The sequence below is a fragment of the Streptomyces sp. NPDC014882 genome, from assembly GCF_043081325.1.
GTDB lineage: Bacteria > Actinomycetota > Actinomycetes > Streptomycetales > Streptomycetaceae > Streptomyces.
On sequence record NZ_JBIBWL010000003.1, the window covers coordinates 1 to 55952 of the forward strand.

Here is a 55952-nt window from a genome sequence, read left to right on the forward strand (position 1 = left end):
ACTGCCGGGGACGGGGTATCAACATATCTGGCGTTGATTTTTGGCACGCTGTTGAGTTCTCAAGGAACGGACGCTTCCTTCGTACTCACCCGAGATACTCTCTCAGGCTTTCCTCCGGGCGCTTCCCTTCGGTCCTGCGTTTCCGACTCTATCAGACCGCTTCCCGGCCCGATCTCCTCGGCGCTTTCCAGAATCCCGCGTTTTTCTTCGCGGTTTCCTTTCCGGCGGTTCCGACTCTATCAGATCCTTTCGGTTCCGATTCCCCGTCAGAAGGGGGTTTGCCTTCCCGGCTGTTGGGCCGTTCCGACGAGTGAGACTTTAGCGGATTCCCCGGCCCCGAAGCCAATCGGGGCGGCGTCCTTTCGAACGTGGATTCCTCATTTCGCGAATACGCACGGCAATGACACGACGGCAGACGAATCGACTGCTCGCCGAGGAGTGCTGGGTACTTGCGGAATGGTTGTCCGGAGTCGACGCTCACGTCGGACAACTCGGAGAACACTACGTATCCCTCCGGGGCGTGTCAACCCAGGCCCCAGGAGCACCTCGGAGGCGTACGCTGGCCCGCATGACTACGCATACGTGCAGCACCCAGCTGTGGTGGGCCGCCTGACGGCGGCCGGACTGACGTGTGCACTCAACGGCCGCCGCCTCGGCGGCCGTTTCTGTTTCTCCCTCCCGAGGGTCGGCCGGCCGGGCGCGGTGGCCTCGACCAGGAGGTGGAGAGATGAAGCGGGTCTTCAGCGGGGTCAAGCCGACCGGGCATCTGACGCTGGGGAACTATCTGGGGGCCATGCGGCAGTGGGCCGACGTCGATCAGCACCGGGCGGACGCGCTGTTCTGCGTGGTCGACCTGCACGCCCTCACCGTGGACCACGACCCCGCGCGGGTGCGTCGGCTGAGTCGGCAGGCCGCGACGCTGCTGCTCGCGGCCGGGCTGGATCCGGAGCTGTGCACCCTCTTCGTGCAGAGCCACGTGGACGAGCACGCGCGGCTGTCGTACGTACTGGAGTGCGTGGCCACCGACGGCGAGATGCGGCGGATGATCCAGTACAGGGAGAAGGCCGCGCGGGAGCGTGAGCGGGGCGGGAGCGTGCGGCTGTCGCTGCTCACCTATCCGGTGCTGATGGCGGCGGACATCCTGGCGTACGGGACGGACGAGGTGCCGGTCGGGGACGACCAGGCCCAGCACGTGGAGCTGACCCGGGACCTGGCGCTGCGGTTCAACCAGCGCTACGGACAGGCGTTCGTGGTGCCCAGGGCCACGCATCCGCCGGTGGGGGCGCGGGTCATGAACCTCCAGGAACCGACGTCGAAGATGGGCAAGAGCGACGACTCGGGTCCCGGCATCGTCTACCTGCTGGACGAGCCGGACGTCGTACGGAAGAAGGTCATGCGGGCCGTGACCGACAGCGGGCGGGAGGTCGTGTACGACCGGGAGGAGCGGCCCGGCGTCGCGAACCTGCTGGAGATCCTCGCGGCGTGCACGGGCGGGAACCCGCGGGCCCTGGCGGACGTGTACGAGTCGTACGGCGCTTTGAAGAGGGACACCGCCGACGCGGTGGTGGAGGTGCTGCGGCCCGTGCGGGCCAGACACCAGGAGTTGTGCGCCGACCCGGTGTTCGTGGAGGGGGTGCTGAGGGACGGTGCGGAGAGGGCGCGGGCGATGGCCCGGCCGGTCGTGGACGCCGCCTACCGGGCGATCGGGCTGCTGCCCGCGATGGCGGAGCCGGCGCTGAACGCGGCGCGGTAGGCGCGGGGGCTGGTGGCGAGGCGCGATGCGAAGTGCTGGCGCATCGTGACCTCGCTGCCGAAGCCCGCGCGGCGGGCGACCTCGGGCATGGGGAGGTCGGTGCGTTCGAGGAGCTTCTGCGCGGCGGCGAGGCGCTGGTCGAGGAGCCAGCGGAGGGGGGTGGTGCCGGTGGCCGCCGTGAAGTGGCGGGCGAAGGTGCGCGGGGACATGCCGGCGCGAGCCGCCAGGCCGGCGACCGTGAGCGGTTCGTGGAGGTGGCGGAGCGCGTGTTCGCGGACGGCGGCGAGGGCGTCGGCGTCGCGGTCGGTGTGGGGTGTGGCGTGTTCGATGAACTGGGCCTGGGTGCCGGTGCGGAAGGGGGCGGTGACCATCGAGCGGGCGATGGTGGCGGCCGCTTCCGCGCCGTGGGACCGGCGGACCAGGTGCAGACAGAGGTCGATGCCGGCCGCGGTGCCGGCGGCGGTCCAGATGTTGTCGTCCTCGATGAAGAGGGCGTCGGGGACGACGGTGACCTCGGGGTGACGGGCGCGCAGCAGGTCGACCAGGTTCCAGTGGGTGATCGCGCGGCGGCCGTCGAGGAGGCCGGCCTGGGCGAGGGTGAAGGCGCCCCCGCAGAGGGCGGCGATGGTGGTGCCGCGGGCGTGGGCGCGGCGGAGGGCCTGGAGGACGGGTGGTGGTGCGGGGGTGACGTGGTCGTCGAGGCCGGGGACCAGGATCAGGTCGGCGCGCGGCAGCCAGGAGAGGGTGCGGTCGGGCAGGAGGCTGAGTCCGCCGCGCATGGGGACGGGCGTGGCGGTGTCGGGGGCGACGCGGCGCAGGTCGAAGGCGGGCGCGTCGCGGTCGGTGCGGTCGGTGCCCCAGACCTCGGTGATGACGGAGACGTCGAAGGCCCGGATGCCGGGGAAGGCGACGAGGGCCACCCGGTACGCGTCCTGTCGTCCCCCGCCCGCGCCGCCCTGGTCCATGCGTGGCAGTAAACCATCGATCGCCGACTTTTCACCTGCTGGGACGGGAGGCGTCGTGGCGGCAGGATCGGGGGCATGGACATCGCTGAGAACGCAGCACTGGTGGTCGTGGACGTGCAGGAGGGCTTCGAGGAGACCGGGTTCTGGGGGCCCCGGAACAACCCCGGCGCCGACGGCCGCATCGCCACGCTCATCGACGTGTGGCAGGCCACGGGGCGGCCGGTCGTGTTCGTGCGGCACGACTCGGTCAAGCCGGACTCACCGTTGCGGCCGGGGTACGGGGGGAACGGCTTCAAGACGTACGTGGAGGAGAGGAGGGGCAAGGGCTCCGGTGCCGAGCTGCTCGTCACGAAGACGGTGAACTCGGCTTTCTACGGGACGCCGGACCTGGACGCGTGGCTGAAGGGGCGGGGGATCGCGCAGGTGGTGCTGGCCGGGATCCAGACCAACATGTGCGTGGAGACGACCGCCCGGATGGGCGGGAACCTGGGGTACGACGTCGTGGTCGCGTACGACGCCACCCACACGTTCGACCTGGAGGGGCCGTTCGGCTGGCGGCTGAGCGCGGACGAGGTGGCGCGGGCGTCGGCGGTGTCGCTGCACGGGGGCGGCTTCGCGCGGGTCGTCACCACCGGGGAGGTGGTGGACGCGGCGAAGTGACCGCCCCCAGTGGGGCGGTGAGGTGGTGGGGCGGTGCGCCCGTGCCGTCAGTCCTTGGTGCCGGCGGCCAGCTCGCGGCTGCGGTCGCGGGCGGCCTCCAGGGCGGCGATGAGGGCGGCGCGTACGCCGTGGTTCTCGAGTTCGCGGATGGCGCTGATGGTGGTGCCGGCCGGGGAGGTGACGTTCTCGCGGAGCTTGACCGGGTGTTCGCCGCTGTCGCGGAGCATCGTCGCGGCGCCGATCGCGGACTGGACGATGAGGTCGTGGGCCTTGTCGCGGGGCAGGCCGAGCAGGATGCCCGCGTCCGTCATCGCTTCGACGAGGTAGAAGAAGTACGCCGGGCCGGAGCCGGAGAGGGCCGTGCAGGCGTCCTGCTGCGACTCGGGGACGCGGAGCGTCTTGCCCACGGATCCGAAGATCTCCTCGGCGTGGGCGAGGTGGTCGGCGCTGGCGTGGCTGCCGGCGGAGATGACGGACATGGCCTCGTCGACGAGGGCGGGCGTGTTCGTCATGACGCGGACGACGGGGACACCGGCGGTGAGGCGCTCCTCGACGAAGGCGGTCGTGATGCCGGCGGCTCCGCTGATGACGAGGCGGTCGGCGGGGACGTGCGGGGCCAGCTCGTCGAGGAGGGCGCCCATGTCCTGCGGCTTGACCGTGAGGATGAGGGTGTCGGCGGTCTTGGCGGCTTCGGCGTTGGTGACCGGGGTGACGCCGTAGCGGGCGCGGAGTTCCTCGGCGCGGTCCGCGCGGCGGGCGGTGACGAGGAGGTCGGCGGGGGGCCAGCCGCCTCGGAGCATGCCGCTGAGAAGGGCTTCGCCGATCTTGCCGGTGCCTAGGACTGCGACTTTCTGGGACATGGCGGGGTCCTCCGGGAGTGTGCGTCGTCCGGGGTCATCCTCGCACCGGGGCCGGTGCGGGGGTGGGAGCTGTCCGGTGGGTGGGCGGCGCGGACCCGTCCCCGCCGCCGTTCCGCGCCGGCCCCCGCTCCGTCCTTCGGGTCCGTCCTTCGGGTCCGTCCTCGGGATCCGGCCCTCGGATCCGGCCGTCGGATCCGGCCGTCGGGGCTCGCTGCCTTGTCTGCGTTGTCTGCGTTCCTCGTGCTCGGCCGTGAGCTCCTCCCGGCGGATGCGGGTCCGTCACGTCGTCCGGCGGCGCAGTGTCGCTGCTCCCAGGCCGAGGACCAGCAGGGCGCAGCCCGCCACGACGAGCACGTCCCGGACGAAGGTCGCCGTCATGTCGGCGTGGGCGAGGACCTCGTTCATGCCGTCGACCGCGTAGGACATGGGCAGGACGTTCGAGATGCCCTCCAGGACGGGGTGCATGGTGTCGCGGGGGGCGAAGAGGCCGCAGAGGAGGAGCTGGGGGAAGATCACCGCCGGCATGAACTGGACCGCCTGGAACTCGGAGGCGGCGAAGGCCGAGACGAAGAGGCCGAGGGCGGTGCCGAGGAGGGCGTCGAGCAGGGCCACCAGGAGGAGGAGCCAGGTGCTGCCCCGCACGTCCAGGTCGAGGAACCAGAGCGCCAGGCCGGTGGCGAGGGCGGACTGGACGATCGCGAGGGCGCCGAAGGCCAGGGCGTATCCGGCGATCAGGTCGCCCTTGCCGAGGGGGAGGGCGAGGAGGCGTTCGAGGGTGCCCGAGGTGCGTTCGCGCAGGGTGGCGATGGACGTGACCAGGAACATCGTGATCAGGGGGAAGATCCCGAGGAGGGACGCGCCGATGTTGTCGAAGGTGCGGGGGCTGCCGTCGAAGACGTAGCGGAGCAGGACCAGCATCAGGCACGGGACCAGGATCATCAGGGCGATCGAGCGGGGGTCGTGGCGCAGCTGTCGCAGGACACGGGCGGCGGTGGCGGTGGTGCGGGAGAGGTTGAGGGGGGCCGTGGGGGCGACGGGGGTGGGTGCGGCGGGCGCGGTGTCCGTGGTCATCGGGTCCTCTCCTTCTTGCGGGTCGCTTCGGCCGCCTCGTCGACCAGGTGCAGGAAGGCCGCCTCGACCGTGTCCGAGCCGGTGCGGGCGCGCAGCTCGTCGGGGGTGCCGTCGGCGAGGATCTCGCCCTCGCGCATGAGGAGGAGGCGGTGGCAGCGCTCGGCCTCGTCCATGACGTGGGAGGAGACGAGGAGGGTGGTGCCGCGGGAGGCGGCGATGTCGTGGAAGAGGTTCCACAGGTCGCGGCGCAGGACCGGGTCGAGGCCGACCGTCGGTTCGTCCAGGACGAGGAGTTCCGGGGCGCCGAGGAGGGCCACGGCCAGGGAGACGCGGCTGCGCTCGCCTCCGGAGAGGTTGGCGGCCAGGGCGTCGGTGCGGCCGGTCAGGTCGACGTCGGCGATCGCGCGGGTGACGTTGTCGTGGCGGCGGGCGGCCGCCGCGCGGCCGGGGTCGAGGACGGCCGCGAAGTAGTCGAGGTTCTGGCGGACCGACAGGTCGTCGTAGACGGAAGGCGCCTGGGTGACGTAGCCGATGCGGGTGCGCAGGGCGGGGTGGCCGGCCGGCCGGCCGAGTACGTCCAGGGTGCCGGTGACCTTGGCCTGGGTGCCGACGATCGCCCGCATCAGCGTCGACTTGCCGCATCCCGAAGGGCCGAGGAGGCCGGTGATCCGGCCGCGCGGGACCGCGAAGTCGAGGGTGCGCAGGACCGTGCGGGGGCCTCGGACGACGCTGAGGTCGCGGGCGCGCACGGCGGCGGGGGCGGTCGGGACCGGGTCGTCGGGTCCCGGGTCGTCGGGGGGTTCGGAGGCCCGGTCCTCATAATTCATCATGCGATGAATAATCTCTCCGCGGTACGGGAGCCGTCAAGCGGCCGGGAGCGTGTTGCGCGGCACGGGCGCGCGGTGGCGCTCGGGAGGCGGGGCGGTTGCGCTCGTGCGCTTCCCCGTTCGTGTGGCCGTCGGTGCTTTCCGGTGCGCAGCCGGCGGATCTCATGAAAATGGGATTCATTCGGCCGCGCCTTCCCCCGGCACGGCCCCCACGCATCTCCCGTTCCCGACCGGAGGTGCCGTCGTCATGCGTCATGGTGTCCGCGAGGCCGACCTGTGGGCTTCCTCGACCGTTCTGCTCGTCGCGCTGCCCGTGTGCACGGGCGTCGCCCTGCTCTGCCCGCTCCCCGCCGGGTCGGCGCTGCTCACCGGCCTGGGCGGCGCGCTGGCCGCCTCACTGGCGCGGCTGGGGAGGTGGTTCCGGGCCGCGCCGGTGGCGGTCGTACGGGGGACGCTCGCCGGGATCGGACTCGTCCTGGTCGCCGGGCAGGTGTACGCCCTCGGGGACGCGGCGGTGCCGGTGGGCGGGTTCGGGACGGCCGCCGGACCGGCGGTCCCGCCCGGGCGGACGGATCCGGTGGCGTTGTCGGTGGGGGCTGCCACCCTGGTCCTGTCGTTGCTGTGGCGGCGATGGCGGTGGGGTGCGCGGCTGGTTCCGGCGCCGCTGGCCGCCGTGGTGTCGGCGGCGGCCGCGACCTGGGCGTTCGACCTGGAGGTGCGGCGCGTCGAAGCACGGGGGCCGGGAGGTGCCGTGGGGCTGCCGGACGTCGCGGAGTCCGTGCGGCTCGCGGAGGTGGGCGCGACGGGGGCCGTCGTGGCGCTCGTGCTGGTCGCGTCGGCACGGTGGTCGTTCCCGCGGGTGCCGCGGCGCGGGGGACCGCCGGCGGTCGCGGTCGTCGTGGCCGGGGTGCTCGCGGCGCTCGGGGTGGCGGGAGTGGTGCCGGCCGCGGCGGTGGCCGCCCTGCTCCTGTACGTCGGCTGCGGCCTCGTTCCCGTCCGGGAGGTGCGGGCGTGGTGGCGTGGGCATCGCGGCGAGGTGGCGGTGCTGGGCGTGACGGCGGTCGTGGTGGTCGTGGGGAATCTGTTCGTGGGGGTGCTGGCCGGGCTGGCGCTGGCCGTGGCGAAGACGGCCTGGGAGGTCAGCCAGGTGCGCGTGGAGATCGAGGACCGGGGTGACGCCGGGATCGTCGTACGGCTGCTGGGGCATGCGACGTTCCTGCGGCTGCCGCATCTGCTGGACGCCCTGCACGCGCTGGACGTCCAGCACCGGGACCGGGAGGTACGGCTGGAGCCGGCCGGGCTGCGGCATGTGGATCACGCGTGCGCTGCGGCCCTGGAGGGGTGGGCCGCCGCCCGCGAGAGGCGGATGCCGCGGGGTCAGGGGCGGATCGCGAGCAGCAGGCCGACGTCGTAGGTCTCCTCGACCACGCCGTCGGGGAAGACGGCCGAAAGACGCCGGCGCTCCCCGTCGAGGAAGGCGTCGGTGCTCTCCCGGCCGTGCACCAGGAACAGCGAGTGGCTGCCGATGTTCGCCAGGTGCGTGTCGACGGGGACGCGACGGCTCCAGCGGATGCGGCGGTGCGCGAAGTCGAGGCGGCCGTCGGCGGCGGCGAGGGCGGCGTGGGTGCCGTCGCCGTTGCCGCCCACGGCCCGTTCGAGACCGAAGTGCCGCTCGACGCGGGCCGTCTGCGCGTCGATCCACGGCACGTCGAGCGCGGCGGCGTTCCACCAGAGGGCGAGGGCGCCGCCGGGGCGCAGGACGCGCAGGGCCTCCGGGATCGAGCGGTCCGGGTCGGTCCAGTGCCAGGACTGGGCGTAGGTGAGGAGGTCGAGGGAGGCGGTGGCGAGGGGCAGGTGGTTGCCGTCGCCGCGCACGATCGGCACGTCGGGGAGGTCCCGGCGGAACTGCTCCGCCATACCGGCACCCGGTTCGACGGCCACGACCCGGGCGCCGCGGGCGTGCAGGAGGGCGGTCCCGATCCCGGTGCCGGCGCCGACGTCGGCGACCCGCGCACCGGCCAGCGGACGGCCCGCCGTCTCCTCGATCGCTTCGAGGAGTGCCGCCGGGTAGGAGGGGCGGTTGGCGGCGTACTGGGCCGCGGCGGGGTCGAAGGAGAGGGCCCTGGGGGTGCTGGAGGCGGGGGTCATGCGGACCATGGTGGCGGGAGGGGGCAGGGGGGACCAGAGGGCCGGGGTGTGCCGGGGTGCCGGTGCCGCCGCGGGGGCGGTCGGCCGGTGCCGCCGTGGAGTTGCGGTGACACCGGCCGCCGTGCGGTCCGCGCGGTTCGCGGGGTCCGTGGGGTCGCCAGACGGTTCGCGGGGTCGCCCTCGTGGTCCGTGAGGTCGCCGCAGATCCGCGAGATCGCCCGGGTGCGGGCGTCCTCAGGAGCGGCGGCGCTTCTTCGACGGGTTGCGGGTGCGGCGGGCGGTGCGGCGTTCGTGCTCGGCGCGGGCCGTCTCGTACTCCTCGCGGTGCAGCTTCTCGCCCGGGGCCTCCGTGAGCGAGCGGAGGAAGTAGGCGAGGAGGGAGCCGACGAAGCCGATGGCCGGCAACCCGCGCGGGGAGGCCTGGCGGCCGGGGTCGGGGCGCTCGGTGAAGCCCTCCCAGGTGTTCCGGAAGGCCAGGGCGCTGGAGATCGCGAATATGACGGTGACCAGCACGGTCACGAAGCCGCCGGTGCCGGCGAGCGCGAGGCCCTCGTAGGCGAGGCGCAGGACGAGACAGGAGGCGACCGCGGCGGCCAGCGAGCCGACGGCCACGCCGATGCGGCGGAGCGGGTAGCCGCGGTCGTGGTCCACCCAGGTGGTGCCGAAGAAGCGGAGGGGCTCCGGGCGGGGCCCGGAGGGGACGCCCGCGGCCGGGGCACCGGCCGGGTGGGCGGGCCGGCCGGAGGGGCCCGCCCCGGTCTCCGGGGAACCCGCCTCGGTGTCCGGCGTGCCGTTCTCGTCACTCACGGGACGATTATGGCTCCGGGTCGGGCGGGCTCCCCGGCAGGGTGCGCGGTGGAGCGCCGAGCGACGCGTGCGGGACGCGTGCGGTGGAGCGCCGAGCGACGCGTGCGCGACGCGTGCGGTGGAGCGCCGCGCGACGCGTGCGGTCGGGTCAGGCGCAGCGGGGGGCTATGTAGCCGTCGCTGCCCGTCCTCACGTACGCGTCCGAGACGAACTGGCCGTCGGCGATGTTGTCCCAGATGTTCGTCGTGCCGTACGGGCCGGTGACCGAGGTGCCGGGCGTCTGGCAGAAGATCGGCACCTTCGTGCCCTCGGGCAGCACCTTGACGATCGGGTAGCTGGTGGCCGGTCCGCTGCGTACGTTGAGGCGGACGCCGGGCGCCACCGGGTAGTACGTCAGCGCCGCCGTCACGGCCCGCGCCTCGACGCCGCCCCCGGCCGCCCCGGTCTCCCTGACCCCCGTCACTTCTTCCACGCGGTCTGCGGACATGAAAAAACCTCCCCCGTCGGACCCCATGACTGCCATGGGGTCCCGTTGATTCCCCGCAATCACGACATGAAACACATGTACACGATTGGCACAGGGAGGCTAGCAAGCCGCCTCGGTCGCGTGAGCGTCATCGACTAGGCTCCGTGCGTCGCGCGCGCGGACGAACAGCACGGGGGTGGTCCATGGCGCCGCAGCACAACACCGGAGCGGACGCGGAAGCGGAACTTCCGGAGTACGCCGGTCACTACCACCTGGAGTCCTGCCTGGGCTCGGGCGGCATGGGCGTGGTCCACCTGGCCCGCAGCACCTCGGGCATGAAGGTCGCGGTGAAGGTCGTGCACGCCGAGTTCGCGCGGGACCCCGAGTTCCGGGGCCGGTTCCGGCAGGAGGTGGCGGCCGCGAGGCGGGTGAGCGGCGCCTTCACCGCGCCCGTCGTCGACGCCGACCCGGAGGCCGAACGGCCCTGGATGGCCACGTTGTTCATTCCCGGCCCGACCCTGTCGCAGCACGTGAAGCGGAACGGGCCCATGGGCGCGGGCGAGTTGCGGCGGCTGATGGCCGGGCTCGCGGAGGCACTGCGGGACATCCATCGGGTCGGGGTGGTGCACCGGGATCTGAAGCCCAGCAACGTCCTGCTCGCCGAGGACGGTCCGAAGGTCATCGACTTCGGCATCTCACGGCCGAAGGACAGCGAACTGCGCACCGAGACCGGCAAGTTGATCGGGACACCGCCGTTCATGGCGCCGGAGCAGTTCCGGCGGCCGCGGGAGGTCGGGCCCGCCGCGGACGTGTTCGCGCTGGGATCGGTGCTGGTGCACGCGGCGACCGGGCGGGGGCCGTTCGACTCGGACAGCCCCTACGTCGTCGCCTACCAGGTCGTGCACGACGAGCCGGATCTGACCGGTGTGCCGGAGAGCCTGGCCCCGATGGTGCTGCGCTGCCTCGCGAAGGAGCCCGAGGACCGCCCCACGCCCGACGAACTGATGCGGGAACTGCGGTCGGTGGCGGCCTCGTACGACACGCAGGCGTTCATACCGGCGCAGCGTTCGCCCGGCGACGGCGTGCCGGGGTCCGCGTGGCCGGAGCCGGCCGGGTCACCGGGATCCTCGGGGGCGGGGAGCCCGCCGGGGTCCTCCGCGGACCCGGCCGGCGCGGCCCGGCCCTCGCCGGCCCGGCCGGGCGTGCGGCGGTGGACCGTGTGGCGGCGGGGCGGGCGGCGGCGGGCCGCGCTCGCCCTCGGCTCGCTGGTGCTCGTCGCGGGCGGCGGGTTCGCCTCCGCCCAGCTGTTCGGCGAGGACACGGCCGGGGCCGCGTCCCGGGGCGCGGAAGGCTCGCGGTCCGCCGCGGGCGTCCGCGCGCCGTGGGCGACGCGTCCCGCGGGGGACGACGGGATGCCGCGGTGCGCGTACGGCGCCCGGCGGCTGCTCTGTGCCCAGGCGGGGCAGGTGTCCGCCCTCGACGCCTCCGACGGACGCGTGCTGTGGCGGCACGCCCTGTCCGCCGGGGACGGACCCCGTGAGGCGCCGGTCGTCGCGGGCGGACTGGCGCATGTGCTCACGCACGCGGGCGAGCGCGTCGAGGCCCTCGACCCGGCGTCGGGGCGGGTGCGCTGGGAGCGGGACGTGTCGGCGTACCGGGGGGTCCGGTACGCGGGCGGGACCCTGCTGCTGACGGCGGCCGACGGCACGGTGACCGGGGTGGACGCGGCGTCCGGGCGTACCGGATGGAGCCGGCGGATCCCGGGGGCGGGCGATCCGTACTTCGTGTCGTTCCCCGGGGACGCGCTGGTCTACGCGACCAGTACCTCCGGTGAGGGCCGGACCCGGGTCACCGCGGTGGACCCCGGCACCGGAGAGGTGCGCTGGGACGAGCGGTTCGACGAGGCGGTGACGCCGGTGGGCGCCGCGGACGGCAGTATCGTTTTTCTGGCCGGGGACGGCGACGGCGGTTACGGCACGGTGGACGCGGTGATCCGTTTCTCCCCCGCGACCGGGGCGTCGCGGCGGGTGGCGCTGTCCGTCGCGCTCCAGCAGCCGACCGCGGCCGTCGACGGCGACCGCGTCTACCTCATGACGTACGACGGAGCCCTCGTGGCCGTCGACACCCGGCGGGAGAAGCGGCTGTGGTCCCTCCAGACGGCCGTGAGCAGGGGGTCGGTGCCGGTCGCCGACGGCGCGCACGTGTTCTTCAGCGCTCCCGACGGCCGTCTCCTCGCCGTCGACGCGGAGGCGGGGAGACTCGTCGGCCAGACGGAGCTGCGGCTCGGCGCGCGGTCGGACGAGGTGGTCAGTACGCTGCCGGCGCCCGAGGCGGCCGACGGACGGGTGTACGCCGGGGCTCCCGACGGGACGGTGTTCGCGGTGGACGGACGTGATCCGGCGGGCTGGTGAGGCTCGCGGGGTTCGTGAGGCCCATGGGGTTCGTGAGGCCCGGGGGGCGGGTGTGCGGGCTTCACGGGCCTCGTGGCTCCCGCCCCCGCGCGGAAGGGCCGCCCCCGGTCGACGGAGGCGGCCCTTCGGTGTTCGGTGTTGGGCGCTGGACGTCGGGCGGACGTCAGCCCAGCTTCGACACGTCTCGCACCGCGCCCTTGTCGGCGCTCGTCGCCATCGCGGCGTAGGCGCGCAGGGCGGCGGAGACCTTGCGCTCGCGGTTCGCGGGGGCGTACGCCCCGTTCAACGCCTGCTCGCGGCGGCCGAGTTCCGTCTCGTCGACGAGCAGCTCGATCGTGCGGTTCGGGATGTCGATGCGGATGCGGTCGCCGTCCTCGACGAGGGCGATGGTGCCGCCGGAGGCCGCCTCCGGGGAGGCGTGGCCGATGGACAGCCCCGAGGTGCCGCCGGAGAAGCGGCCGTCCGTGATCAGGGCGCAGGTCTTGCCGAGGCCGCGGCCCTTGAGGAAGGACGTCGGGTAGAGCATCTCCTGCATGCCGGGGCCGCCCTTGGGGCCCTCGTAGCGGATGACGACGACGTCGCCGTGGGTGATCCGCTTGTTGAGGATCTTCTCGACGGCCTCCTCCTGCGACTCGCAGACGACCGCGGGACCCTCGAAGGTCCAGATCGACTCGTCGACGCCGGCCGTCTTCACCACGCAGCCGTCGACGGCGAGGTTGCCCTTGAGGACCGCCAGGCCGCCGTCCTTGGAGTAGGCGTGCTCGGCGGAGCGGATGCAGCCGTTCTCGGCGTCGTCGTCGAGGGTCTCCCAGCGCTCGGACTGGGAGAAGGCCTCGGCGGAGCGGACGCAGCCGGGGGCCGCGTGCCACAGTTCCACCGCCTCGGCGCTCGGCGAGCCGCCGCGGACGTCCCAGGTCTTCATCCAGTCCGCCAGGGACGGGCTGTGGACGGAGTGCACGTCCTCGTTCAGCAGGCCGGCGCGGTGCAGCTCGCCGAGGAGGGCGGGGATGCCGCCGGCGCGGTGCACGTCCTCCATGTAGTACGTGCGGTCCTTGGCGACGTTCGGCGCCACCTTGGCCAGGCAGGGGACCCGGCGGGAGACCTCGTCGATCTCGTTCAGGCCGAACGGGACGCCCGCCTCCTGGGCCGCCGCCAGCAGGTGCAGGATCGTGTTGGTCGAGCCGCCCATCGCGATGTCCAGCGCCATCGCGTTCTCGAACGCGGCGACGGTGGCGATGTTGCGCGGCAGGACCGTCTCGTCGTCCTGCTCGTAGTGGCGGCGGGTGATGTCCATGACCGTGCGCGCGGCGTCCACGTAGAGCCGCTTGCGCGCGGTGTGGGTGGCCAGGACCGAGCCGTTGCCGGGCAGGGAGAGGCCGATGGCCTCGGTCAGGCAGTTCATCGAGTTGGCGGTGAACATGCCGGAACAGCTGCCGCAGGTCGGACAGGCGTTCTCCTCGATACGGAGGATGTCCTCGTCGGAGATCTTGTCGTTCACGGCGTCGGAGATCGCGTCGACCAGGTCGAGCGTGCGGACCGTGCCGTCGACGAGGGTGGCCCGGCCGGACTCCATCGGGCCGCCGGAGACGAAGACCGTCGGGATGTTCAGGCGCAGGGCCGCCATGAGCATGCCCGGCGTGATCTTGTCGCAGTTGGAGATGCAGACCAGGGCGTCGGCGCAGTGCGCCTCGACCATGTACTCCACGCTGTCCGCGATCAGGTCGCGGGAGGGCAGGCTGTACAGCATGCCGCCGTGGCCCATCGCGATGCCGTCGTCGACGGCGATCGTGTTGAACTCGCGCGGGATGCCGCCGGCCTCCGTGATCGCCTCGCTGACGATCCGGCCGACCGGCTGGAGGTGCGTGTGGCCGGGCACGAACTCGGTGAAGCTGTTGGCCACCGCGATGATCGGCTTCCGGCCGATGTCCGCACCGGGTACACCGGAGGCCCGCATCAGGGCGCGGGCGCCCGCCATGTTGCGGCCGTGGGTGACTGTGCGGGACCTCAGCTCGGGCATCGTCGCTCGCTCCTTCAGACAGGTAGGGCTGTCCTCGAGCGTACGCCGGTCATCCAGGGTGCGGGACGAGGTGTCCGGAATGCGGGATGCGCATCTCGCGTCGCACCTGGTGCCGGGGGCGCCGGTCCGCGTGCCGGTCCGGGCCCCTCGCCGAGCCGGGCCCTGCGCCGCGTCGTGCTCAGGGCCGAGCCGCGCTCAGGGCCCGGTGAGGTGGCCCTGCACCACGGGCGCCAGGCGCGCGACGACCTGCTCGATGTCCGCCGACGCCAGCGGTTCCACCTTGATCACGTACCGCAGCATGGCCGTACCGACCAGTTGCGCGGCCGCCAGCTGGGCGCGCAGTTCGGCGTCCGGCACGTCGAGCTGGGCGGCGATGCGGCCCAGCAGCTGCGCGGCGACGAGACGGCGGAAGACGGCCGCGGCGGTCTCGTTGTCAACGGCCGAGCGGACGACCGCCAGCAGCGGCACGCGCGTCGCGGGGTTCTCCCAGACGCCGAACATGAAGCGGGTCAGCCGTTCCCCGACCTGGTCCAGCGGCGCCTCGGCCACCGCGTCCGGCCCGTCGAGCACGGGCGCGACGGACACCTCGACGGCCGCCGCGAAGACCTGCTCCTTGGTGCCGAAGTAGTGGTGCACCAGCGCCGCGTCGACCCCGGCCGCCTTGGCGATGCCCCGTACCGTCGACTTCTGGTAGCCCCGCTCCGAGAACTCCTCGCGGGCCGCGGCGAGGATGCGGTCGCGGGTGTCGGTGGACTCCGCGCGCGGGGGGCGGCCGCGGCGGCGCGCGGTGGTGCCGGTCACCGGCGGGGCACCTTCGCCGCCGAGGCCAGGTGCAGGCGCGTGAAGGCGAGGGCCTCCGCGAGGTCGGCCTCGCGTTCGGCGCTGGACATCGCGCGCCGGGTGTTGACCTCGATGACGACGTGCCCGTCGAAGCCGCTCAGCGCGAGCCGTTCCAGCAGCTCGGCGCAGGGCTGCGCGCCCCGGCCGGGCACGAGGTGCTCGTCCTTGGCGGAACCGTTGCCGTCGGCCAGGTGCACGTGCCCCAGCCGGTCGCCCATGCGGTCGAGCATGTCCATCGCGTCCGCGCGGGCGGTCGAGGCGTGGCTGAGATCGATGGTGAAGTGCCGGTAGTCGTCGTTCGTCACGTCCCAGTCGGGCGCGTACGCGAGCATCTCGCGGTCGCGGTAGCGCCAGGGGTACATGTTCTCGACGGCGAACCGTACGTCCGTCTCGTCCGCCATCCGCCAGATGCCCTGGACGAAGTCGCGCGCGTACTGGCGCTGCCAGCGGAAGGGCGGGTGGACGACGACGGTGCCCGCGCCCAGCTTCTCGGCCGCGGCGCGCGCCCGCTGGAGCTTGACCCACGGGTCGGTCGACCACACGCGCTGCGTGATGAGCAGGCACGGGGCGTGCACGGCGAGGATCGGGACGCGGTGGTAGTCGCTGAGTCTGCGGAGCGCGTCGATGTCCTGGCTGACCGGGTCGTTCCACACCATGACCTCGACCCCGTCGTAGCCGAGGCGTGCCGCGATCTCGAAGGCCGTCGCCGTCGACTCCGGGTAGACCGAGGCAGTCGACAGGGCGACCTTCGCATCCGGAACGCGCGCGACTGGCTCTGCCATGGGGGACAGGTTACGGGGTGCGGTGACCGGACTGACGGGTGTCCGTGCGCCGTTGTGGCGCATGCCACGGGGGGTGGCCGGGATCCGTCGGTCCGTCTGCCGCGGCAGCCGTGCGCCCGCCGGGCCGATCGCCTCGTGCCCTCACGCGCGCGTGCCCACCGGGTCGGGTGGCCTCACCCTCCAGGCGCGCGAGGTCCGGGGCACGGGGGCCGGAGCACCGGACACGGGGCACGAGGTCCGGGGCGCGAGGTCCGGGGCACAGGGTCCGAATCGCCTCGTGCCCTCACGCGCGCGTGCCATCCCGGTGCCCGCCCCGCCCGCCTCGCCTGCCTCGTCCCGCCCCGCCTCGTCCCGGCGGTGCGCTACTGCGAAGCCATGTGGTCGAGCTTGCGGAGGATCACGCCCTCCCGGAGCGCCCACGGGCAGATCTCCAGGGACTCCACCCCGAACAGGTCCATCGCCCCCTCGGCGACCAGCGCGCCCGCCAGCAGCTGGCTCGCGCGGCCCTCGGAAACGCCCGGCAGCTCGGCGCGCTGGGCGGTGGTCATGCCGGCCAGGCGCGGCACCCAGGCCTCCAGGGACTCCCGCTTCAGCTCGCGCTGGACGTAGGGGCCGTCGGCGAAGGGGGCGGCGCCGGCGAGGCGGGCGAGCTGCTTGAAGGTCTTGGAGGTGGCGACGACGTGGTCGGGGGAGCCGATGCGGCTGAACTCCCCGACGGTCCGGGCGATCTCGGCCCGCACGTGCCGCCGCAGCGCCCGTATCCGCTCGGGGTCCGGCGGGTCGCCGGGCAGCCAGCCCGCGGTGAGCCGGCCCGCGCCGAGGGGGAGGGAGACGGCCGCGTCGGGCTCCTCGTCGATGCCGTAGGCGATCTCCAGGGAGCCGCCGCCGATGTCCAGGACCAGCAGCTTGCCGGCCGACCAGCCGAACCAGCGGCGGGCCGCGAGGAAGGTGAGCCGGGCCTCCTCCTCGCCGGTGAGGACCTGCAGCCGGACACCGGTCTCGGCCTGTACGCGCGCGAGGACGTCGTCGGCGTTGCCGGCCTCGCGCACGGCGGAGGTCGCGAACGGCAGCACGTCCTCGACGCCCTTGTCCTCGGCGGCCTGGAGCGCCTCCCGGACGACGGTGATGAGCGTGTCGACGCCTTCACGGCCGATCGCGCCGGACTCGTCGAGGAGTTCGGCGAGGCGCAGTTCGGCCTTGTGCGAGTGGGCGGGCAGCGGGCACGCGCCCGGATGCGCGTCCACCACCAGCAGGTGCACCGTGTTCGATCCCACGTCGAGGACACCGAGTCTCATGGAGGGCACGCTACTGCCAGCCGTCCTCACCTCGACCCCCGGTGCGCATCCTGAGACAGTCTCGTTGCCGCGCGCGGGCGACTTACCCTGGTCGGGTGCCAAAGACGAAAAAGGCGAAGGACGAAAAAGCCGACAAGGCCGACAAGGCCGTCGAATCCGCCACCGGCTCCCCGGGTTCTTCGCGGGTGAGGTCACCGAAGAAGTCGCGCAAGGCCCGCGATGCCGACGAGAAGGGTCTCGACTTCGCGCGCGCGTGGGTCGAGTTCCCCGATCCGGCGGACGACGACCAGGTCTTCCGCTGCGATCTGACATGGCTGACCTCGCGCTGGAACTGCATCTTCGGCAGCGGCTGCCAGGGCATCCAGGCGGGCCGCGCGGACGACGGCTGCTGCACGCTGGGCGCGCACTTCTCGGACGAGGACGACGAGAAGCGCGTGGCGGAGCACGTGGCGCGGCTCACCCCCGACGTCTGGCAGCACCACGACGAGGGCGTGCGCGACGGCTGGATCTCGGAGGACGACGAGGGTTCCCGGCAGACCCGCCCGTTCAACGGCTCGTGCATCTTCCAGAACCGCCCGGGCTTCGCGGGCGGCGCCGGCTGCTCGCTGCACATCCTCGCCCTCAAGGAGGGCCGCGAGCCGCTGGAGACCAAGCCGGACGTCTGCTGGCAGCTGCCGGTGCGGCGGACGTACGACTGGATCGACCGGCCCGACGACACCCGCGTGCTCCAGGTGTCGATCGGCGAGTACGACCGGCGCGGCTGGGGTCCGGGCGGGCACGACCTGCACTGGTGGTGCACGTCGGCCACCTCGGCGCACGGCGCGGGCGACCCGGTGTACGTCTCGTACCGGCCGGAACTGATCGAGCTGATGGGCAAGGCCGGATACGACCGGCTGGTCGAGCTGTGCGAGGAGCGGCTCGCCTCGCGGCTGCCCTTGCTGGCCCCGCACCCGGCGGACCCGGTGCCGGCGGATCCGGTGCCGGCGCCGCATGCGCCGGTGGAAAGGCCGACCGCCGTGGATTCCGTCGATCCGGCGGGTCCGGCGGGTCCGGCGGGTCCGATCGTCTGAGGCCATCGGCCCGGCTCTCCGCAGCCGGGCCGGCCCGCTTCGCCGCCCGTACGGCCGCACCCGCGCCGCACCCGCTCCACGGCTCCTCCCGGTCCACGGCCCCTCCCGCTCCACGGCCCCTCCCGGTCCACGGCCCTTCCCGGTCTACGGCCCTTCCCGGTCTACGGCGTCGACGGGCCCGGGTCGCCGCTGCCGTCGGACGGCGGGGTCGAGCCGCCCGGGTCGGACGGGGACGGGCCGGTGGGCGTGGGCTCGGGGTCGGCGGAGGTCGGCGGGTCGTCCGGTGCGGGATCGGTGGCCGGCGGGGTCGTCGGGGGCGTCGGCTCCGGGTCGGGCGAGGCGGGTGGCCCGCTCGGCGTGGGGCCGGGGTCCGCGGGGGCGGGTGCGACGCCGTGGCCCTCGATGGAGACGACGGCACCGGCCGGCGAGACCGCCACGCGCGCGTGCCAGGGCCCGGTGGGCTCGCGCAGGTGGTCGACGTACACCTTGACCGTGATCGACTCGCCGGGCCGGAGGGTGCCCGTGGTGCGGCTCAGGTGGAGCCAGGAGGCGCCGGTGGTCGCCGACCAGTGGACCGGCCCGTCCGCGTCCTGCGCCGCGGTCAGGGTGATCAGGGTGGTGGCGCCGTCGTTCCCGGCCGTGACGGACAGGCGTCCCGCGCCCCTGTCGCCGAGTCCGGGGACGCTGACGACCTCCACGGAGACGTCGGGCTTGCCGCGCTCGGGGAGGCGGGAGCCGGGCCGGGTACTGGCGTTGCCGGCGTTCTGGTAGTCGTCCGACCCGTCTCCGGCGAGGCCGTCGGGGCCCTTGGCCTCACTGGCGGTGGGCGAGCGGCCGTCGGAGTCGGCGGTCGGTGTGCCCCGGTAGGCCGCCCACAGGGCGAGCACGGGCGCGGCGACGACCGTGGCGACGACCGTCGTGGTGACGGCACGCGCGCGCATGCGGTCCCGCCGGGCGGCGCGGTCCTTGGGGTCCATCGGGAAGCCGCGCCGGTCGAAGCGCGGCGCGGCGGCACCCCGCGCGCGTGGCGGGTGCGCCAGGAAGGTGTGCAGGGCCGCGCGGGGCGCCCGCAGGACCGGCAGTTCGGCGGGGGTGACGCCGGCGCCGGGCCAGCGGCCGGGAACCGCGCACTCCGCCGCGCGGCGGCAGCGCGGGCAGTCGTCGACGTGCCGGACGAGCTCGCGGCGCAGCGCGGCACTGAGCACGAGTTGGTGGTCGCCGGTGAGACGGGCCACACCGGGGCAGCCGCCGGTCTCGACGACGGCCAGGGCCGCCCGGGTGCGTTCGACCTCGCAGGCGGCGGAGGCCAGCAGTTCGCGGGCCGCGGCGACCTCCATGCCGAGTACGGCCGCCACCTCGTGGGGGGCGAGGTGGTGCCGTACGGCGAGCTCGAGCGCCTCGCGTTGTTCCGGGCTGGTGCCTGCGGCCTCCGGCCAGGCGAGCAGGGCGAGTTCGCGCCGCCGTCGCTCCTGGAGGTCGTCGGGCACGGGCTCGGCGGCGGGCCCGGCGCCGCTCTGCCGGTGGGCGCCGTGCCGGCCCGGCGCATGCGCGCCCCGGCCTTTCCGCCCGGCCTCGGCGAGTTCGCGCAGGCAGGTCCAGCGGGCCAGTGCGTAGAGCCAGGCCCTGCGGTCGCCCGCGGCGCCCGGGACGCGCTGTCCGCGCCGCTCGGCGAACGTCAGGACGTCGCCGAGGGCGGCCGTGGCGGTGTCGTGGTCGCACAGGACGGACAGACAGTAGGTGAACAGACCGTCGAGGTGGGGCTCGTAGCGCGCGGGTGGGCGCTGCGCCGCCGCGCGCGCCGCAGCGCGGTCGCGCGCCTCCCTGTGCGCCCGGTGTGCGCCGGTCGTGCGGGTCGAGGTTTCCGGACTGCTGCTCATCACCCGTGCGACCGTAGGCCTCACGGAACGACCTCTTGTGTCCCCTTGAGTCCTTTTAATCCGTACGGGTGAAACGATCCCTCATAAGGGGACAGGAACAGGGGCTCGAGTGGCTCGTTCGCGACGGACCGGCCGGTTCACAGGGGTGAGGCGGCCCGGCCGGGGGGAATGGCCGGGCCGCCTCACCCGGTGTCCGCCGCCCCGGGGGGGTGGAGCGGTGGACACCGTCTCGGGTCGCGTCTGCCCCGGCCGGCCCGCTTCATGCACGGGCTTCTCGCGTTGTCGGTGCCGGCGGTTACGGTTTCCCCATGGCTGCCCGCACGAAGACCACCAAGGACCGTCCGTCGTACCGCTGCACGGAGTGCGGGTGGCAGACGGCGAAGTGGCTCGGCCGCTGCCCCGAATGCCAGGCCTGGGGCACGGTCGAGGAGTACGGCGCGCCCGCGGTCCGCACGACGGCGCCCGGCCGGGTCACCACCTCCGCCCTGCCGATCGGACAGGTCGACGGCCGTCAGGCCACCGCCCGCCCCACCGGCGTCCCGGAGCTGGACCGCGTGCTGGGCGGCGGGCTGGTCCCCGGCGCCGTCGTCCTGCTGGCCGGTGAGCCGGGCGTCGGCAAGTCCACGCTCCTGCTCGACGTGGCCGCCAAGTCCGCGAGCGACGAACACCGCACGCTGTACGTCACGGGCGAGGAGTCGGCGAGCCAGGTCCGGCTGCGGGCCGACCGCATCGGCGCCATAGACGACCATCTGTATCTCGCCGCGGAGACCGACCTGGCCGCCGTCCTCGGCCACCTGGACGCCGTGAAACCGTCCCTGCTGATCGTCGACTCGGTGCAGACGGTGGCCTCCCCGGAGATCGACGGCGCCCCCGGCGGCATGGCCCAGGTCCGCGAGGTCGCCGGCGCGCTGATCCGCGCCTCGAAGGAGCGTGGCATGTCCACGCTGCTGGTGGGCCACGTCACCAAGGACGGCGCGATCGCCGGCCCGCGCCTCCTCGAGCACCTCGTGGACGTCGTCCTGTCCTTCGAGGGCGACCGGCACGCGCGCCTGCGCCTGGTGCGAGGCGTCAAGAACCGCTACGGCGCCACCGACGAGGTCGGCTGCTTCGAACTGCACGACGAGGGCATCACGGGCCTCGCCGACCCCAGCGGACTTTTCCTGACACGACGTGACGAACCGGTCCCCGGCACCTGCCTGACGGTCACCCTGGAGGGCCGCCGCCCCCTGGTCGCGGAGGTGCAGGCGCTCACCGTCGATTCGCAGATCCCCTCGCCCCGCCGCACTACCTCCGGTCTGGAGACCTCCCGCGTCTCGATGATGCTCGCGGTCCTGGAGCAGCGCGGCAGGATCAGCGCGCTCGGCAAGCGGGACATCTACTCCGCGACGGTCGGCGGCGTGAAGCTCTCCGAGCCCGCGGCGGACCTGGCGATCGCCCTCGCGCTGGCCTCCGCGGCGAGCGACACCCCCCTGCCCAAGAACCTGGTCGCGATCGGCGAAGTGGGCCTGGCGGGCGAGGTCAGACGGGTCACGGGCGTGCAGCGCAGGCTCGCCGAGGCGCATCGCCTGGGCTTCACGCACGCGCTCGTACCGGGCGATCCCGGCAAGGTCCCCGCGGGGATGAAGGTCCTGGAAGTCGCGAACATGGGGGACGCCCTGCGGGTGCTGCCGCGCTCCCCTCGGCGAGAGGCCCCGCGGGAGGCGGAGGACCGCCGGTAGACTTTGCCCAGGTCTCGCCCGTCCGTACGAACAGAGTGCGCGAAACGGGAGCACCCCAGAACCTGTGACCGGAGGAGTGCAGTGGCAGCCAACGACCGGGCGGCAGCTCCCGGAAAGTCCGGTGGGAGCTCCGGTGCCGAGGGCCTGATGCGTGCCGCGCTGAGCGCGGTGGCTCCCGGCACGGCCCTGCGCGACGGCCTGGAGAGAGTGCTCCGCGGCAACACCGGCGGACTCATCGTGCTCGGCTCCGACAAGACGGTCGAGACGATGTGCACGGGCGGGTTCCTCCTGGATGTCGAGTTCACGGCCACGCGTCTGCGCGAGCTGTGCAAGCTCGACGGCGGCATCGTCGTCTCCTCCGACCTGTCCAAGATCCTGCGGGCCGGCGTGCAGCTCGTGCCGGATCCCACCATCCCCACGGAGGAGACCGGCACCCGGCACCGCACGGCGGACCGCGTCAGCAAGCAGGTCGGCTTCCCCATCGTCTCGGTCTCCCAGTCCATGCGCCTGATCGCGCTCTACGTCGACGGCCAGCGCCGCGTCCTGGAGGACTCCGCGGCGATCCTGTCCCGCGCGAACCAGGCGCTCGCGACCCTGGAGCGCTACAAGCTCCGCCTCGACGAGGTCGCGGGCACGCTGTCGGCGCTGGAGATCGAGGACCTGGTGACGGTCCGGGACGTCTCGGCGGTGGCGCAGCGCCTGGAGATGGTGCGCCGCATCGCCACCGAAATCGCCGAGTACGTGGTCGAACTGGGCACCGACGGCCGTCTCCTCTCCCTCCAGCTGGACGAGTTGATCGCGGGCGTGGAGCCGGAGCGTGAACTGGTGGTCCGGGACTACGTTCCGGAGCCCACCGCCAAGCGTTCCCGCACGGTCGACGAGGCGCTGCACGAGCTGGACGCGCTCAGCCACGCGGAGCTCCTCGAGATGTCCACGGTGGCGCGCGCGCTGGGCTACACCGGTTCCCCCGAGGCCCTCGACTCGGCGGTCTCCCCGCGCGGGTTCCGCATGCTCGCCAAGGTGCCCCGCCTCCCCGGCGCGATCATCGACCGCCTGGTGGAGCACTTCGGCGGACTCCAGAAGCTCCTCGCGGCGAGCGTCGACGACCTCCAGACGGTCGACGGCGTGGGAGAGGCCCGGGCCCGCAGCGTGCGCGAAGGCCTGTCACGCCTGGCGGAGTCGTCGATCCTGGAGAGGTACGTCTGAGACCCCCGGCATCCGAGGCCCGCGGTCTCCGAGACCCGCGGCACCCCTGAGGCCCGCGACGGCTCCGGGACCGGCGGTGGCTCCGGGACCGGCGGTGGTTCCGGGACCGGCGGTGACTCCGGGACTCGCGGCACCCGTGCCGCGCACGCGGGCGCGACCGCGCTCCGGGCGAGGAGCGGCGGCCGGGCGGCCCCGCCTCAGTCCTGCTCCAGCACGAAGGAGGTCTGCGCCTTCGCGAACCCGGGGGCCTTCGCCTCCACCAGGTACGTACCGGCCCCGGCCACCCCGGCCGGAGGCGTCGCGCACTCCGGCGCACTCGGCTTCCGGTCCCAGGTCACGGTGTACGTGAAGCTGTCCCCGGCCGGCACCCGGTACAGAAGGCTGACGGCCCCCTTCGGGCAGTCGGCGGACGACCAGTAGTCGTCGGCGCCGCCGGCCCGGGTGATCGTCAACACCGCCTTCTTCGGCCCGAGATCGACCTTGCAGTCGCTTCCGGAGGAGTTCTTCGCCGTCAGTCGGAACGTGGGCCTCTGGTCCGGCGAGTAGGTGTTGCGGACGCTGCGCAGGCTCAACGTGACCACACTGGCGGTGCAGTTGGGCAGCGTCGTACCGGCCGGCAGGACCGTGCCCGACCCGCTGCCGTTGGCGCCGTCGTCCGAACCACCGGATCCCGCCGAGCCGGCGCCCCCCGTGTCCGCGCCGCCGGACCCGGTGCCGTCGCCCGAGCCCGAACCGGCATCCGAACCGGAGCCCGATCCCGAACCGGAGCCGGATCCGCCGGAGTCCTCGTCGCCCGACTCGTCGCGCCCGCCGGGGTTTTGACTGATCGCGGGTCCGGAACCGGAGGGGCCCGGCGTGATGGAGGACGCGGGATTCTTGCCGTTGGAACCGTCCGCCCCGTTCTTGCCGCCACCCCCGCCCGAGCCGACCACCCAGGTGACCAGCAACGCCAACAGGGCGACCACGGACAGCAGTACGCCCCTCCGTCGCCAGTAGATGGAGGAGGGAAGCGGCCCGACCGGATTGCGCAGAGATCCCACGGCGCAAACTGTACGAGAGATCCTTGCCATGTCCGGCGTCACCCGCCGCCCGGGCCACAACTTTTCCGGATCATCATCCCGGACAGGGGTGCTCCGCCGCCGACTTGAGTACCGTGCCCCCGTTCCGGTGACGGCACGTGACCGTGATGCCGTACGGGACACACGGAGCGTGACGGCGCGCGCCCTCGCCCTCGCGCCCCTCACAGCCGCGGCCGCGCCCGGGGCGCACGCGCGCGGACACCTCCCGCGCCCCCGCCCCACCGGTAGCGGCACGCGCGCGTGCCCCCGCGCGCATGGCAGGATCGGAAGGCCATGACTGCGCCCACGAAGCCCCCGCACCACAGCCCCGACGACACCGTCTCCGGGCCGCCCCCCGCAGGGCGGCCGCGCCCGGACGCTCCCGGCCCGACGACGGCCGCACCGGCCTCCGGCGCGCGCCTGCACTCCCCCGTCATCGACTGGTTCGACGAGCACGCCCGCGACCTGCCCTGGCGGCGCCCCGAGGCCGGCGCCTGGGGAGTCATGGTCAGCGAGTTCATGCTCCAGCAGACGCCGGTCAGCCGCGTCCTGCCGGTCTACGAGCAGTGGCTCGCCCGCTGGCCGCGCCCCGCCGACCTGGCCGCCGAGTCCCCCGGCGAGGCCGTCCGCGCCTGGGGGCGGCTCGGCTACCCACGCCGCGCCCTGCGGTTGCACGGCGCCGCGGTGGCCATAACGGAACGGCACGACGGTGACGTACCGGCGGACCACGCGCAGCTGCTGGCGCTGCCCGGCATCGGCGAGTACACGGCCGCCGCCGTCGCCTCCTTCGCGTACGGACAGCGGCACGCCGTCCTGGACACCAACGTCCGCCGGGTGTTCGCGCGCGCGGTCACGGGGGTGCAGTACCCGCCGAACGCCACCACGGCCGCCGAACGCAGACTGGCGCGCGCCCTGCTGCCCGAGGACGAGAGGACCGCCGCGCGCTGGGCGGCCGCGTCCATGGAACTGGGCGCCCTCGTGTGCACGGCGCGGAACGAGAGCTGCCCGCGCTGCCCGATCGCCGACCGGTGCGCCTGGCGGCTCGCGGGCAAACCGGAGCACGACGGCCCGGCGCGTCGCGGCCAGACGTACGCCGGTACGGACCGACAGGTGCGGGGCAAGCTGCTCGCCGTGCTGAGGGAGGCTCACACGCCCGTGCCGCAGGCGGAACTCGACCGGGTGTGGCACGAGCCGGTGCAACGCGCGCGGGCGCTGGACGGCCTCGTCGCGGACGGCCTGGTGGAACCGATGCCGGGCGGCCTGTACCGGCTCCCGCTCACCTGACGCACCGTCAGTTCACGGTCGCCCGGAGGCCGTCCGACGGGTGGTCGACGGGCGGTCAGCGGGTGATCGGCGGATGAATCCCCTCAAACCGGCCGCATTCGGCTTTCCTCCCTACCCCTGAACCGCCTTCGTTACACAACCGACGGACAGCCGACTGCTAGCCGCAGGCTGCCTCGGACAGTGCCGTGACAACGGCTCCGTAACTTCCTTCGTGTGCCCGGCAGCGGGACGAGGGCCACAGACCACGAGCGGGAAACCGGCGGACCACAGCCAGCCGGTACGGGGATACGGAGGCGGTTGATCATGGCGCAGGGAGAGGTGCTCGAGTTCGAGGAGTACGTCCGCACCCGGCAGGACGCGCTGCTGCGCAGTGCCCGCCGGCTGGTCCCGGACCCGGTGGACGCCCAGGACCTGCTCCAGACCGCGCTGGCCCGCACGTACGGCCGCTGGGACGGCATCGCGGACAAGCGGCTGGCGGACGCCTACCTGCGCCGGGTCATGATCAACACCCGGACCGAGTGGTGGCGCGCCCGCAAGCTGGAGGAAGTGCCCACCGAGCAGCTGCCGGACGCCCGCGTGGAGGACTCCACCCAGCAGCACGCGGACCGTGCCCTGCTGATGGACGCCATGAAGGTGCTCGCTCCCAAGCAGCGCAGTGTCGTCGTCCTGCGACACTGGGAGCAGATGTCCACGGAGGAGACGGCCGTAGCCCTCGGCATGTCGGCCGGTACGGTCAAGAGCACGCTGCACCGGGCGCTCGCCCGGCTCCGCGAGGAGCTGGAATCCCGCGATCTGGACGCACGCGCGCTGGAGCGTGAGGAGCGGGAGCGTTGCACGGCGGCCTGACCGAGGCCGGGCCCTCACCGGCCCGGGGCACCGTCCAGGCGGTGATCACGGCGCTGGCCGTGCTCGCCGCCGTCGGCCTTTTCCTGTCCTCGTGCGCCACCGGCGGCACCGGTGCCCGTGACGAGGGCCCGGCGCACGCCGGAGCGGTCGTCGGCGCCACCGCCTCCCCGTCGAGCTCCCCCGCCGACGCCCCCGACCGCACCGACGCCGTCCGGCTCGTCAAGGACGACCCCGAGGTGTCGGAGGAGGTCAAGCGCGAGCTGAAACCGTGCGTCGGCGACGAGTACCCGGTCGACGTCTCCTTCGGCGACCTCACCGGCGGCGCCGAGAGCGACGTCGTCGTCAACGTGCTGACGTGCGGTGACGCGGTGGGCGTCGGGGCGTACGTGTACCGCCGCACGGGCGGCCGGTACGAGAACGTGTTCAAGACCGAGGAACCCCCGGTCTACGCCGAGATGGACCGCGGCGACCTGGTGGTGACCAAGCAGGTGTACGAGAAGGGCGACCCCGTCTCCAGCCCCTCCGGCGAGAACGTCATCACGTACCGCTGGACGGCCTCGGGCCGCTTCGTCAAGGAGTACAGCTGGCACAACGACTACAGCAGCGTGGTCGGCGGGGCCGACGTGACGCCGGTGCCGGAGAGCGGCTGACGGGCTCCGCACACCGTCGCCGGACGCCCCTTCGTCGTGCCTCCGCGGAAAAAAATCCTCCGCCACGTGAACCGTTCGGGCCTCCCGGACCGATGAACCAGTGAACGCACCAGGCGCTCCGGGCGTCCCCTCCTAGGGACGGCCGGCCCGACAGCGAAGCGACAGACACGGCGAACCGACAGAAACGACAGCCCGACAGCCCGACAGCCCGACAGCCACAGCGGACCCGCGACCGCCCGCACCGCGCACCACCCACACCGTCCAGACCGCACACCGTCCAGACCGCACACCGCACACCGCACACCGCACACCGCACACCCACGACACCACCGAGGACTGAGAGCACCGGGATGGCAGACCAGACCCACGTCCTGTTCGTCGAGGACGACGACGTCATCCGCGAGGCCACCCAGCTGGCCCTGGAGCGGGACGGCTTCATGGTCACCGCGATGCCCGACGGCCTGTCCGGTCTGGAGGCGTTCCGGGCGGACCGCCCCGACATCGCCCTGCTGGACGTGATGGTGCCCGGGCTGGACGGCGTGAGCCTGTGCCGGCGCATCCGGGACGAGTCCACCGTGCCGGTGATCATGCTCTCCGCGCGCGCCGACTCCATCGACGTCGTGCTCGGCCTCGAGGCAGGCGCCGACGACTACGTGACCAAGCCGTTCGACGGTGCCGTCCTGGTCGCCCGCATCCGTGCGGTGCTGCGCCGGTTCGGGCACGCGGGCGGGCCCGACCGGGGCGAGGCGGATCCCTCCGCCGCCGGGGGCGTGCTGGCCTTCGGCGACCTGGAGATCGACACCGAGGGCATGGAGGTGCGCCGGGCCGGGCGGCCGGTCGCGCTCACCCCGACCGAGATGCGCCTCCTGCTGGAGTTCTCCTCCGCCCCGGGCACGGTCCTGTCGCGGGACAGACTGCTGGAGCGGGTGTGGGACTACGGCTGGGGCGGAGACACCCGCGTCGTCGACGTCCACGTGCAGCGGCTGCGGACGAAGATCGGCCAGGACCGGATCGAGACGGTCCGCGGCTTCGGCTACAAGCTGAAGGCCTGAGCGGACAGGGGTATGCGGGGGATGTTGCGGCACCTGGTTCCCGTCCGCGCCGAGCGCACGGGTCTCCACACCGGCCTGCGGTGGAAGCTGAGCGCGGCCATCGCACTGGTCGGGGCGCTGGTGGCGATCGTGCTCAGCCTCGTCGTCCACAACGCCGCCCGGGTCTCCATGCTGGACAACGCGCGCGACCTCGCCGACGAGCGCGTCCAGATCGCCCAGCGCAACTACGAGCTGTCGGGGCGCCCCAACTTCCCCAACATCAAGATCGACGACCGGGACCTGCCGTCGGAGCTGAGGTTCAAGGTCGGGGAGGGGCGCCGGGCGACGTTCGTCTCCGACCACGACGGCGGGCCGCCCGACATCTGGGCGGCGGTGCCCCTGAAGGACGGCCGCGTGCTCTCCCTGCACACCGGCTTCACCGACCGCAGCACGGACATCCTGTACGACCTCGACCAGGCTCTGGTGATCGGTTCCATCGCGGTCGTCCTCGGCGGCAGCGCGCTCGGGGTGCTGATCGGCGGCCAGCTCTCGCGTCGGCTGCGCAAGGCGGCGGCCGCGGCGAACCGGGTCGCCAAGGGTGAGACGGAGGTGCGGGTGCGGGACGCCATCGGCGGGGTCGTGCGCGACGAGACCGACGACCTGGCGTCCGCCGTGGACGCCATGGCGGACGCCCTCCAGCAGCGGCTGGAGGCCGAGCGCCGGGTCACCGCCGACATCGCGCACGAGCTGCGCACACCGGTGACCGGGCTGCTGACCGCCGCCGAGCTGCTGCCTCCGGGCCGGCCCACCGAGCTGGTCATGGACCGGGCGAAGGCCATGCGCACGCTCGTCGAGGACGTCCTGGAGGTGGCCCGCCTCGACGGCGCCTCCGAGCGCGCCGAGTTGCAGGACATCCTGCTGGGCGAGTTCGTCACCCGGCGGGTGGCGGCCAAGGACCCGGAGGCCGAGGTGCGGGTGGTGCACGAGTCCATGGTCACCACCGACCCCCGGCGCCTGGAACGCGTGCTGTTCAACCTGCTCGCCAACGCCGGCCGGCACGGCAGACCGCCGATCCAGGTCACCGTCGAGGGCCGGGTCATCCGGGTCCGCGACCACGGCCCCGGGTTCCCCCAGGATCTGCTCGCGGAGGGCCCGAGCCGCTTCCGCACCGGGAGCAGCGACCGGGCAGGACGCGGCCACGGTCTGGGCCTCACCATCGCGGCAGGACAGGCCCGTGTCCTGGGCGCCCGGCTGACCTTCCGCAACGTACGGCCGGCGGGGGCGCCGGCGCACATACCCTCCGAGGGCGCGGTGGCCGTCCTGTGGCTGCCGGAGCACGCCCCGACGAACACGGGAAGCTATCCGATGCTGCCGTGAGGACGGGCACCGGCCGGCCGGGGCGGGTGCCCTCGTGGGGCGGCGTGCCGATCCGGTGCATCGCTCACCGTGCGCGGGGCGGCGTGCCGATCGCGGACGCGTCCCTCACCGTGCGTGGGGCGGCGGGCCGATCCGGTGCGCCACTCGCCGTGCAGGGGGCGGCCGTACCGATCCGGTGCATCGTTCGCCCCATGCCGGAGGCCCCCGGGGTGGTCGCCGGCCGGGGGCCTCTCGGAGGGCTTGCGCGGTGCGGACCGCCGCCGCCCACTGCGGGCGGCGGCGGTCCGTCCGGGCGGTTCAGACGGGCTCGACGACCGGCGCCTTGAGGGCGGTGGACTCCTCCGCGGCGCCCTCCTCCTTCGGTCCGGCTCCGCGGAGGGGGACCTCCTTGACGAAGACGGCCGCCACCAGCGCGACCACGGCCACGACGGCTCCGAGGACGAACGCCGCGTGGGTGCCGTCGGAGACCGCGTACTGGTAGGCCTCCCGCGCCGGGGCCGGGAGTTTGGCGAGGCTGGCGGCGTCCAGCTGCGCGGACTGCTCGGTGATCCTGGAGCCCAGTGCGCCGGCCCGCTCGGACATGGCGTCCTGGACCCGGCTGTTGAACAGCGCGCCCATGATCGCGACGCCGAAGGAGGAGCCGAGCGTGCGGAAGAGGGTGGCCGAGGAGGACGCGACGCCCATGTCCTTCATCTCGACGCTGTTCTGTGCGACCAGCATGGTGATCTGCATCAGGCAGCCCATGCCGAGGCCGACGACCGCCATGAACACACCGGAGGTGAACCGGGAGGTGCCGGTGTCCATCGTGGAGAGCAGGTACAGGCCGACGATCATCAGGGCGCCGCCGACGACCGGGAAGACCTTGTAGCGGCCGCTGCTGGTGGTGATCCGGCCGGCGATCATCGAGGTCACGAGCATCGCGCCGAGCATCGGCAGGAGCAGCAGGCCGGAGTTGGTCGCCGAAGCACCCTGCACCGCCTGCTGGTAGAGCGGCAGGAACAGGGTGGCGCCGAACATCACGAAGCCGGTGATGAAGCCGATCACCGACATCAGCGTGAAGTTGCGGCTGCGGAAGATGTGCAGCGGCAGGATCGGCTCCGCGGCCCTGGTCTGCCAGAACACGAACCCGACGAGCGCCGCGACACCGATGCCGATCAGCTCCATGATCCGCGCGGAGGACCAGGCGTACTCGGTGCCGCCCCAGGTGGTGACGAGCACGATGGAGGTGATGCCGACGGTGAGCAGTCCGGCGCCCAGATAGTCGATGCGGGCCTGGGACCGCTTCTTCGGCAGGTGCAGGACGGCGGTGATCAGGCCGAGGGACACCACACCGAGCGGCAGGTTGATGTAGAAGGCCCAGCGCCAGCCCCAGTGGTCGGTGATGGTGCCACCGACCAGCGGTCCGCCGATCATCGCTATCGCCATCACGGCGGCCATCATGCCCTGGTACTTGCCGCGCTCCCGCGGCGGGACGAGGTCGCCGATGATGGCCATGACGCCGACCATCAGACCGCCGGCGCCCAGCCCCTGCACGGCGCGGAAGCCGATCAGCTGGCCCATGTCCTGGGCCATGCCGCTCAGCGCCGACCCGGCCAGGAAGAGGACGATGGAGCTGAGGAAGGCGCCCTTGCGCCCGTACAGGTCGCCGAGCTTGCCCCAGATCGGGGTGGAGGCGGCGGTGGCGAGGGTGTAGGAGGTCACCACCCACGACAGGTGTTCGAGGCCGCCGAGGTCGCCGACGATCGTGGGCATCGCGGTGCCGACGATCATGTTGTCGAGCATCGCGAGCATCATGGTGATCATCAGTGCGAGCATCACGACCCGCACGCTCCGCTGTTTCTCGTCCTGTGCGCCGGCGTCCGGCTCAACGGTTCGGGTGTCCGCCATCGTCATCCCACTCCCCCAGGGCAGCCACTTACTTGCCGCCCGGCTAGTTCAGTACACTGGGAAAGTAGATCCACAACTAGCCGGTCGTCAAGTAAGTTTCAACTGACCGGAAGGCAAGTTCCTCTTACCTTCCGGCTGCCGGTTTCGCGGCGACGCGAGGAGTACGAGGATGGACGTCACCATGGACGGCACCAAGCAGCGACGCCGCGGCAACACGCGCCAGCGCATCCAGGACGTGGCGCTGGAGCTCTTCGCCGAGCAGGGTTACGAGAAGACCTCGCTCCGCGAGATCGCGGAGCACCTCCAAGTGACCAAGGCGGCCCTGTACTACCACTTCAAGACCAAGGAAGAGATCATCGTCGGCATCTTCACGGATCTGACGAAGCCGATCGAGGACCTGGTCGAGTGGGGCCGCAGCCGGCCGCACACCCTGGAGACCAAGCGGGAACTCCTGCGGCGCTACAGCCAGGCGCTCAGCGAGGCGGCCCCGCTCTTCCGCTTCATGCAGGAGAACCAGGCGACGGTCCGCGAACTCCGGATCGGCGAGTCCTTCAAGGACCGGATGCGCGGGCTGCGCGACATCGTCATCGACCCGGACGCGCCGCTCGCCGACCAGGTCCGCTGCGTCAGCGCCATCTTCACGCTGCACGCCGGGATGTTCTTCCTCCAGGACCTCGAAGGCGACCCCGAGGAGAAGCGCGAAGCCGTCCTCGAGGTCGCCGTCGATCTGATCACCCAGGCCCATCAGGGCTCGCAGCCGTCCTGAAGGCGGCCGTCGGTCACCGTCGTCAGAGGGACACGCCCTTGCCGCGCAGGAACTTCACCGGGTCGACCGCCGAACCGTAGTTGGCGGTGGTCCGGATCTCGAAGTGCAGGTGCGGGCCGCTGGAGTTGCCGGTGTTGCCGGACAGGGCTATGCGCTGGCCGGTCTTGACGACCTGGCCGACCTTCACGTTGACGTGCGACAGGTGGGCGTACTGGGAGTACACACCGTTGGCGTGCTTGATGACGATGGCGTTGCCGTAGGCGGGGCCGTCACCGGCGCCGTTGCCGCCGGCCTTGACGACCTTGCCGCCGTGCGCGGCGAAGACCTTGGTGCCGGTCGCCACGGCGAAGTCCTGGCCGCTGTGCTTGGAGGCCCACATGCCACCGGCCTGGGCGAAGCTGGCGGACAGCTTGTACTTCTTCACCGGGTCGACCCAGGTGGCCGAGGCCTTCTTGGCCACCACCGCGGTCGCGGCCGTGGGCGCCGCCGTCTGGGCCTGGGGCGTGACCGCGGACGCCACTCCGCTCCCCAGCACGACCGTGGCGCCGAGAGCGGCGGCGCCGACGGCCACGCGGGTGCGGAGCTGGGGCGTACGGGACGAACGGAACGTGACGCGCTGGAACATCGAAACCTCATGGTGCCGGGGACGGAGAGAACCACCCGACGTACGGACGTCGCCGGATGGCCGTTCCTTGGTAACCCGCGGCCCGGCAATGCCTCAAATGTGTGATCTACGACGGAAACTAGTACTTCACGTCAAAGCGGAACTCACACCCACAGTTCGCCCCACATCAGACATAGGGCCTATTTCCACGCGACAGGCCTGCCGGACAGACCCACTCCGAGCGATATGTCGCTTTTGCCTGAATGCTGATCGGAACTATTCCGCGTAGTACGTGACGTAGCTCCTGTGCGGCACGTCACCGGCCGCCCGCCGCGCGGTCCTTCGGAATGTGACGGCGGCTACTCCCCCACCCCCGGCGGGACTTGTGACCCGCGCCACGAAGCGTGCGCGAGGGTGTGACGGGCCGCACAGCACCCTCTACCGTCCAGTAACCCGCTGGTTCCCCTCAGGCCATCCCCACCGATGAGCATGCCCACGACACCTGCAGCGCTTGGACGCGAGAGGACCCCCACACCATGACCAGAGGCACCTGGACGCGCCGCATCGGCATGACCGCCGTGGCGACGGCCGCCCTCACCGCGATGGCCGTCCCGGCCGGCGCCCAGGCCGCGACGGCCACCGGCACCTCCTCCACCGCCACCGCCGCCGCGCAGGCCCAGGTCGGCTACGACACCTGGCAGACGGACTGCCGGGCGGTGATGAACCAGGCCCTGCCCTACCTGAAGCAGCGCATCGCCACCGTCGAACCGGGCGAGAAGCCGGCCGTCGTCCTCGACATCGACAACACCACCCTGGAAACCGACTTCGGCTTCAGCTACCCGCAGCCGGCCAACAAGCCGGTCCTCGACGTCGCCAAGTACGCCCAGGAGCACGGCGTCTCCCTGTTCTTCGTCACCGCCCGCCCCGGCATCATCTCGGGCGTCACGGACTACAACCTGAAGCACGTCGGCTACAAGGTCTCCGGCCTCTACGTCCGCGGCCTGTTCGACCTCTTCAAGGACGTCGGCGCCTACAAGACCGCCCAGCGCGTCGACATCGAGTCCAAGGGCTACACGATCATCGCGAACATCGGCAACAGCGCCACCGACCTGTCGGGCGGCCACGCCGAGAAGACCTTCAAGCTGCCGGACTACGACGGGCAGCTGTCCTGAGGAACACAGCGAGAGGGGCCGCCCCGGGACATCGGTCCCGGGGCGGCCCCTCTCGTCGCGCTCGACCCCTCGGGGTCAGGCGTCCTTGCTCAGGTTCGGACCCGTGCCGCCGGCCGCCTGCTCGATCGGCGGGACGTCCGGCAGGGCCGCCTTCTCCTCACCCCGGAAGGTGAAGGTCTTGGCGTCGCCCTCGCCCTCGGTGTCCACGACCACGATGTGACCGGGGCGCAGCTCGCCGAAGAGGATCTTCTCCGAGAGCGTGTCCTCGATCTCGCGCTGGATGGTGCGGCGCAGCGGCCGCGCACCCAGCACCGGGTCGTACCCCTTCTTGGACAGCAGTTCCTTGGCGGACTGGGAGAGCTCGATGCCCATGTCCCGGTCCTTCAGGCGCTCGTCGACCTTGCCGACCATCAGGTCGACGATCTGGAGGATGTCCTCCTGGGTCAGCTGCGGGAAGACGACCACGTCGTCGACGCGGTTGAGGAACTCGGGCCGGAAGTGCTGCTTCAGCTCGTCCGAGACCTTGTTCTTCATGCGCTCGTAGTTGGACTTCGTGTCGCCCGCGGCGGCGAAGCCGAGGTTGAAGCCCTTGGAGATGTCCCGCGTGCCGAGGTTGGTCGTCATGATGATGACCGTGTTCTTGAAGTCCACGACCCGGCCCTGGGAGTCGGTCAGGCGACCGTCCTCCAGGATCTGGAGCAGCGAGTTGAAGATGTCCGGGTGGGCCTTCTCCACCTCGTCGAAGAGGACGACGGAGAACGGCTTGCGGCGGACCTTCTCGGTCAGCTGGCCGCCCTCTTCGTACCCCACGTATCCGGGCGGGGAACCGAAGAGACGCGACACCGTGTGCTTCTCGCTGAACTCCGACATGTCGAGGGAGATCAGCGCGTCCTCGTCACCGAAGAGGAACTCGGCGAGCGCCTTGGACAGCTCGGTCTTACCGACACCGGACGGGCCGGCGAAGATGAACGAACCACCCGGACGCTTCGGGTCCTTGAGGCCGGCACGCGTACGGCGGATCGCCTTCGAGAGCGCCTTGACGGCGTCCTTCTGGCCGATGACCCGCTTGTGGAGCTCGTCCTCCATGCGCAGCAGGCGCGAGGACTCCTCCTCGGTCAGCTTGAAGACCGGGATGCCGGTGGCGGTCGCGAGGACCTCGGCGATCAGCTCGCCGTCGACCTCGGCGACGACGTCCATGTCGCCGGCCTTCCACTCCTTCTCGCGCTTGGCCTTGGCGGCCAGGAGCTGCTTCTCCTTGTCGCGGAGGGAGGCGGCCTTCTCGAAGTCCTGCGAGTCGATCGCGGACTCCTTGTCGCGGCGGACGCCGGCGATCTTCTCGTCGAACTCGCGCAGGTCCGGCGGCGCGGTCATCCGGCGGATGCGCATCCGGGAACCGGCCTCGTCGATCAGGTCGATCGCCTTGTCCGGCAGGAAGCGGTCCGAGATGTACCGGTCGGCCAGGGTGGCGGCCTGGACCAGCGCCTCGTCGGTGATCGAGACGCGGTGGTGCGCCTCGTACCGGTCGCGCAGACCCTTGAGGATCTCGATGGTGTGCGGCAGCGACGGCTCCGCGACCTGGATGGGCTGGAAGCGGCGCTCGAGAGCCGCGTCCTTCTCCAGGTGCTTGCGGTACTCGTCCAGCGTGGTCGCACCGATGGTCTGGAGCTCACCGCGGGCCAGCATCGGCTTCAGGATCGAAGCGGCGTCGATGGCGCCTTCGGCGGCACCCGCACCGACCAGCGTGTGCAGCTCGTCGATGAACAGGATGATGTCGCCGCGGGTGCGGATCTCCTTGAGGACCTTCTTCAGGCGCTCCTCGAAGTCACCGCGGTAGCGGGAGCCGGCGACCAGCGCGCCGAGGTCCAGGGTGTAGAGGTGCTTGTCCTTGAGGGTCTCGGGCACCTCGCCCTTGACGATGGCCTGGGCGAGGCCCTCGACGACGGCGGTCTTGCCGACGCCGGGCTCACCGATCAGGACCGGGTTGTTCTTGGTGCGGCGGGACAGCACCTGCATGACCCGCTCGATCTCCTTCTCGCGCCCGATGACCGGGTCGAGCTTGGACTCACGAGCGGCCTGGGTGAGGTTCCGGCCGAACTGGTCGAGGACCAGGGACGTCGAGGGCGTGCCCTCGGCAGGGCCGCCGGCGGTGGCGGTCTCCTTGCCCTGGTAACCGGAGAGCAGCTGGATCACCTGCTGCCGCACCCGGTTGAGGTCTGCACCCAGCTTGACCAGGACCTGGGCGGCGACGCCCTCGCCCTCACGGATCAGGCCGAGCAGGATGTGCTCCGTGCCGATGTAGTTGTGGCCCAGCTGAAGGGCCTCGCGGAGCGACAGCTCCAGGACCTTCTTGGCACGGGGGGTGAAGGGGATGTGCCCGGACGGGGCCTGCTGGCCCTGGCCGATGATCTCCTCCACCTGCTGGCGGACCGCCTCGAGCGAAATCCCGAGGCTCTCAAGGGCCTTGGCGGCGACACCCTCACCCTCGTGGATCAGGCCCAGGAGGATGTGCTCGGTGCCGATGTAGTTGTGGTTGAGCATCCGGGCTTCTTCCTGAGCCAGGACGACAACCCGCCGCGCGCGGTCGGTGAACCTCTCGAACATCGTTAATCGCTCCTCAGAGCGGTCAGGCAGTGGGGGGAACTTCCCCTCCCTGTCCTTCCGCAGCTTAGTCCCGCAAGCGGGGACCGCTCATTCCAACTGCCGACACCGTCGATGGCCTCCTGACCCCGAACGCCGACATCTGCTCCAACCCGATGGTGCGAGACGATGTTCCCGCAGGCCAGACAGTTACCCCAGTCGCCAGTACGCCGATGGCGAACGTGAGACTCCCGTTTCCTGCGTGTCGCCCCCTCCCACTAGGGATGTCTTACCCGCTGGGACCGACACTCCATGCCGCGGGCGCCCGTTCCCTCCGCTACGGGCGAACAACCTTGTGCCTCCCGGCACCCCCGCGCGCCCTCCGCACCACCACTCTGCGCTCGCTTCGCGGTACGCAGCGTAACCACGGAGGCTTCGGAACCGTTGCACTCGGCATGGTCGGCCCCGTCCCCCCGTCCGCGTCCCGGACCACCCCCTCCGTCGCCGCGGGCGCCGCCGCGGCCCTCTCCCCGACGGCCGTGCCCCCGGTCCTCGCCGCCACGTCCAAGGTTCCCCCTCCCCGCAGGGCGCTCGGTCCGGACCGCCCGGACGGGAGCGTCCGCGGCTGGTACGAGAACGAACTGGGGTGGGAGACGGTGCCCGGAGAGCCGGTGCGGCTTCGGGTGGGCCTGCGCTTCGACGTCCTGGAGGTGCCGGCCGAGGCGGGTCACCCGGCGCTGCGGCATCTGGCGCCGGGCTCTCCGGTGGCCGTGCGGGGCGACCGGATGCGGCTGCTGGTGGCGGCGGGGAGCGCGGAGGAGCTGCCGGGAGTCCTGCGGTGGCTGGAGTGGGACGCGCTGGCGCTGGACCTGACGGCGACCGGCGCGGGCGGGGTCTTCGAGGCGCCCCCGCCGCCGGGCCGGACCCGCCCCGGAACAGCACTGCAGGGGGCCGCCGTGTGGCTGCGGCCCCCCGTCGGAGGGTGCGGGGTCGAGGCCTCGCTGCCGACGATGTCGGCCCTGGGGGACGCCGGGGGCGCCCCCGACCTGGTGCGCTTGGTGGACACGCTGGCGACGCACTGTCACCGTGTCCGGCTGCGGCGCGCCTGCGTTCAGCCGTTGGCCTTCTCGTAGGCCTCGCGGATGGTCGCGGGAACACGGCCGCGGTCGTTGACCTCGTAGCCGTTCTCCTTCGCCCACGCGCGGATCTGAGCGGTGTCCTGGCTGCCACCTGCGGCGGCGCGCGTCTTTCCGCGTCCGCCCGAAGCGCGGCCTCCGGTACGCCGACCGCCCTTCACGTACGGGTCGAGAAGGCTGCGCAGCTTGTCCGCATTGGCAGTCGTGAGATCGATCTCGTACGTCTTGCCGTCCAGCGCGAACGTCACGGTCTCGTCGGCCTCGCCGCCGTCGAGGTCGTCGACAAGAAGGACCTGAACCTTCTGTGCCACCGGATTTCCTTTCATCGATAACGTGAGGGCCGGGGGTCTGCGGCGTTCCGCCGTTTCGCCGCCCACTGATATATGCAGTACTGCAGTACATCGGAAAGCAAACCGCTTTTGCCGAGAAAACACAAACCCTCGGGAGAGACCGGCAGCCCGCTCCCCGTACGGAAACGTGCGCGTTTCGGACATAGGGCACCCGGGCAAGGCGACTCCGCCGGAATGGGGCGCGGCGATCACAGATGCAGAAGCATCCGGCTGTTGCCCAAGGTGTTCGGTTTCACTCGTTCGAGACCGAGGAACTCCGCGACCCCCTCGTCATAGGAACGCAGCAGCTCCGCGTAGACATCGGTGTCGACGGGCGTCTCGCCGATCTCCACGAAGCCGTGCTTGACGAAGAAGTCCACTTCGAAGGTGAGGCAGAAAACCCGGCGAACACCGAGCCAACGCGCGGTCTGCAGCAACTTCCCCAACAACTGGTGACCGACGCCGGCGCCCTTCAGGCCGGGCTTCACCGCGAGGGTGCGGACTTCCGCGAGGTCTTCCCACATCACGTGCAGCGCGCCGCAGCCGACGACCTCGGCGTTGTCGTCGCGTTCGGCGACCCAGAACTCCTGGATGTCCTCGTAAAGGGTCACCGTCGCTTTGTCGAGCAGGATGCCGCCGCGGACGTACGCGTCAAGGAGACGACGCACCGCGGGGACATCGCTGGTCCGGGCCCGGCGGACGGTGATGGCTTTAGCGTTGACTTCAGGGCTCTGAGCTGACATGAGCGGACGCTATCGCCCGTCGGTCCCCGTCGTGGACCCGGGGTTCTCCCGCGCGCTCCCGGCTTCCGGGCGTTCGGAAGTTTCGGGTCCCTGGACGATGCGTACCGCATCGGTCAGGGCATGACGCTGTTCGTCGCTCATCATCCCGAAGAAGGCGACGAGAGCCGCGGCGGGGTTGTCGCTCTGCGACCAGGCCTCGTTCATCAGGGCGGCGGCGTAGGCGGCACGCGTGGAGACCGCCTCATATCGATAGGCCCGGCCTTCCGCCTCGCGGCGCACCCAGCCCTTCTGATGGAGATTGTCCAAAACGGTCATCACCGTGGTGTAGGCGATGGACCGTTCCTTCTGAAGGTCTTCCAGGACTTCTCGAACGGTGACCGGGCGGTTCCACTTCCACACCCGCGTCATGACCGCGTCTTCGAGTTCTCCCAAGGGGCGAGGCACAACTCAGAACAATAGCGGGAGAGCGCGTCAATCACGTGCCGAACGTGCACCTTCTTCGACAAAGGCGAACAAAAAGGGCGTACGGCCCCTGGTGGTGGGGCCGTACGCCCGGGCGCGGGGGGGGGTACGAGGGGCCGGGGCGGTCAGGCCTCGGTGTTCGCGGAGGGCCGGCGGGCGCTCTCCGCGCGCGCGAGGGCGGCGTCGACGGCCGCGTCCTCCTTGGTCTTGTTGGTGCCGCCCTGGGTCTTCACGATCACCCTGATCACGCCGATGAAGAAGACGGCCATGACGACGGGGGGAAGGAGCGCGGAGACGTAGTCCATGGATCCAGGGTAGCCAGGGAGGAACGGGACACCGGGGCGGGGTGGCACTCCCGCGGGTCGTGTCGGCGGCACCCGGTCAGCCGGCGGCGAGTCGCTCCCGGAGGCCGGTGGACAGTGCCGCGGTGGACGGTGCGGCGGAGGCCGGCGGGACGGGCTTGCGCCGCGGGAAGACCTCGCCCGGGGTGGGAACGGGCCGGCGGGAGGGTTCCGGCTCCCGCGGCTTCGCGGGGACGGGCCCGGGCGCGGCCGGCTCCTCGTCGGGTTTCCGCGCGGGCCGTGGCGCCGGCTCCCCGGCGGCGACCGCCGGGCGGTCGGGGCCGGCCTCCTCCGCGGCCGCGCGGCGGCCCCCGGGGAGGGCCAGGAGGCGCGTACGGGACGCCGGCACCACGGGAGCGGCCGTGACCGCCCGGCGGGCCGTACGGCCGGCGAGGCGGGCGCGCACGTCCTGCTCCGCGAGGTCCCGGCAGCGCTCCAGGAGGGCGGCCGCCTTCGGGTTCCCCCGCAGGGCGCGCAGGGCGGCGAGGTCGTCGGCCTCGGGCCGGTGGCCGGTGCCGAGCACCTCCTCCAGGAGCGTGAGGTACCCGGCGGCGGTACCGGGGAGGGCGGCGCGGTACCGGGCGAGGTCGGACACCAGGAAGGCCCGCAGCCGGGCGGCCTCGCGCAGTGCCTCGTCGAGGGATGCGGCGAGGCGGTGGCAGTCCTGGACGTCCTCGGCCGAGGCGGGACCGGGGTGGAGGGCGAGGGCGAGGGCGCGGCGGAGCACACGCAGCTCCTCCGCACCGAACACCATGCCGCCGCGGGATCCGTAGGGCGTGGGCATGCGGCGACGATACGCGCTAATCGGACAAATTCGGCACAAGAAGTCGATGCGGCGCGCCTTGTTCCACCGGGTCGGACGCACGATCGCGGCGGCCGGCACGGGACCGGGCGGCCGGTACGGGACCGGGCGGCCGGCCGGGCCGAGCCGCCCCGTGCGCCCGCCCGACCGCTCACATCCGCGAGACGTTCCGTTCGTACACCAGGCGCAGCCCGATCAGCGTCAGCCACGGCTCGTGCTCGTCGATCACCGAGGACTCGCCCAGCACCATGGGCGCCAGTCCGCCCGTGGCGATCACCGTCACGTCGTCGGGGTCGTCCGACAGTTCCCTGGCCATCCGGCCCACGACGCCGTCGACCTGGCCGGCGAAGCCGTAGACGATGCCGGACTGCATCGCCTCGACCGTGTTCTTGCCGATCACGCTGCGGGGCCGGGCGACCTCGATCTTGCGCAGTTGCGCGGCCTTGACGCCCAGGGCCTCGACGGAGATCTCGATGCCGGGCGCGATGACGCCGCCGACGTACTCCCCGCGCGCGCTGATCGCGTCGAACGTGGTCGCCGTGCCGAAGTCCACGACGATCGCCGGGCCGCCGAACAGCTCGTTGGCGGCGACCGCGTTGATGATGCGGTCGGCGCCGACCTCCTTGGGGTTGTCGAAGAGGATCGGCACACCCGTCTTCACCCCGGGCTCGACGAGCACCGCGGGGACGTCGCCGTAGTGGCGGCGGGTCACCTCGCGCAGCTCGTGCAGGACGGACGGGACGGTCGCGCAGATGGCGATGCCGTCGATGCCGTCGCCCAGCTCCACCCCGAGGAGGGGGTGCATGCCCATCAGGCCCTGGAGGAGGACCGCCAGCTCGTCGGCCGTGCGGCGGGGATCCGTCGAGATCCGCCAGTGCTCGACGATGTCCTCCCCGTCGAACAGGCCGAGCACGGTGTGCGTGTTGCCTACGTCGATCGTCAGCAGCATGGCCGGATCCCGCTCCTACTCCGCCGCTCGCAGGTCCAGGCCGATGTCCAGGATCGGCGAGGAATGGGTGAGGGCGCCCACGGCCAGGAAGTCGACACCGGTGTCTGCGTACGCCTTGGCGTTGTCCAGGGTGAGCCGGCCGGACGCCTCCAGCAGCGCGCGCCCGCCGACGACACCGACGGCCTCCGCGCACTCCTCCGACGTGAAGTTGTCCAGCAGGATCAGGCCGGCGCCGGCCTCGACGACCTCGCGCAGCTGGTGCAGGGTATCGACCTCGACCTCGATCGGCACGTCCGGGAAGGCCTCCCGCACGGCCTGGAAGGCCTGAGCGACGCCGCCCGCGGCGACCACGTGGTTGTCCTTGACCAGCGCCGCGTCGGACAGCGACATGCGGTGGTTGACGCCGCCGCCGCAGCGCACGGCGAACTTCTCCAGCGACCGCAGGCCCGGTGTGGTCTTCCGGGTGTCGCGCACGCGCGCGCCGGTGCCCTCCAGGGCGTCCGCCCACGCGCGCGTGGCGGTCGCGATGCCGGAGAGGCGGCACATCAGGTTCAGCGCGCTGCGCTCGGCGGTGAGGAGGTCACGCGTGCGCGTGGTGACCGACAGCAGCTTCTGCCCGGCCTCCACGCGGTCGCCGTCCTCGACGTGCCGCTCGACCTCGAACTCGTCCGTGCAGACGACCGAGAGGACGGCCTCGGCGATCCTGAGGCCCGCCACCACGCCCGCCTCGCGCGCGCTGAAGTCGGCGGTGGCCACCGCGTCCTCGGGGATGGTCGCGACCGTCGTCACGTCCACGCCGTGGGCCAGGTCCTCCTGGATGGCGACGTTGGCGATGTCCTCGACCTCGACCGGGTCGAGCCCGGCGTCGGCGAGGAGCTGGGCGAGTGCGGGATCGAGCCCGCACTCCAGGTACTCCTCGTCGGTGAGGTCGGCGTCCGTGCCACAGGCACAGCCGTCGCCGCAGCCGCCGCTCTGGACGAGGGGAAGGTCCTCGGGGGTGCTCACTTCTGTCACTGCTCCTGCTGGTGCCGGGTCGGGGGGAAGTCTGCGGTATCGGTGGTGTGCACGGCGAGCGTCCGGTCCGGATTCAGCCGTACGACGATGTGGCGGCGCCAGTCGGCGTCGTCGCGCTCGGCGCGGTCCTCGCGCCAGTGGCAGCCGCGGGTCTCCTCGCGCAGCCGGGCGGCGGTGACCAGGACGCGCGCCACGCACAGGAGGTTGGTGGCCTCCCAGGTGTCGACGCCGGGCTCGGCGGTCTTGCCGTTCTCGTCGAGGGCGTCGCGGGCCTCCGTGTGCAGCCGCTGGAGCTGCTCGGCGGCCTTCTCCAGGGAGCCGGCGGAGCGCAGGACGCCCGCACCCCCGGTCATGATCCGCTGGATCGCGAACCGGGCCTCGGGGGCGAGAAGGGGGTGCGCGGGCCGGTCGGGGTGCTCGACGGGCGCGGGCACGCGCGCGGAGAGGCCGTCCGCAGAGCGGCCCGCCGCGATGTCGACGGAGATGCGCTCGGCGTAGACGAGGCCCTCCAGGAGGGAGTTGGAGGCGAGCCGGTTCGCGCCGTGCACGCCCGTGCAGGCGACCTCCCCGCAGGCGTAGAGGCCCGGCACGGTGGTCCGGCCGTGCGAGTCGGTGCGCACGCCGCCGGAGGCGTAGTGGGCGGCCGGGGCGACCGGGACGGGCTCGGTGACCGGGTCGATGCCGTGCGCCCGGCAGGCGGCCAGGATGGTCGGGAAACGGTGCTCCCACATCTCGGCGCCGAAGTGGCGGGCGTCGAGGTACATGTGCTCGGCGTCCCGCTCCTGCATGCGGCGCGTGATGCCCTTGGCGACGATGTCCCGGGGCGCCAGCTCGGCCAGTTCGTGCTGCCCCAGCATGAAGCGCACGCCGTCGCCGTCGACCAGGTGGGCGCCCTCGCCGCGCACCGCCTCGGAGACGAGCGGCTGCTGGCCCTCCGCGTCCGGGCCGAGGAACAGCACGGTCGGGTGGAACTGCACGAACTCCAGGTCGGAGACCTCCGCACCCGCGCGCAGCGCGAGCGCGACGCCGTCGCCCGTCGACACGGACGGGTTGGTGGTCGCGGAGAAGACCTGGCCCATGCCGCCGGTGGCGAGGACCACCGCGGGCGCGTGCACGGCGCCCACGCCGTCGTGCTGACCCTCGCCCATGACGTGCAGGGAGACGCCCGCGGTGCGGCCGTCGGCATCCGTGAGGAGGTCCAGGACGAGCGCGTTCTCGATCGTGCGCAGCCCGCGCGCGCGGACCGCCTCGACGAGCGCGCGGGAGATCTCCGCGCCGGTCGCGTCACCGCCCGCGTGCGCGATGCGGCGGCGGTGGTGACCCCCCTCGCGGGTCAGCTCCAGGCCGCCCCCCTCGGACTCGTCGAAGTGGGCGCCGGTCTCGATGAGCCGCCGTACGGCGTCGGGACCTTCGGTGACGAGGAGGCGTACCGCGCCCTCGTCGCACAGGCCCGCGCCCGCCACCAGCGTGTCCTCGAGGTGCTGTTCGGGCGTGTCGCCCTCGCCGAGCGCGGCGGCTATGCCGCCCTGCGCCCAGCGCGTGGAGCCGTCGTCCAGGCGTGCCTTGGTGACCACGACCGTCGTCAGACCGGCGGCCTCGCAGCGCAGGGCGGCGGTGAGGCCGGCCACCCCGGAACCGACGACCACGACGTCCGCGGAGATGGACCACCCGGGCGCGGGCGCGTGCAGTCGTATGCCTGTGCTGGTCACGAGGCGGCTCCGAAGGTGAGGGGGAGGTTGTCGATCAGCCGGGTCGCGCCGACCCGGGCGGCGACGGCGAGGACCGCCTCGCCGGTGAAGTCGTCCTCGATGTCCCCGAAGTCGGACGGGTCGACGAGGGCCAGGTAGTCCAGTCGCAGCGGCGGGACCATGCGCGCGGCCTCGTCCAGGACCGTGCGGGCGGCGGCCCGGACGGCGGCCACCGAACCGGGGGCGGCCTTGGCCACCGCGTGCGTGTCGGCGGCCGCGCGGGACTCGCCCAGGGCGCTGAGCGCCTCCGCGCGGGCGCGGCTGACGGGCACCGCACGCGCGCGTGCCCGCAGCGCCTCCTGCGCGGCATGCCGGTCGCGGCCCGCGAACAGGGCCCGGGACAGGGCGAGCGCGGTGCGCCGCTCGGCCGGCGACAGGTAGCGGTTGCGGCTGGACAGGGCCAGTCCGTCGTCCTCGCGGACGGTCGGCACGGCGACGATGTCGACGCCGAAGTTCAGGTCGCGCACCATGCGCCGGATCAGGGCGAGCTGCTGGGCGTCCTTCTGCCCGTACAGGGCCACGTCGGGGCGCGTCAGGTGCAGCAGCTTGGCGACGACGGTGAGCATGCCGTCGAAGTGCCCGGGGCGTGCGGCGCCCTCCAGGCGCTCCCCCATCGGGCCGGCGCTGACGCGGACCTGGGGCTCGCCGCCGGGATAGACCTCGTCGACGGACGGGGCGAACACGACGTCGGCACCGGCCCGTTCGGCGACCCCGAGGTCGGCGTCCAGGGTGCGCGGGTAGCGGTCGAGGTCCTCGCCCGCGCCGAACTGGAGCGGGTTGACGAAGACCGTGACGACGACCTCGCCCCCCGGCCCGGCGATCTCGCGCGCGGTGCGCACGAGGGTGGCGTGGCCCTCGTGCAGGGCGCCCATCGTCATCACCACGGCCCGGCGGCCCGTACGCGTGCGTGCCTGCAGTTCACCCGCGGTGTGCAGCAGGGTCGTGGTCATCGGGCATCTCCCTCGGCGCCGTCGGTCCCCTTGGCGAGTACCCCGAGGAGGTCCTCGGCGAGTTCCGGCTTGAGCAGGCCGCTGGCGAGGGCCCGGTCGGCCGTCGCACGGGCCATCGCCAGGTAGCCGTCGACGCTCTGCGGGGCGTGCCTGCGCAGCTCCGAGACGTGGGCGGCGACCGTGCCCGCGTCGCCGCGCGCGACGGGGCCGGTGAGCGCCGCGTCGCCGGAGCGCAGCGCGTTGTCGAGGGCTGCGCCCAGCAGCGGGCCGAGCATCCGGTCGGGGGCTCCGACGCCAGCCGCGCGCAGCAGTTCCAGCGACTGGGCGACCAGGGTGACGAGGTGGTTGGCGCCGAGGGCGAGGGCCGCGTGGTAGAGCGGCCGGCTCTCCTCGGCGACCCACTCCGGTTCGCCGCCCATCTCGATGACGAGGGCCTCGGCGGCCAGCCGCAGTTCGTCGGGCGCGGTGACGCCGAAGGAGCAGCCGGCCAGGCGCTGGACGTCCACGGCGGTACCGGTGAAGGTCATCGCCGGGTGCAGGGCCAGCGGCAGCGCGCCCGCGCGCAGGGCGGGGTCCAGGACGCGCGCGCCGTACCGGCCGGAGGTGTGCACGAGCAGTTGCCCCGGGCGGACGGCGCCGGTCTCGGCGAGGCCCTCGACGAGACCGGGGAGGGCGTCGTCGGGGACGGTCAGCAGCACCAGGTCGGCGCGCCGCAGGACCTCGGCGGGGGTGACGAGGGGGACGTCCGGCAGCATCGTCGCGGCGCGCCGGCGGGAGGCGTCGGAGACGCCGGAGACGGCGACCGGGCGGTGCCCGGCGAGCCGGAGGGACGCGGCGAGGGCGGGGCCCACCCGGCCGGCGCCGACGACGCCGACGGTGAGCCGCGCGGGGCGGTCCCTGGGGTCTGGCTGTTGGACTGTACTCACGCGACGGCGGCCTTCCCGTTCCAGTCCGCTCTGGGTACCGGACGATTTCTCGTCATGTTAACGCGATCGGTTGCCGGGGGCCCCGGTCGTCCACAGGCTGTGGGTAACCGCACTTCCCCCCGGTGCGGAAACCGGGTGCCCGCGCGGCCGTGCGCGCGCGATGATCCACGGCATGAGCGATACGGCGGATCAGCACCCGCGGGCGTACGGGCAGGAGTCGTCCGGCCCGGTGCCGGGACCGGACTCGGAACCGGTGCCGGGGCCGGGGCCGGAGCCGGAGCCGGTGTCGGAGGACGAGCGGCGCAGGCGGCGTCGGGAGCGGCGGAGGCGCGCGGCCCGCGGCGCGCGGCGGGTGCTCGCGCGCTCGAGTCCCCAGAGCACGATCCGCCAGCGGCTCGCCCTCCTGGACGCGGCCGGCGAGGTGTACGACCTGGACGAATCCGTGGACGCGTACGGCGACGGCGTCGTCGCCGCCCTGGAGGCCGAGGTCGCCCGGCTGCTCGGCAAGGAGGCCGCCGCCTTCTTCCCGACGGGCACCATGGCGCAGCAGGTCGCCCTGCGGTGCTGGGCCGGACGCACCGGGAACCCCACCGTGGCCCTGCACGGCAAGGCCCACCCGGAGGTGCACGAACGCGCCGCGTTCAGCCAGGTCAGCGGATTGCGCCCGGTCCGGCTGACCGACGAGCCCCGCCAGCCCACCGCCGAGGAGGTCCGCGACTGCGAGGAGCCCTTCGGAGCGCTGATGCTCGAACTGCCGCTCAGGGACGCCGGACACCTCCTGCCGTCCTGGCAGGAGCTGACCGAACTCGTCGAGGCGGCACGCGAGCGGGACGCGGTCGTGCACTTCGACGGCGCGCGCCTGTGGGAGTCGGCCGTCCACCTCGGCCGGCCGCTCGACGAGATCGCCGGGCTGGCGGACAGCGTCTACGTGTCGTTCTACAAGTCCCTCGACGGCTTCGGCGGCGCCGCGCTGGCCGGCCCGGGCACCCTGGTGGAGGAGGCGAGGACCTGGCGCCACCGCTACGGCGGCCTGGTCTTCCAGCAGTTCCCCACCGCCCTGGCGGCGCTGCTCGGCCTGGAGCGCGAACTGCCCCGCCTGCCCTCGTACGTGCGTCACGCGCGCGTGGTGGCCGCCGCACTGGCCGAGGGCTTCGTGGCGGCCGGGCTGCCGTGGTCGCGCGTGCACCCCGAGGTGCCGCACACCAACGAGTTCCAGGTGTGGCTGCCGTACGACGCCGACGTCGTCGCCGAGGCCGCGATCCGTACGGCCGAGGAGACCGGGACCCTGCTCTTCGCCCACGCCTGGGACGCGCCCGTACCGGGCCTGGCCGTCACGGAGGTCGACGTGCGCGCCGCCGGCCTGGAGTGGAGCGCCGGGGACGTGCGGACGGCGGTGGCCGATTTCGTGGCCCGGCTGGGGCGGGAGGACGGCGCGGCGCGGGAGCGGGCGGACGGATAGGCGCCGGCCGGTGCCGTCGGGAACCGGTTCGGCAGGTGCCGGCCCCCGTGTCGCGCCGATCGGCGACGGCGGCATCGTGGCGGCGGCGTTGCCGGTGGTGGCGGCGTTGTCGGTGGCGGCGTGCACCATGAGGGCATGAGCGTGAGCATCGACATCGCGGGGCTGCGGCCGGAGAGGGTCGCGATCGTGCCGTCCCCCCTCGCCGAACTCGGCATGGCGCTGCACGCGCTGGCCGAGCCGGGGCACCATCCGGGCCTCCAGGGCTGGGTCACGGGTGTCACCGCGCGCCTGGACCCGCATCTCGCCGACCGGATGTGCGAGGCCGACTTCCTGTGGCGGTCGACGTTCTCGGACCTCTTCCTGCCGTACGCCGGCATCCGGGGCCGCAGCACGCTGCCGCGCGGGACGCTCGCCGAGGAACTGGACCTCCTCGACAGGCTGACGGACGAGCAGTTCGTGGACGCCGCCCTGGAGTTCACCTGCGTGATCACCGGCGACTCCCACGGGCCGCTGGTGCTCGGGGACGAGCGCGTGCGGCGGCGGGCCCTGGAGGTGGCCGCCTCGCGCGGTCCCCGGCAGGTGCGGTTCACCCGGCGGCTGCTGGACGACCCGCCCAGTGTGCGCGCGTGGCTGCGGCGCTTCCTGGAGGACTGTGACGAGGCGTTCTTCGCGGAGGTCTGGTCGCGGCTGGGCCACCAGCTGACGGCGGACGCCCGGCACAAGACGGAACTGCTGCGGCACCGCGGACTGGCGGAGGCCCTGGCGGCGGTGTCCCCCGTCCTGAGCCTGGACGAGGCGGCCGGCCGGATCGAGGTCGACAAGCTCGTCGAGGGCCGTACGGTCACCGCGGGCGGCGGGCTGCTCCTGGTGCCGACCAGCCTCGGCTGGCCCCACCTCAGCGTGCTGCACCGCAGCGGCTGGCAGCCCGTGCTGCACTACCCCGTCGGCTCCCCCGAGCCGGCCTCGCCGCCGTCGGTCGAGCAGCTCACCCTGCGGATGACGGCCCTGTCCCACCCCGTCCGGATGCGGATCTGCCGCCATCTGGCCCGCAGCGCGTACACCACGAGCGAGCTGGCCCAGGTGCACGGCGTGACGGCGCCCGAGATATCCCGGCACCTGGCCGTCCTGAAGAAGGCGGGCCTGATCACCACCCGCCGGCGCGGCCGGTACGTGCTGCACCAGCTCGACGTGACGAGGGTGGCCCGGCTGGGCAGCGACTTCCTGGAGGGGGTCCTCAGGTAGGGCGGCGGGTGTCAGCCCACAGGGCCACCGGTGCCGGCCGCCGGCCTCGCCGCGCGGCCCCTCGCCCGGCGGCGTCGCCATCCGTCGCCGAGTTCTCCGCCGAGGATCGCGAGGACGGCGGTCGCGGCGCACCCCGGGAGGCTCGGCTCCTGGCCGACGACGCGGCCCAGGAACCAGAAGGCCAGCGTCGTGCCGACCCACCACGCGGCCCAGAGGGCGAGCGCTTTCCGTCCCGGAAGCCGTTTCACGCCGCCACCGTAGCCCGTCGGCCCCGGCTCCGGCTCCGGCCCCGGCTCCGGCCCCGGCCCCGGCCCCGGGAGGGGAGACCGGGCGGCTCGGTCGGAGCCGGTCCTCAGTCGAACCGGATGTGCCCCAGCCCCACCCGCACCTGGCGCAGTCGCGTGCGCAGCGCCCCGTCCGTGTTCGGCCGCAGGGTCAGCCCGGCCAGGACGGCGATGCGGTCGGCCGTCTTCGGCACGCTCGTGTGGTCCGTCCACAGGTGTTCGGCGAACTCCGGCTCGCGCAGCCGCTCCAGGCAGTGATCGAGCCGGCGGACGGCCCAGCCGTCCCCGCGCACAGCCGCGTTCCCCGCGACGAAGAACCGCAGGAGGCGCACCGGCCCGCGCTCGCGCAGCCGCCTCAGCACGGTCTCCCGCTCGGCGAGGAGCGTGAAGTGGTGCACGTCGTGGCCCAGTTCGCGCAGTCGGCCGACGGTCTCGGCGAAGTGGAGCGGATCGGTGACCGTCATGGGGGCGATCACCACGCCGTCGTGCTCGCGGAGCGCCAGGTCGAGGACCTCGACGACACCCTGCCGCCAGGACGTCAGGTCCTGGAAGTCACCCCGCAGATCCGGCGGCAGCATGCGGCGCAGCCCGAAGCCGACGAGTTCGGGGTCGCAGACGACGCTGCCCGGCAGCCGGCGCCGGATCTCGTACGCGGTCTGTGTCTTGCCGCCCCCGAAGGGACCGTTGATCCACAGGAGCATGCGCCGACCCTAGAGCCTGCCGGGCGCGCGCGGGGGGCGTTCGGCGGTGATCCGTACGCCGCCGGGGAGGCACTGCCGGACATGTCCCGATCAGCCGTGGCCGCCCGCCCGCACCAGCCCCGTCTCGTACGCCAGGACCACCACCTGCACCCGGTCCCGCAGCCCCAGTTTCGTCAGGATGCGCCCCACGTGGGTCTTGACGGTCGCCTCGGACAGCACCAGCCGCGCCGCGATCTCCCCGTTGGACAGCCCCTGGGCGACGAGGATCATGACCTCGCGCTCCCGGCCGGTGAGCCGCTCCAGCTCCTTGTGCTGGGGGTCCTTGCCCGCGCTGGGCAGCATCGGCGCGAACCGGTCGAGGAGGCGGCGGGTGGTGGAGGGCGCGACCACCGCGTCACCGCTGTGCACGGAACGGATCGCGGCGAGCAGTTCGCCCGGCGGCACGTCCTTCAGCATGAAACCGGAGGCACCCGCCTTCAGCCCGGAGAAGGCGTACTCGTCGAGGTCGAAGGTGGTCAGGATCAGCACCTTCGGCGGGTCCGGCTGCGCACAGATGCGCCGGGTGGCCTCGACACCGTCCAGCTTGGGCATGCGCACGTCCATCAGCACCACGTCGACCGGGGTGGAGCGCACCACCTGGAGGGCCTCGACGCCGTCGCCCGCCTCCGCCACGACGTCCATGTCCGGCTGGGCGGCGAGCACCATCCGGAACCCGGTGCGCAGCAGCATCTGGTCGTCGACGAGCATCACGCGGATCGTCATCGGATCCTCTCCATGGGTGGTGACGGGTGCCGGCACAGGGCGCGCGCCGGCGTCGGTACGCCGGCGTCAGTGCGCCGGTTTGAGCGGGAGCAGCGCGCTGATGCGGAATCCTCCGCCGGGGCGCGGACCGGCGTCCAGGGTGCCGCCGACCATGCCGACCCGTTCCCGCATCCCGATCAGGCCGTGGCCCCGGCCGTCGGCGCCGCCCTCCTCGTACAGCTCGTGCGGGGCGCCCTTGCCGTCGTCCTCGACCAGCAGGCCGAGACCGTCGTCGAAGTAGACCAGGCGCACACTGGCGCCCGCGTCCGGCCCCCCGTGCTTGCGCGTGTTGGTGAGCGCCTCCTGCACGATCCGGTACGCCGTCAGCTCGACGCCGCTGGGCAGGGGCCGCGGGGTGCCCTCGACCTTGAAGTCCACGACCAGGCCGGAGCCGCGGCACTGCTGGACGAGGTCGTCGATCTGCTCGACGTCCGGCTGCGGGACGTACTCGCCGCCCTCCTCGTGCTCGCCGGTGCGCAGGACGCCCAGCAGGCGGCGCATCTCGGCGAGGGCCTGCCTGCCGGTGGAGGAGATCGTCTCCAGGGCCTGCTTGGCCTGGTCGGGCGCCGCGTCGAGGACGTAGGCGGCGCCGTCGGCCTGCACCACCATCACCGACACGTTGTGCGCGACGACGTCGTGCAGTTCGCGCGCGATCCGGGCGCGCTCGGCGGCGACGGCGACCTTCGCCTGCGCCTCGCGCTCCTTCTCCAGCCGCGCCGCGCGCTCCTCGAGCTGGGCGAAGTACGCGCGGCGGGTGCGCATGGAGTCGCCGAGCACCCAGGCCAGCGCGAACGGGACCGTCTGGAAGACGACTATGGCGATGTTGCCCGCCATGCTCGTCTGCTGGTTGGGCCAGCGCAGCTGTGCCAGGGTCGCGGCGACCAGGCCCATGCCCAGCGCGAGCCGCGACGCCCAGCGGGCACCCGTCGCGGCGACCGTGTAGACGATCACCAGCAGGGCGAAGTCGGCGGCCGTCGTGGCGACGTCCAGCACGAGCTGGGCGAGGCCGAGCGCGCCGCCCAGCAGCAGCATCCGCTCCGGCACGCGACGGCGGAGCGCCACCACCACACCCAGCAGGAGCGCGACCGGCACGAGCAGCGCCAGGGAGTCCGTCCCCTGGTGGTTCTGGCCGGAGACGACCGCGGACACCACGGAGATCCCGAACAGGACGAGGGCCCAGAAGCCGTCGACCAGGGTCGGATGTCCGCGGAGGAAGTCGTAGAGACGCTGCACGTGACCCAGCGTAGGGAAGCGAGATGCGTGCAGGGGTCAACCGGAGGGCCGATCCGGGCCCGGCGCGCGTACTCCGCAAGGTGGAGACCGTGATCACCTGTACGCCTAGTCTGTTCCGGTGGCGGGAAACGATCCGGGGGCCGGGACGGCGACGGGCGCCGGCGGCTGGCGCGGCTGGCGGGCGGCGGCCGAGGACGCCCTGTACGGGCCGCACGGCTTCTACCTGCGCCCCGAGGGCCCGGCCGGGCACTTCCGCACGTCCGTGCACGCCTCCCCGCTCTTCGCCCTGGCCGCGGCCCGGCTGCTGTGCCGGGTCGACGAGGCCCTCGGCCGGCCCGCGACGCTCGACTTCGTCGACATGGCCGCCGGCCGCGGCGAACTGGTCACGGGCGTGCTCGACGCCCTGCCCGCCGACGTGGCCGCCCGCACGCGCGCGTACGGCGTCGAGGTCGCCGCCCGTCCGGTGGGCCTGGACCCCCGGATCACCTGGCTGCCCGAGCCCCCGCCGCGGGTCACCGGCCTGCTGTTCGCCAACGAGTGGCTGGACAACGTGCCGGTGGAGGTCGCCGAGGTCGACTCCGCGGGCGTACCCCGGCTGGTCCTGGTCCGCGACGACGGGACCGAGCGGCTCGGCGAGCCGGTGTCCGGGGCGGACGCGGAGTGGCTCGCGCGGTGGTGGCCGCTGCCGGCCGAGGAGGGGCTGCGGGCGGAGATCGGGCTGCCCCGGGACCGGGCCTGGGCCGCCGTCGTCTCCCGCGTCGCACGGGGGCTCGCGGTGGCCGTGGACTACGCGCACACGGCGCGGACGCGCCCGGCGTTCGGCACCCTCACCGGCTTCCGGGAGGGCCGCGAGACGGCTCCCGTCCCGGACGGCACGTGCGACATCACGGCACATGTGGCACTGGACGCGTGTGCGCAGGCGTGCACCCCGGCGCACGCGCCCGAACGCCCGCTCCTCCTCAGCCAGCGCGCCGCCCTGCGCGCCCTCGGAGTGACGGGCGACCGTCCGGCGCTCACGCTCGCCTCCACGGATCCCGCCGCGTACGTGCGGGCCCTCGCCGGCGCCGGGGAGGCTGCCGAGCTCACCGCGCGGGGCGGGCTCGGGGACTTCGGATGGCTTCTCCGGCCGGTGGGCGTCCCCCCTCCGCTCGGCCCGCGCGTCCCGGACCCCGGGTGAGCCGCGCGCCTGCTCGTCGAGACGCCTGCCCGCCGATGCGCCTACTCGTCGAGGCGCCTACTTGTCGATGTCCCCGACGACGAAGAACAGCGACCCCAGGATCGCCACCATGTCCGCGACCAGCGTGCCCGGCAGCAGCTCGGCGAGCGCCTGGATGTTGTTGTAGGAGGCCGACCGCAGCTTCAGCCGGTACGGCGTCTTCTCGCCCTTGCTGACGAGGTAGTAGCCGTTGATGCCGAGGGGGTTCTCGGTCCACGCGTACGTGTGCCCCTCGGGCGCCTTGAGGACCTTCGGGAGCCGTTGGTTGACCGGGCCGGGCGGCAGGTCCCCGAGGCGGTCCAGGCAGGCGTCCGCCAGGTCGAGCGCGTTGTGCGTCTGCTCCAGGAGGCACTCGAAGCGGGCGAGGCAGTCGCCCTCGGTGCGGCCCACCACCTTCAGGGTGTCCTGGAGGTCGCCGTACGCGAGGTAGGGCTCGTCGCGGCGCAGGTCGAAGTCGACGCCGGACGCGCGCGCGATCGGTCCGCTCACGCCGTACGCGTGCACGGCCTGCGGCGTCAGCACGCCCACCCCGCGCGTACGGCCCCGGAAGATCTCGTTGCCGAGCACGAGGTCGTCGTACACGTCCATGCGCGAGCGCACGGCGGCGACGGCGGCGCGCGCGCGGGACGCCCAGCCGGCCGGAAGGTCCTCCTTGAGGCCGCCGACGCGGTTGAACATGTAGTGCATGCGTCCGCCGGACACCTCCTCCATGACGTTCTGGAGCACCTCGCGCTCGCGGAAGGCGTGGAAGACCGGCGTGATCCCGCCCAGCTCCAGCGGGTACGACCCCAGGAACATCAGGTGGTTGAGCACCCGGTTCAGCTCCGCGAGCAGGGTCCGCGTCCACACCGCGCGCGGGGGCACCTCCATGCCGAGCATCCGCTCCACGGCGAGCACCACGCCCAGCTCGTTCGAGAACGCCGACAGCCAGTCGTGGCGGTTGGCCAGCATGATGATCTGGCGGTAGTCGCGGGCCTCGAACAGCTTCTCCGCGCCGCGGTGCATGTAGCCGATCACCGGCTCGGCCCGCTGGATGCGCTCGCCGTCCAGCACCAGCCTGAGCCTGAGCACGCCGTGCGTGGAGGGGTGCTGGGGGCCGATGTTGAGCACCATGTCGGTGCTCTCCGCGGCACCGCCGATCCCGACCGTGGTCTCCGTCGTAGGAGTCATGGACCCAGTCTCCCCTACGTACGCTGGCCGCATGGAGACGGGGAGCACGGCGGACGCCGGGACGACGACGGAGGCCGAGCCGCGGTGGACCGGGCTGCCGCCGGGCCTGCTGCGCATGCGGAGGCTGCTGCTGGTGCTGTGGCTGGGGCCGGCCACCGTGGCCGTCGGAGTGCTGCTCGGCCTGTTCGCCGGTCCGGCGTGGGCCGCGTTCGCGCTGCTGCCCCTGGCGGGGGCCGTCTGGGGCTGGGCCGGGCTCAGCCGCAACTGGCGCTCCTGGCGGTACGCCGAGCGGGCGGACGACCTGCTGATCAGCCGGGGCGTGCTCTGGCGCGAGGAGACGGTCGTGCCGTACGGGCGGATGCAGCTCGTCGAGGTGACCTCCGGTCCCGTCGAGCGGTACTTCGGGCTGGCCGGCGTGCAGTTGCACACGGCCGCCGCGGCGACCGACGCGACGATCCCGGGGCTGGACCCGGCCGAGGCCGAACGGCTGCGGGACCGGCTGACCGCGCTCGGCGAGGCCAGATCGGCGGGGCTGTGACGGCGCCGGGCGTCGAGGGGGTCGTACGGCCGCGGCGGGCCGTCGTCGAGCGGCGGCTGCACCCCGTGACGCCGTTCCGGCGGGCGTGGGCGCCCGTCGCCGTGGTCGTCGGGTGGGCGGCGCACGATCCGAACCAGACGCAGGAGCAGCTGACCCGGCTGACCACCACGACCCTGCTCGTCGCGCTCGCGGTGGTCGTGCCGACGGCCTCGCTCTACGGGTTCCTGTCCTGGTGGTTCACGCACTACTCGGTGACGGACAGCGAACTGCGCATCCGCACCGGCCTGTTGTTCCGGCGCACCGCGCACATCCGGCTCGAACGCCTCCAGGCGGTCGACGTCACCCGGCCGCTGCTCGCGCGGATCGCGGGCGTCGCGAAGCTCCGGCTCGACGTCGTGGGCGCCGACAAGAAGGACGAACTGGCCTTCCTCGGCGAGTCGGAGGCGCGCGCCCTGCGCGCGGAGCTGCTCGCGCGCGCGGCGGGCTTCGCGCCCGAGACGGCGCACGAGGTGGGCGAGGCGCCCGCGCGCGAACTGCTGCGCGTGCCACCGCGCGAACTGGCGGTCGCGCTGACGCTGACGGGCGCCACCTGGGGTGCGCTCGTCGCCGCGCTCGTCGTGCCCCCGGTCCTGTGGCTGACCACCCACAGCGTGTGGACGGTCCTCGCCACCGGTGTGCCGCTGCTGGGCGCGGCGGGCGCGAGGAGCGCCGGGCGGTTCGTCGGCGAGTACGACTGGACGGTCGGCGAGTCGCCGGACGGGCTGCGGATCGACCACGGCCTCCTCGACCGCGCGCACGAGACGGTGCCGCCCGGCCGCGTGCAGACGGTACGCATCGTCGAACCGCTGCTGTGGCGGCGGCGCGACTGGGTGCGGGTGGAGCTGGACGTGGCCGGTTCGGCCAACTCCGTGCTGGTGCCGGTCGCCCCGCGCGCGGTGGCCGAGGCCGTCGTCGCGCGCGTGCTGCCCGGCGTGCGGGTGCCCGCGACGGGCGCCCTGTCCCGGCCGCCGCGCCGGGCCGGCCGGTGCGTCCCGCTGTGGTGGCGGGGCTACGGCGTCACGGTCACGGACACGGTGTTCGTCGCCCGGCACGGGCTGCTGCGCCGCAGCGTGGCGCTCGTGCCGCACGCCAAGGTGCAGAGCGTGCGGCTGTCCCAGGGGCCCTGGAAGCGGCTGTGGCGGCTCGCCGACGTCCACGTGGACACGGGGGCGGACAAGACGGTGACGGCGCGGCTGCGGGACGCGCGGGAGGCGGCGGAGCTGCTGCGCGGTCAGGCGGACCGGTCCCGGACCGGGCGCCGCGACGCGCGGTCCGACCGGTGGACGGCGTGACCACCGGACACGCCGCGGCCCGCCGCGCCCGAACGGGCGTGGCGGGCCGGTGGACGTGACGGGCCGGGGCGGGCCGTGACCGGTCGGGGCGGGCCGGGCGTTCAGGAGGCGGCGCTGCGCAGTCCCTGGAGGTCGATCTGCTCGGTCTCGTCGTGCTCGGTGAGGTCGATGACCTGACCGACGGCGCGCGCGTGCTGGTCGGCCGGCTTGAACTCCGCCTCCGCCTCGGCCTTGTGCAGCGCGAGCGCCTCCTGGCCGACGACGTCGGCGAGGTCCTCGTTCTGCACGGCCTCCAGCGCGGCGGACACCGGCTCCCTCTGCGCACCGAAGAAGTCGAAACCGCCCTCGGCCGCGGGACGCCGCACCGGCTGCGCGGCCGGTACGACGGCGACGGCGGTCGGGACCGTGAAGTGGCCGGAGGGGCGCGGCGCGGAGGCGGCGGCGCGCGGAACGAGCGCGCCGGTGCCGGCGGAGGCGGCCCTCACGGGCGCTTGCGGGGCCCCGGCGGCCCCGGTCGGCCCGGTCCCCTCGTTCGTCGCGGTCGCCTCGTTC

General features: G+C 73.1%; 52 protein-coding genes (1 of these 52 running past the window's edge). 20 read left to right on the plus strand and 32 right to left on the minus strand.

Features of this window, described 5'->3' with window-relative positions; translation table 11 throughout:
* The first annotated feature begins 727 nt into the window (after positions 1–727).
* Positions 728–1753, plus strand: a complete 1026-nt coding sequence (gene trpS / locus ACF09K_RS07980) for a tryptophan--tRNA ligase (protein WP_392241655.1) — start codon at positions 728–730, stop codon at positions 1751–1753.
* Here the strand turns inward: trpS and ACF09K_RS07985 are convergent.
* On the minus strand, positions 1693–2718 hold the full coding sequence (locus tag ACF09K_RS07985; RefSeq protein ID WP_392241656.1) for a GlxA family transcriptional regulator: 1026 nt from the start codon (positions 2716–2718) through the stop codon (positions 1693–1695). The genes trpS and ACF09K_RS07985 overlap by 61 nt on opposite strands.
* Positions 2719–2793: 75 nt before the next feature.
* Here ACF09K_RS07985 and ACF09K_RS07990 point away from each other — a divergent pair, with 75 nt between their 5' ends.
* Positions 2794–3378, plus strand: coding sequence for a cysteine hydrolase family protein (locus ACF09K_RS07990; RefSeq protein WP_392241657.1), 585 nt, complete (start codon positions 2794–2796; stop codon positions 3376–3378).
* Between the two features lie 47 nt (positions 3379–3425).
* Here the strand turns inward: ACF09K_RS07990 and proC are convergent, their stop codons facing one another.
* The 3 genes from proC to ACF09K_RS08005 all read right to left on the minus strand — a co-directional run bounded on the left by proC (position 3426) and on the right by ACF09K_RS08005 (position 6139).
* Positions 3426–4238: a pyrroline-5-carboxylate reductase gene (gene proC, locus ACF09K_RS07995; RefSeq protein WP_363092776.1), complete on the minus strand. Its 813-nt coding sequence runs from the start codon at positions 4236–4238 to the stop codon at positions 3426–3428.
* Between the two features lie 279 nt (positions 4239–4517).
* Positions 4518–5309: an ABC transporter permease gene (locus ACF09K_RS08000; RefSeq protein ID WP_392241658.1), complete on the minus strand. Its 792-nt coding sequence runs from the start codon at positions 5307–5309 to the stop codon at positions 4518–4520.
* Positions 5306–6139 carry an ABC transporter ATP-binding protein gene (locus ACF09K_RS08005; RefSeq protein ID WP_392241659.1) on the minus strand — a complete coding sequence of 278 codons (834 nt, stop codon included), beginning with the start codon at positions 6137–6139 and terminating at the stop codon, positions 5306–5308. The genes ACF09K_RS08000 and ACF09K_RS08005 overlap by 4 nt, the downstream gene beginning before the upstream one ends.
* Positions 6140–6383: 244 nt before the next feature.
* On the opposite strand from ACF09K_RS08005, the gene ACF09K_RS08010 reads away from it, so the two are divergent.
* Entirely contained in the window at positions 6384–7550 is a 1167-nt protein-coding gene (locus tag ACF09K_RS08010) for a SulP family inorganic anion transporter (protein WP_392241660.1), read from the plus strand.
* On the opposite strand, the gene ACF09K_RS08015 is transcribed toward ACF09K_RS08010, so the two are convergent.
* The 3 genes from ACF09K_RS08015 to ACF09K_RS08025 all read right to left on the minus strand — a co-directional run bounded on the left by ACF09K_RS08015 (position 7514) and on the right by ACF09K_RS08025 (position 9578).
* A complete protein-coding gene (locus ACF09K_RS08015) occupies positions 7514–8284 on the minus strand; it encodes a class I SAM-dependent methyltransferase (RefSeq protein ID WP_392241661.1) in 771 nt (256 codons plus the stop codon). The two genes, ACF09K_RS08010 and ACF09K_RS08015, sit on opposite strands and share 37 nt — an antisense overlap.
* Positions 8285–8518: 234 nt before the next feature.
* Positions 8519–9091 carry an EamA/RhaT family transporter gene (locus ACF09K_RS08020; protein ID WP_392241662.1) on the minus strand — a complete coding sequence of 191 codons (573 nt, stop codon included), beginning with the start codon at positions 9089–9091 and terminating at the stop codon, positions 8519–8521.
* Between the two features lie 148 nt (positions 9092–9239).
* Positions 9240–9578, minus strand: coding sequence for an SH3 domain-containing protein (locus ACF09K_RS08025; protein ID WP_392241663.1), 339 nt, complete (start codon positions 9576–9578; stop codon positions 9240–9242).
* Positions 9579–9760: 182 nt separating this feature from the next.
* Here ACF09K_RS08025 and ACF09K_RS08030 point away from each other — a divergent pair, with 182 nt between their 5' ends.
* Positions 9761–11968, plus strand: coding sequence for a serine/threonine-protein kinase (locus ACF09K_RS08030; RefSeq protein WP_392241664.1), 2208 nt, complete (start codon positions 9761–9763; stop codon positions 11966–11968).
* 163 nt (positions 11969–12131) lie between these two features.
* Here the strand turns inward: ACF09K_RS08030 and ilvD are convergent, their stop codons facing one another.
* The 4 genes from ilvD to ACF09K_RS08050 form a co-directional block, all read right to left on the minus strand.
* Positions 12132–13985, minus strand: a complete 1854-nt coding sequence (gene ilvD, locus ACF09K_RS08035) for a dihydroxy-acid dehydratase (RefSeq protein ID WP_392241665.1) — start codon at positions 13983–13985, stop codon at positions 12132–12134.
* A gap of 195 nt (positions 13986–14180) precedes the next feature.
* Positions 14181–14786 (minus strand): TetR family transcriptional regulator, encoded by a 606-nt coding sequence (locus tag ACF09K_RS08040; protein ID WP_392241666.1) that lies wholly within the window; start codon positions 14784–14786, stop codon positions 14181–14183.
* Entirely contained in the window at positions 14783–15607 is an 825-nt protein-coding gene (locus ACF09K_RS08045) for a sugar phosphate isomerase/epimerase family protein (RefSeq protein ID WP_392241667.1), read from the minus strand. Before ACF09K_RS08045 ends, ACF09K_RS08040 begins: the two co-directional genes overlap by 4 nt.
* Before the next feature lie 362 nt (positions 15608–15969).
* Positions 15970–16902, minus strand: a complete 933-nt coding sequence (locus ACF09K_RS08050; protein ID WP_392241668.1) for a Ppx/GppA family phosphatase — start codon at positions 16900–16902, stop codon at positions 15970–15972.
* Positions 16903–16997: 95 nt separating this feature from the next.
* On the opposite strand from ACF09K_RS08050, the gene ACF09K_RS08055 reads away from it, so the two are divergent.
* Positions 16998–17972 (plus strand): hypothetical protein, encoded by a 975-nt coding sequence (locus ACF09K_RS08055; RefSeq protein WP_392241669.1) that lies wholly within the window; start codon positions 16998–17000, stop codon positions 17970–17972.
* A 161-nt stretch (positions 17973–18133) separates the two neighbouring features.
* Here ACF09K_RS08055 and ACF09K_RS08060 read toward each other — a convergent pair whose 3' ends face one another.
* On the minus strand, positions 18134–19852 hold the full coding sequence (locus ACF09K_RS08060) for a hypothetical protein (protein WP_392241670.1): 1719 nt from the start codon (positions 19850–19852) through the stop codon (positions 18134–18136).
* A 305-nt stretch (positions 19853–20157) separates the two neighbouring features.
* Between ACF09K_RS08060 and radA the strand changes: the two genes are divergently transcribed.
* Both radA and disA read left to right on the plus strand, forming a co-directional pair.
* Complete coding sequence (gene radA, locus ACF09K_RS08065) at positions 20158–21567, plus strand: DNA repair protein RadA (protein WP_392241671.1); 1410 nt, start codon at positions 20158–20160, stop codon at positions 21565–21567.
* Positions 21568–21648: 81 nt separating this feature from the next.
* Positions 21649–22773, plus strand: a complete 1125-nt coding sequence (gene disA, locus ACF09K_RS08070; protein ID WP_392241672.1) for a DNA integrity scanning diadenylate cyclase DisA — start codon at positions 21649–21651, stop codon at positions 22771–22773.
* A 197-nt stretch (positions 22774–22970) separates the two neighbouring features.
* On the opposite strand, the gene ACF09K_RS08075 is transcribed toward disA, so the two are convergent.
* Positions 22971–23813: a hypothetical protein gene (locus ACF09K_RS08075; protein WP_392241673.1), complete on the minus strand. Its 843-nt coding sequence runs from the start codon at positions 23811–23813 to the stop codon at positions 22971–22973.
* Between the two features lie 312 nt (positions 23814–24125).
* On the opposite strand from ACF09K_RS08075, the gene ACF09K_RS08080 reads away from it, so the two are divergent.
* The 5 genes from ACF09K_RS08080 to cseC all read left to right on the plus strand — a co-directional run bounded on the left by ACF09K_RS08080 (position 24126) and on the right by cseC (position 29019).
* Positions 24126–25115 carry an A/G-specific adenine glycosylase gene (locus tag ACF09K_RS08080; protein WP_392241674.1) on the plus strand — a complete coding sequence of 330 codons (990 nt, stop codon included), beginning with the start codon at positions 24126–24128 and terminating at the stop codon, positions 25113–25115.
* Between the two features lie 303 nt (positions 25116–25418).
* Positions 25419–25961: a SigE family RNA polymerase sigma factor gene (locus tag ACF09K_RS08085; protein WP_392241675.1), complete on the plus strand. Its 543-nt coding sequence runs from the start codon at positions 25419–25421 to the stop codon at positions 25959–25961.
* On the plus strand, positions 25946–26611 hold the full coding sequence (locus tag ACF09K_RS08090) for a hypothetical protein (protein ID WP_392241676.1): 666 nt from the start codon (positions 25946–25948) through the stop codon (positions 26609–26611). The genes ACF09K_RS08085 and ACF09K_RS08090 overlap by 16 nt, the downstream gene beginning before the upstream one ends.
* A 350-nt stretch (positions 26612–26961) precedes the next feature.
* Complete coding sequence (cseB, locus tag ACF09K_RS08095; RefSeq protein WP_392241677.1) at positions 26962–27663, plus strand: two-component system response regulator CseB; 702 nt, start codon at positions 26962–26964, stop codon at positions 27661–27663.
* 12 nt (positions 27664–27675) lie between these two features.
* The gene (gene cseC / locus ACF09K_RS08100) at positions 27676–29019 is read left to right on the plus strand and encodes a two-component system sensor histidine kinase CseC (RefSeq protein ID WP_392241678.1); all 1344 of its coding nucleotides are present in this window, start codon (positions 27676–27678) and stop codon (positions 29017–29019) included.
* 297 nt (positions 29020–29316) lie between these two features.
* Here cseC and ACF09K_RS08105 read toward each other — a convergent pair whose 3' ends face one another.
* The gene (locus tag ACF09K_RS08105; RefSeq protein ID WP_392241679.1) at positions 29317–30906 is read right to left on the minus strand and encodes an MDR family MFS transporter; all 1590 of its coding nucleotides are present in this window, start codon (positions 30904–30906) and stop codon (positions 29317–29319) included.
* Between the two features lie 169 nt (positions 30907–31075).
* On the opposite strand from ACF09K_RS08105, the gene ACF09K_RS08110 reads away from it, so the two are divergent.
* Positions 31076–31672 (plus strand): TetR/AcrR family transcriptional regulator, encoded by a 597-nt coding sequence (locus ACF09K_RS08110; RefSeq protein ID WP_392241680.1) that lies wholly within the window; start codon positions 31076–31078, stop codon positions 31670–31672.
* A 22-nt stretch (positions 31673–31694) separates the two neighbouring features.
* Here the strand turns inward: ACF09K_RS08110 and ACF09K_RS08115 are convergent, their stop codons facing one another.
* Positions 31695–32297, minus strand: coding sequence for a M23 family metallopeptidase (locus tag ACF09K_RS08115; RefSeq protein WP_392241681.1), 603 nt, complete (start codon positions 32295–32297; stop codon positions 31695–31697).
* A gap of 515 nt (positions 32298–32812) precedes the next feature.
* On the opposite strand from ACF09K_RS08115, the gene ACF09K_RS08120 reads away from it, so the two are divergent.
* Positions 32813–33448, plus strand: a complete 636-nt coding sequence (locus ACF09K_RS08120; protein ID WP_392241682.1) for an HAD family acid phosphatase — start codon at positions 32813–32815, stop codon at positions 33446–33448.
* 75 nt (positions 33449–33523) lie between these two features.
* On the opposite strand, the gene ACF09K_RS08125 is transcribed toward ACF09K_RS08120, so the two are convergent.
* Complete coding sequence (locus ACF09K_RS08125; RefSeq protein ID WP_392241683.1) at positions 33524–36049, minus strand: ATP-dependent Clp protease ATP-binding subunit; 2526 nt, start codon at positions 36047–36049, stop codon at positions 33524–33526.
* 431 nt (positions 36050–36480) lie between these two features.
* Here ACF09K_RS08125 and ACF09K_RS08130 point away from each other — a divergent pair, with 431 nt between their 5' ends.
* Complete coding sequence (locus ACF09K_RS08130; protein WP_392241684.1) at positions 36481–37158, plus strand: SCO3374 family protein; 678 nt, start codon at positions 36481–36483, stop codon at positions 37156–37158.
* On the opposite strand, the gene ACF09K_RS08135 is transcribed toward ACF09K_RS08130, so the two are convergent.
* The 10 genes from ACF09K_RS08135 to ACF09K_RS08180 form a co-directional block, all read right to left on the minus strand.
* The gene (locus ACF09K_RS08135) at positions 37137–37472 is read right to left on the minus strand and encodes an Lsr2 family protein (protein WP_366058568.1); all 336 of its coding nucleotides are present in this window, start codon (positions 37470–37472) and stop codon (positions 37137–37139) included. The genes ACF09K_RS08130 and ACF09K_RS08135 overlap by 22 nt on opposite strands.
* Positions 37473–37699: 227 nt before the next feature.
* The gene (locus ACF09K_RS08140; protein ID WP_392241685.1) at positions 37700–38233 is read right to left on the minus strand and encodes an amino-acid N-acetyltransferase; all 534 of its coding nucleotides are present in this window, start codon (positions 38231–38233) and stop codon (positions 37700–37702) included.
* Between the two features lie 9 nt (positions 38234–38242).
* The gene (locus ACF09K_RS08145; RefSeq protein ID WP_392241686.1) at positions 38243–38665 is read right to left on the minus strand and encodes a BlaI/MecI/CopY family transcriptional regulator; all 423 of its coding nucleotides are present in this window, start codon (positions 38663–38665) and stop codon (positions 38243–38245) included.
* A 155-nt stretch (positions 38666–38820) separates the two neighbouring features.
* Positions 38821–39000 (minus strand): hypothetical protein, encoded by a 180-nt coding sequence (locus ACF09K_RS08150; RefSeq protein ID WP_392241687.1) that lies wholly within the window; start codon positions 38998–39000, stop codon positions 38821–38823.
* Positions 39001–39076: 76 nt separating this feature from the next.
* Positions 39077–39790, minus strand: a complete 714-nt coding sequence (locus ACF09K_RS08155) for a hypothetical protein (protein ID WP_392242409.1) — start codon at positions 39788–39790, stop codon at positions 39077–39079.
* Between the two features lie 199 nt (positions 39791–39989).
* A complete protein-coding gene (locus ACF09K_RS08160) occupies positions 39990–40787 on the minus strand; it encodes a type III pantothenate kinase (RefSeq protein WP_392241688.1) in 798 nt (265 codons plus the stop codon).
* Positions 40788–40802: 15 nt separating this feature from the next.
* Positions 40803–41792, minus strand: a complete 990-nt coding sequence (nadC, locus tag ACF09K_RS08165) for a carboxylating nicotinate-nucleotide diphosphorylase (RefSeq protein WP_392241689.1) — start codon at positions 41790–41792, stop codon at positions 40803–40805.
* Positions 41793–41797: 5 nt separating this feature from the next.
* Complete coding sequence (locus ACF09K_RS08170) at positions 41798–43510, minus strand: L-aspartate oxidase (RefSeq protein WP_392241690.1); 1713 nt, start codon at positions 43508–43510, stop codon at positions 41798–41800.
* A complete protein-coding gene (gene panC / locus ACF09K_RS08175; protein ID WP_392241691.1) occupies positions 43507–44499 on the minus strand; it encodes a pantoate--beta-alanine ligase in 993 nt (330 codons plus the stop codon). Before panC ends, ACF09K_RS08170 begins: the two co-directional genes overlap by 4 nt.
* Positions 44496–45425, minus strand: coding sequence for a Rossmann-like and DUF2520 domain-containing protein (locus ACF09K_RS08180; RefSeq protein WP_392241692.1), 930 nt, complete (start codon positions 45423–45425; stop codon positions 44496–44498). The genes panC and ACF09K_RS08180 overlap by 4 nt, the downstream gene beginning before the upstream one ends.
* A gap of 172 nt (positions 45426–45597) precedes the next feature.
* On the opposite strand from ACF09K_RS08180, the gene ACF09K_RS08185 reads away from it, so the two are divergent.
* Positions 45598–46884 (plus strand): threonine aldolase family protein, encoded by a 1287-nt coding sequence (locus tag ACF09K_RS08185; RefSeq protein WP_392241693.1) that lies wholly within the window; start codon positions 45598–45600, stop codon positions 46882–46884.
* Between the two features lie 135 nt (positions 46885–47019).
* Positions 47020–48126, plus strand: coding sequence for a DUF5937 family protein (locus ACF09K_RS08190; RefSeq protein WP_392241694.1), 1107 nt, complete (start codon positions 47020–47022; stop codon positions 48124–48126).
* An 11-nt stretch (positions 48127–48137) separates the two neighbouring features.
* Here ACF09K_RS08190 and ACF09K_RS08195 read toward each other — a convergent pair whose 3' ends face one another.
* The 4 genes from ACF09K_RS08195 to ACF09K_RS08210 form a co-directional block, all read right to left on the minus strand.
* Positions 48138–48374, minus strand: a complete 237-nt coding sequence (locus tag ACF09K_RS08195) for a hypothetical protein (protein ID WP_392241695.1) — start codon at positions 48372–48374, stop codon at positions 48138–48140.
* A gap of 104 nt (positions 48375–48478) precedes the next feature.
* On the minus strand, positions 48479–49111 hold the full coding sequence (locus ACF09K_RS08200; RefSeq protein WP_392241696.1) for an AAA family ATPase: 633 nt from the start codon (positions 49109–49111) through the stop codon (positions 48479–48481).
* 90 nt (positions 49112–49201) lie between these two features.
* Positions 49202–49873, minus strand: coding sequence for a response regulator (locus ACF09K_RS08205; RefSeq protein ID WP_392241697.1), 672 nt, complete (start codon positions 49871–49873; stop codon positions 49202–49204).
* Positions 49874–49939: 66 nt separating this feature from the next.
* Positions 49940–51145, minus strand: a complete 1206-nt coding sequence (locus tag ACF09K_RS08210; RefSeq protein WP_392241698.1) for a sensor histidine kinase — start codon at positions 51143–51145, stop codon at positions 49940–49942.
* Positions 51146–51263: 118 nt separating this feature from the next.
* Between ACF09K_RS08210 and ACF09K_RS08215 the strand changes: the two genes are divergently transcribed.
* Complete coding sequence (locus ACF09K_RS08215; protein ID WP_392241699.1) at positions 51264–52322, plus strand: SAM-dependent methyltransferase; 1059 nt, start codon at positions 51264–51266, stop codon at positions 52320–52322.
* Positions 52323–52379: 57 nt separating this feature from the next.
* Here ACF09K_RS08215 and ACF09K_RS08220 read toward each other — a convergent pair whose 3' ends face one another.
* Positions 52380–53531, minus strand: a complete 1152-nt coding sequence (locus ACF09K_RS08220) for an NADH-quinone oxidoreductase subunit D (protein ID WP_392241700.1) — start codon at positions 53529–53531, stop codon at positions 52380–52382.
* A 31-nt stretch (positions 53532–53562) separates the two neighbouring features.
* Between ACF09K_RS08220 and ACF09K_RS08225 the strand changes: the two genes are divergently transcribed.
* A complete protein-coding gene (locus ACF09K_RS08225) occupies positions 53563–54069 on the plus strand; it encodes a PH domain-containing protein (protein ID WP_392241701.1) in 507 nt (168 codons plus the stop codon).
* Positions 54066–55400 (plus strand): PH domain-containing protein, encoded by a 1335-nt coding sequence (locus ACF09K_RS08230; RefSeq protein ID WP_392241702.1) that lies wholly within the window; start codon positions 54066–54068, stop codon positions 55398–55400. The genes ACF09K_RS08225 and ACF09K_RS08230 overlap by 4 nt, the downstream gene beginning before the upstream one ends.
* 101 nt (positions 55401–55501) lie before the next feature.
* On the opposite strand, the gene ACF09K_RS08235 is transcribed toward ACF09K_RS08230, so the two are convergent.
* On the minus strand, positions 55502–55952 hold the 3' end of the coding sequence (locus tag ACF09K_RS08235) for a hypothetical protein (protein WP_392241703.1). Its footprint extends 1037 nt past the window's final position; only the last 451 of its 1488 coding nucleotides appear in the window; its start codon lies beyond the right edge, outside the window — the gene reads right to left on this strand; its stop codon occupies positions 55502–55504.

Excerpts from the sequence above, each read along its gene's own strand:
- trpS (WP_392241655.1), top strand. The coding sequence starts at position 728 with ATGAAGCGGGTCTTCAGCGGGGTCAAGCCGACCGGGCATCTGACGCTG.
- ACF09K_RS07985 (WP_392241656.1), bottom strand. The coding sequence starts at position 2,718 with ATGGACCAGGGCGGCGCGGGCGGGGGACGACAGGACGCGTACCGGGTG.
- ACF09K_RS07990 (WP_392241657.1), top strand. The coding sequence starts at position 2,794 with ATGGACATCGCTGAGAACGCAGCACTGGTGGTCGTGGACGTGCAGGAG.
- proC (WP_363092776.1), bottom strand. The coding sequence starts at position 4,238 with ATGTCCCAGAAAGTCGCAGTCCTAGGCACCGGCAAGATCGGCGAAGCC.
- ACF09K_RS08000 (WP_392241658.1), bottom strand. The coding sequence starts at position 5,309 with ATGACCACGGACACCGCGCCCGCCGCACCCACCCCCGTCGCCCCCACG.
- ACF09K_RS08005 (WP_392241659.1), bottom strand. The coding sequence starts at position 6,139 with ATGATGAATTATGAGGACCGGGCCTCCGAACCCCCCGACGACCCGGGA.
- ACF09K_RS08010 (WP_392241660.1), top strand. The coding sequence starts at position 6,384 with ATGCGTCATGGTGTCCGCGAGGCCGACCTGTGGGCTTCCTCGACCGTT.
- ACF09K_RS08015 (WP_392241661.1), bottom strand. The coding sequence starts at position 8,284 with ATGACCCCCGCCTCCAGCACCCCCAGGGCCCTCTCCTTCGACCCCGCC.
- ACF09K_RS08025 (WP_392241663.1), bottom strand. The coding sequence starts at position 9,578 with ATGTCCGCAGACCGCGTGGAAGAAGTGACGGGGGTCAGGGAGACCGGG.
- ACF09K_RS08030 (WP_392241664.1), top strand. The coding sequence starts at position 9,761 with ATGGCGCCGCAGCACAACACCGGAGCGGACGCGGAAGCGGAACTTCCG.
- ilvD (WP_392241665.1), bottom strand. The coding sequence starts at position 13,985 with ATGCCCGAGCTGAGGTCCCGCACAGTCACCCACGGCCGCAACATGGCG.
- ACF09K_RS08045 (WP_392241667.1), bottom strand. The coding sequence starts at position 15,607 with ATGGCAGAGCCAGTCGCGCGCGTTCCGGATGCGAAGGTCGCCCTGTCG.
- ACF09K_RS08050 (WP_392241668.1), bottom strand. The coding sequence starts at position 16,902 with ATGAGACTCGGTGTCCTCGACGTGGGATCGAACACGGTGCACCTGCTG.
- radA (WP_392241671.1), top strand. The coding sequence starts at position 20,158 with ATGGCTGCCCGCACGAAGACCACCAAGGACCGTCCGTCGTACCGCTGC.
- ACF09K_RS08080 (WP_392241674.1), top strand. The coding sequence starts at position 24,126 with ATGACTGCGCCCACGAAGCCCCCGCACCACAGCCCCGACGACACCGTC.
- ACF09K_RS08085 (WP_392241675.1), top strand. The coding sequence starts at position 25,419 with ATGGCGCAGGGAGAGGTGCTCGAGTTCGAGGAGTACGTCCGCACCCGG.
- cseB (WP_392241677.1), top strand. The coding sequence starts at position 26,962 with ATGGCAGACCAGACCCACGTCCTGTTCGTCGAGGACGACGACGTCATC.
- cseC (WP_392241678.1), top strand. The coding sequence starts at position 27,676 with ATGCGGGGGATGTTGCGGCACCTGGTTCCCGTCCGCGCCGAGCGCACG.
- ACF09K_RS08105 (WP_392241679.1), bottom strand. The coding sequence starts at position 30,906 with ATGGCGGACACCCGAACCGTTGAGCCGGACGCCGGCGCACAGGACGAG.
- ACF09K_RS08110 (WP_392241680.1), top strand. The coding sequence starts at position 31,076 with ATGGACGTCACCATGGACGGCACCAAGCAGCGACGCCGCGGCAACACG.
- ACF09K_RS08115 (WP_392241681.1), bottom strand. The coding sequence starts at position 32,297 with ATGTTCCAGCGCGTCACGTTCCGTTCGTCCCGTACGCCCCAGCTCCGC.
- ACF09K_RS08120 (WP_392241682.1), top strand. The coding sequence starts at position 32,813 with ATGACCAGAGGCACCTGGACGCGCCGCATCGGCATGACCGCCGTGGCG.
- ACF09K_RS08125 (WP_392241683.1), bottom strand. The coding sequence starts at position 36,049 with ATGTTCGAGAGGTTCACCGACCGCGCGCGGCGGGTTGTCGTCCTGGCT.
- ACF09K_RS08130 (WP_392241684.1), top strand. The coding sequence starts at position 36,481 with ATGGTCGGCCCCGTCCCCCCGTCCGCGTCCCGGACCACCCCCTCCGTC.
- ACF09K_RS08140 (WP_392241685.1), bottom strand. The coding sequence starts at position 38,233 with ATGTCAGCTCAGAGCCCTGAAGTCAACGCTAAAGCCATCACCGTCCGC.
- ACF09K_RS08150 (WP_392241687.1), bottom strand. The coding sequence starts at position 39,000 with ATGGACTACGTCTCCGCGCTCCTTCCCCCCGTCGTCATGGCCGTCTTC.
- ACF09K_RS08155 (WP_392242409.1), bottom strand. The coding sequence starts at position 39,790 with ATGGTGTTCGGTGCGGAGGAGCTGCGTGTGCTCCGCCGCGCCCTCGCC.
- ACF09K_RS08160 (WP_392241688.1), bottom strand. The coding sequence starts at position 40,787 with ATGCTGCTGACGATCGACGTAGGCAACACGCACACCGTGCTCGGCCTG.
- panC (WP_392241691.1), bottom strand. The coding sequence starts at position 44,499 with ATGACCACGACCCTGCTGCACACCGCGGGTGAACTGCAGGCACGCACG.
- ACF09K_RS08185 (WP_392241693.1), top strand. The coding sequence starts at position 45,598 with ATGAGCGATACGGCGGATCAGCACCCGCGGGCGTACGGGCAGGAGTCG.
- ACF09K_RS08190 (WP_392241694.1), top strand. The coding sequence starts at position 47,020 with ATGAGCGTGAGCATCGACATCGCGGGGCTGCGGCCGGAGAGGGTCGCG.
- ACF09K_RS08200 (WP_392241696.1), bottom strand. The coding sequence starts at position 49,111 with ATGCTCCTGTGGATCAACGGTCCCTTCGGGGGCGGCAAGACACAGACC.
- ACF09K_RS08205 (WP_392241697.1), bottom strand. The coding sequence starts at position 49,873 with ATGACGATCCGCGTGATGCTCGTCGACGACCAGATGCTGCTGCGCACC.
- ACF09K_RS08220 (WP_392241700.1), bottom strand. The coding sequence starts at position 53,531 with ATGACTCCTACGACGGAGACCACGGTCGGGATCGGCGGTGCCGCGGAG.
- ACF09K_RS08225 (WP_392241701.1), top strand. The coding sequence starts at position 53,563 with ATGGAGACGGGGAGCACGGCGGACGCCGGGACGACGACGGAGGCCGAG.